The sequence below is a fragment of the Mycobacterium syngnathidarum genome, assembly GCF_001942625.1.
GTDB classification, from domain to species: domain Bacteria; phylum Actinomycetota; class Actinomycetes; order Mycobacteriales; family Mycobacteriaceae; genus Mycobacterium; species Mycobacterium syngnathidarum.
In genome coordinates this window covers 1-54,922 of sequence record NZ_MLCL01000001.1, presented here as the reverse complement: position 1 = coordinate 54,922, position 54,922 = coordinate 1, and the positions used below count along the sequence as shown (strand labels likewise).

Here is a 54,922-nt window from a genome sequence, read left to right as displayed (position 1 = left end):
CCAGTTCAGCGGCCCGGTGAACCCGGTCTCGGTGAATGCCCGCACGTAGTGCTCGAACTCGTCGGCGCTGATCCAGTCCGGCAGCGGGGGCAAGGGCCGGTCGGCCAGGGTGTCGAGCGGTTCGCCGATACCCTGCATCCCGAGCGAGCGACGCAGCGACTCCCGCACGTCGGCGCCGAGTTCCTCGTCGGCCACCCCGGGCTCCTGGAAGTGCAGGATGTAGAAGTAGTTGTCACCGAAGATCCTGCGCCAGATCTGCGTGGGCGGTGCGGGTGCCCGCGGGATCGGTGCCACGCTCAAGGCTGCCACCGCGCGGACCCGCTCGGGGAAGAACAACGGGAAGTTGGTGACGACGGGGGAGCCCCAGTCGTGGCCGACGAGCACTGCCTTGTCGGCGCCGACATCGTCGAGCAACCCCGCGATGTCGGCGGTCAACTCCACGATGGTGTAGGCCTCGATATCCGGCGGTCTCGACGAACCACCGTATCCGCGCTGGTCAGGGGCGAGTACGTGGTAACCGGCCGCCGCCAGGGCCGGAATCTGGTGGCGCCACGAATAGGCCAGCTCGGGAAAACCGTGGGCCAGCACCACCACCGGATTTCCGCGTTCACCCGCCTCGGTCACCTTCAATGTCACGCCGTTGGTATCGACTAACCGTTCGGTTGGTGTGAGCACGATCTCACCCAAGCACAGCGGTCCGCCGTCGGCTAGATACCGTCGGGAACTGCTGGACGTTGGTCTAGCGGTAGCCTTGAATGTCTCAACTGCGCACGTTGGAAGGACCGGGCCGAACTCGGCCGAGTGATCGATGAACCGCAAAAATGTGATCCGTACGCTGACCGTGATCGCGGTCGTGCTGTTGCTGGGCTGGTCGTTTTTCTATTTCAGCGACGACACCCGTGGCTACAAACCCGTCGACACCTCGGTGGCGGTGGCGCAGATCAGCGCCGACAACGTCAACAGCGCCCAGATCGACGACCGCGAACAGCAGCTGCGTCTCGATCTGAAGAGCGGCAAGGAAGAGACCGAGAACTCCGACAAGGTCATCACGAAGTTCCCGACCGGTTATGCCCTCAAGCTGGCCGATCAGTTGGACGCCAAGAACATCAAGTTCGGCACCACCGTCAACCAGGGCAGCTTCCTCGGTTCGATGTTGATCTACATGCTGCCGCTGCTGTTGCTGGTGGCGCTGTTCGTGATGTTCTCCCGGATGCAGGGCGGCGGCCGGATGGGCTTCGGCTTCGGCAAGTCCAAGGCCAAGCAGCTGGGCAAGGACATGCCCAAGACCACGTTCGCCGACGTCGCCGGTGTCGACGAGGCGGTCGAAGAGCTCTACGAGATCAAAGACTTCCTGCAGAACCCCAGCCGGTATCAGGCCCTGGGCGCCAAGATCCCCAAGGGCGTGCTGCTGTACGGCCCGCCCGGAACCGGTAAGACCCTGCTGGCCCGCGCCGTCGCCGGCGAGGCCGGGGTGCCGTTCTTCACGATTTCCGGCTCGGACTTCGTCGAGATGTTCGTCGGTGTCGGCGCCTCCCGCGTCCGCGACATGTTCGAGCAGGCCAAGGCCAACAGCCCGTGCATCATCTTCGTCGACGAGATCGACGCCGTCGGCCGCCAGCGCGGCGCAGGCATGGGCGGCGGCCACGACGAGCGTGAGCAGACGCTGAACCAGCTGCTCGTCGAGATGGACGGCTTCGGCGACCGCCAGGGCGTCATCCTCATCGCCGCCACCAACCGGCCCGACATCCTCGACCCGGCGCTGCTGCGCCCGGGCCGGTTCGACCGCCAGATCCCGGTGTCCAACCCCGACCTGGCCGGCCGTCGTGCGGTGCTCAAGGTGCACTCGGCGGGCAAGCCGATCGCCCCCGACGCCGACCTGGACGGGCTGGCCAAGCGCACCGTCGGCATGTCCGGCGCCGACCTGGCCAACGTCATCAACGAGGCCGCGCTGCTCACCGCCCGCGAGAACGGCACCGTGGTCACCAGCGCGGCGCTGGAAGAGGCCGTCGACCGGGTTGTGGGTGGCCCGCGCCGCAAGGGCCGCATCATCAGCGAGCAGGAAAAGAAGATCACCGCCTACCACGAGGGCGGGCACACCCTGGCCGCGTGGGCGATGCCCGACATCGAGCCGATCTACAAGGTGACGATCCTGGCCCGCGGCCGTACGGGCGGGCATGCCGTCGCGGTGCCCGAGGACGACAAGGGCCTGATGACCCGCTCGGAGATGATCGCCCGGCTGGTCTTCGCCATGGGTGGCCGCGCCGCCGAGGAACTGGTCTTCCGCGAGCCCACCACGGGTGCGGTGTCCGACATCGAGCAGGCCACCAAGATCGCCCGCGCCATGGTCACCGAGTACGGCATGAGCTCCAAGCTGGGCGCCGTGCGCTACGGCACCGAACACGGCGACCCGTTCCTGGGCCGCACCATGGGCACCCAGGCCGACTTCGGTCACGAGGTGGCCCGAGACATCGACGACGAGGTGCGCAAGCTCATCGAGGCCGCGCACACCGAGGCGTGGGAGATCCTCACCGAATACCGCGACGTGCTGGACACGTTGGCCGGCGAGCTCCTGGAGAAGGAGACGCTGCACCGGGCCGAGCTGGAGGCCATCTTCGGTGACGTGAAGAAGCGTCCCCGGCTGACCATGTTCGACGACTTCGGCGGCCGGGTGCCGTCGGACAAGCCGCCGATCAAGACACCGGGCGAGATCGCCATCGAGCGTGGCGAGCCGTGGCCGCCGCCGGTACCGGAGCCCGCGTTCAAGGCCGCCATCGCCGCTGCCAGTGCCGAAGCCGAGCGCGCAGCCAAGGAGACCAACGGTGCCGGGACCAACGGCGCGCCCCCGAACGGTTCGAACCAGAACGGCACGACCCAGCCCGACTACGGCGCACCGGCAGGTTGGCACGCCCCGGGCTGGCCGCCCGCGCCGTCGCAGCCGGGATACCAGCCCCCGCCCCAGCAACAGCAGGGCTACTGGTACCCGCCGCCGCATCCGTCGGGATGGCAGCAGCCCCAGCCGTACCCGTATCAGCCTTATCCACATCCCGGCCAGCCGAATCCGAGCGGCGAGGCAGGTAAGGACGGCGGTAGTGAGAACGCCGACCGGTCCAACCCCCCGGCCCACGGCTGATCGGAAGAACGGAGGCTTTGATGTCGCAGTCGCTGCGCGAGCATCACAACAACACCGATACGGCCGCGCGGGTTTTCGACCAGCCGCGGGCCGAGGCGGCAGTGCGTGAGCTGCTCATCGCCATCGGTGAGGACCCTGAACGCCAGGGGCTGCTCGACACCCCGGCCCGCGTAGCGCGTGCGTACAAGGAGCTGATGGCCGGTCTGTACACCGATCCGGACGCGGTGCTCAACACCACCTTCGACGAAGAGCACGACGAGCTCGTGCTGGTCAAAGAAATCCCGATGTACTCCACCTGTGAGCATCACCTGGTGTCGTTCCACGGGGTGGCCCATGTCGGATACATCCCAGGGGTCGACGGCCGGGTGACGGGTCTGTCGAAGATCGCCCGCCTGGTGGACCTGTACTCGAAGCGCCCGCAGGTGCAGGAACGTCTGACCGCCCAGATCGCCGATGCGCTCATGCGCAAGCTCGATCCCCGCGGGGCCATCGTGGTGATCGAGGCCGAGCACCTCTGCATGGCCATGCGCGGAGTCCGTAAACCCGGGGCGGTCACCACCACCTCCGCGGTGCGCGGGCAGTTCAAGACCGACAAGGCATCCCGGGCCGAGGCGCTGGAACTTATCCTGCGGAAGTGAACCCCACCCTGGTGCAGGTCATGGGAGTTGTGAACGTCACCGACGACTCCTTCTCCGACGGTGGCAGGTTCGTCGACCGCGAACGCGCCATCGACCACGGGTTGGCGCTCGCCGCAGCGGGGGCCGCGATCGTCGACGTGGGCGGCGAATCGACGCGCCCCGGGGCGGTGCGCATCGACCCCGCGGTGGAGGCGGCCCGCGTCGCTCCGGTGATCGAAGCGCTTGCCTCCCAAGGCATCACGGTCAGCATCGACACCATGCACGCCGATGTGGCGAAGGTGGCCCTGGACAGCGGGGCGCAGATCGTCAACGACGTGTCCGGTGGTCTGGCCGATCCGAACATGGCGCCCTTGCTCGCCGACGCCAAAGTGCCGTGGATTCTGATGCACTGGCGATCGGTCAGCGCAGAGCATCCCCACCGTGCGCCGAGTTACGGCGACGTGGTGGCCGAGGTGCGGGACGAACTGCTCGGTGCCGTCGACGCCGCGGTCGCCGCGGGTGTCGAAGCATCGCGGCTGATCATCGACCCGGGTCTGGGATTTGCCAAGACCGCCCAGGACAATTGGGCCCTGCTGCATGCGCTGCCCGAGTTCGTCGCCACCGGGATCCCGGTGTTGGTGGGTGCCTCACGCAAGCGATTTCTCGGTGCGCTGCTGGCCGGCGCGGACGGCACGCCGCGGCCCCCGGACGGCCGGGAGACCGCAACCGCCGCGATCTCGATGCTGGCCGCCCAACACGGAGCCTGGGGAGTTCGGGTGCACGATGTGCTGGCCTCCGTCGACGCACTCGCCGTGCTGGAAGCCTGGGAATCTGGAGGTCGGATTGGCTGATCGAATTGAGTTGCGCGGCTTGCGAGTTCGTGGCAACCACGGTGTGTTCGACCATGAGCGCCGCGACGGCCAGGAGTTCGTCGTCGACATCACGGCGTGGTTGGACCTGCGCCGGGCGGCGGCCACCGACGATCTGGCCGACACGCTCGATTACGGCGCGCTGGCAGCGCGTGCCGCGCAGATCGTCGCGGGCCCGCCGCGCAATTTGATCGAGACGGTCTCGGCAGAGATCGCCGACGCCATCATGGTCGATGAACGCCTGCACGCCGTCGAGGTCGTCGTACACAAGCCCAGCGCTCCGATTCCGCTGACCTTCGACGATGTGGCGGTGGTGGCCAGGCGATCGCGCCGCGGGCGTGCGGAGCGAAACAGCGACAGCGGTGGTGCGCCATGACGTCCACCGTCTTGTCGATCGGGTCCAACATCGGCGACCGGTTGGCGCGGCTGCAGTCGGTGGTCGACGGCCTCGGGGCCGCGGTGCGCGCGGTGTCGCCGGTGTTCGAGACCGATGCCTGGGGCGGGGTCGAGCAGGCACCTTTCCTGAATGCGGTGCTGATCGCCGACGACCCGGGCCTCGACTGTCACGGCTGGTTGCGCCGCGGCCAGCGACTCGAGCAGGAGGCAGAACGCGTCCGCGAGCGGAAATGGGGCCCGCGCACCCTCGACGTCGACCTGGTCACCTGCCATGACGGCGGCGTCGAGGTGCTTTCGCGTGACGAGGACCTGACCTTGCCGCACCCGCTGGCTCACCTGCGCGCGTTCGTCCTGATCCCGTGGCTGGCGGTGGACCCCGATGCGACGTTGACAGTGGTCGGCAGAACCCGGCGGGTGGCGCACCTGCTGGAAGAGATCGACCCGGTCGAACGGGCCGGCGTGCGGCGCACCGACGCGACCCTCGATTTCGGCACCCAACCGGCGGCGGACTGATGGGCCCAACCCGCAAGCGCGACCTGGCCGGCACCGTCGTGGTCGTCGCTGTCATCGGCTATGTGCTGATCGGGGTGCTCTACCGGTGGTTCCCGCCGCTGACGCTCTGGACCGGGCTCTCACTGCTCGCGGTCGCGCTCGCCGAGGCGGGCTGGGCGTTCTACGTGCGCGCCAAGATCACCGACGGGCAGATCGGGGTCGGTGCGGGCCGGTTGCACCCGCTCACGGTGGCCCGGTCGGTCGTGATCGCCAAGGCCTCGGCCTGGGTCGGCGCCATCGTGGCCGGCTGGTGGATCGGGGTACTGGTGTACCTGCTGCCCCGGCGCGGCGAACTGCGCGTGGCCGGTGAGGACACCCCCGGCGCAATCGTGGCCGCGCTCAGCGCCCTGGCGCTGGCGGCTGCGGCGGTGTGGCTGCAGCATTGCTGCAAGTCGCCCGAGGAACCGCCCGACAACGGGGACACAGCGCCTGAGTGACGGATTAGCTGCGGTAGTTGGCCGAATCGCCGCGGCGGTCGCCAGGCTAGATGAGCTGTGCCAGGTACAGTCGGCCCATGACCGTTCTGCCCCGCGGTGGTCGGCCACGGCGCGGCGGCCGAAGGCCGGGCTGGCTGCTCTTAACGGTATTGCTGGTGCTTGCCATTCTGGCCAGCTCCGCATTGGTGTTCACCGATCGCGTCGAGTTGCTGAAGCTCGCCGTCATCCTGGCTCTGTGGGCTGCCGTGGTGGCCGCCTTCGTTTCCGTCATCTACCGGCGCCAGAGTGACCTGGACCAGGCCAAGGCCCGGGATCTGAAGTTCGTCTACGACCTACAGCTGGATCGCGAGATCTCGGCGCGGCGGGAGTACGAGCTGACCGTCGAGACCCAGCTGCGCCGCGAGCTGGCCTCCGAGTTGCGTGCCCAGGCCGCCGACGAGGTGGCCGCACTGCGCTCCGAGCTGGCTGCACTGCGGGCGAACCTGGAGATCTTGTTCGACACCGACCTGGTGCACCGCCCCGCCATCGAGACCGACAAGAGTGCGGTGCGTACCGCGGGCCGGGTGACCGCCAGCCGGCTGGATGTGCCGCCCGTCGAGGTCACCGACATCCGGTCATCGCGGACCGAGGAAAGCCCGATCATCGACGTACCGGCCGAGCCGCACCCGCCCGAGAACGACTGGGCCACCTCGGGTGGAGCGCATCGCCTGCCGTCGCGGCCGATGCCCGCCGGTGAACCGCCGCGTCGGCGACGGCGCCAGCAGGAGCCCGCACGCCAGCAGCAGGACGGCCCGCGCCAGCCGGAGCCCAAGCCTGCCCCGCGGCCCGAGCCTGCTCCGCGGCCCGAGCCGCAACCCATGTCCCGGCCGGAGCCGGCGCCGCGGCCTGAGCCTCGTCCGGAACCGCAACCACAACCCGTGCCTCGCCCGGAACCGCAACCCCGGCCCGAGCAACCGGCTGCGAGCAGGTCACCCGAGCCGCCGTCCACCTGGGCGCCGCCCCCACCGCCGCCGGCCATGCCGCCGATGCAGCCCTCACCCACCATCGAAGCCACCGAACCCGAGCCCCCGAGCCCGCCGGCCGCCGAGCCCGCGGCACCGGGTTGGCAACCGGCCCCCGCCGAGGGCCAGTGGATTCCCGCCGGCGCTCCCGGCAGCAACTGGTCTGCGCCTGCGCCGCCGCAGAACGGCGCCGCGACCGAGTACGTCGGCAGGCGCCGCGCCCCGGAGACACCACCGGCGGCACCCGCCGCGCCGGCGAGCGAACCGGCACCTGAACCCACGCCGGCTCCGGCGATGTCGGCAGGTCAGGCCCCCGAGCCGCCCCGGGGCCGTCACTCCGCGGCAGCTGAGGTCGTTGATCCGGGCGCGTCGGCGTCGCCTCCGGCCTCTCCGGCGCTGGCCACCGAATCATCACAACCGCCTGAGCCGCCCCGGCGGGCGTCACGGCACCGCAGCGATGCGGAGTCCGAGCCGCAAAACGGGCATCACGCCGACGGGCAGTCGGTGAGCGAGCTGCTGGCACGGTTCCAGTCCACCCGGACTGAAGGCGGGCGTCGCAGGCGTCGCGAGGAGTGAGCTAGTCTCGTGACGACCGTCCGGTACCCGCAACGCGGGACTGGAACGACTGAAACCTATTCAACCTGTGAGGTCTCCTGCGATGGAGCAACCCCCTGCAAATGGGTGGTCCCCTCCTGAGGGATTACGCCCGGCCAGGCTCAGCGTCGGCATCATCTCGGCCGGCCGGGTGGGCACTGCGCTGGGCTATGCCCTGGAACGCGTCGAGCATGTGGTGGTGGCGTGCAGCGCGATCTCCGGGGAGTCGCGGCTGCGGGCCGCACGCCGGCTGCCCGAGACGACGATCCTGCCGGTCCCCGACGTGGCCCAGCGGGCCGAGCTGCTGTTGCTGACGGTTCCGGACGCCGAGTTGCCGTCGTTGGTGTCGGGGTTGGCGGCCACCGGTGTGGTGCGGCCGGGCACGATCGTGGTGCACACTTCCGGGGCCAACGGGGTGGCGGTGCTGGCGCCGTTGACCGAGCTGGGCTGTATTCCGCTGGCCATCCATCCTGCGATGACGTTCACCGGCTCAGACGAGGACATCACCCGGTTACCCGATGCGTGCTTCGGCGTCACCGCGGCCGACGAAGTCGGTTACGCGATCGGGCAGTCACTCGTGCTGGAAATCGGCGGCGAGCCGTTCCGGGTGCCCGAGCATGCGCGGACGCGGTATCATGCGGCGCTGGCCCATGCCAGCAACCACCTGGTCACGCTGGTGCTCGATGCCGTCGACACGCTGCGGGCGTCCTTGCGCGGCCAGGAACTGCTCGGCCAGGAACTCGTCGGCGATGCACCCGGCGGTCTGCCCGAACGGGTGGTGGGTCCGCTGGCCCGGGCCGCGCTGGAGAACGCGCTGCAGCGCGGCCAGGCCGCGTTGACCGGACCGGTGGCACGCGGTGACGCGGCCGCGGTGGCGGCGCATCTGAACTCCCTGCAGGCATTGGATTCTCAACTGGCCCAGGCATATCGGGCCGACTCACTGCGTACCGCCCAACGTGCCCACGCGGCCATGGACGTCTTTGACGTGCTCTCAGACACAGGTCCGGAAACCAGCCCCGAAACGAGTCAAGGATGACGACAAGCAACCTTCCCAAGTTCGTCGCCGGCGAACTGAACGTCTACTCGGCACCGGCCGACGTCGCAGCGGTCACCCGGGCCCTGCGTACCAGCGGCCGCCGCGTCACGCTCGTGCCCACCATGGGTGCGCTGCACGAAGGTCACCTGACGCTGATCCGCGCGGCCAAGCGCGTTCCCGGCGCGGTCGTGGTGGTGTCGATATTCGTCAACCCGCTGCAGTTCGGTGCGGGGGAGGACCTCGACGCCTACCCGCGAACCCTCGATGAGGATCTGGCCGCGCTGCGCGCCGAAGGCGTCGAGATAGCCTTCACGCCAACCGGTTCGGCAATGTACCCGGACGGGCCGCGGACCAGCGTGCAACCGGGCCCGGCCGGGGGTGAGCTGGAAGGGGCCTCCCGTCCCGGCCATTTCGCGGGTGTGCTGACAGTCGTGCTCAAGCTGCTGCAGATCGTCCGGCCGGACCGGGCGTTCTTCGGTGAGAAGGACTATCAGCAGCTGGCCCTGATCAGGCAGATGGTCGCCGATCTCAACATCGACGTGCAGATCGTCGGAGTGCCCATCGTCCGCGAATCCGACGGTCTGGCGATGTCGTCGCGCAACCGTTACCTCGACGCCGACGAGCGTGAGCAGGCCGGAGCATTGTCGGCAGCCCTGCTGGCCGGTAGGTACGCCGCCGCCGGCGGGGCGCCGGCCGCCGTCGACGCGGCCCGCGCCGTGCTTGACGAGGTACCCGCCATCGACGTCGACTACCTGGAAGTACGCGACCCGATGCTGGGGGCGGCCCCGAGTGAAGGTCAGGCCCGGCTGCTGGTGGCCGCCCGGCTGGGCCGAACCCGACTGCTGGACAACATTTCCGTAGACATCGGAGCGTCCGCCGGAATCGACGGGCACCCCCGCGTCGGCGACGGCGACAATCACGAACTGCCCTGGAGGAACTGATGCAGCGCACCATGCTGAAATCCAAGATTCACCGCGCCACGGTCACACAGGCCGACCTGCACTATGTGGGCTCGGTGACCATCGACGCCGATCTGATGGAGGCCGCCGACCTGCTCGAAGGTGAGCAGGTGACGATCGTCGACATCGACAACGGTGCCCGGCTGGTGACATACGCCATCACCGGCGAGCGTGGCACCGGGGTGATCGGGATCAACGGCGCCGCAGCACATCTCATTCACCCAGGCGATCTGGTCATCTTGATCGCCTACGGAGTCATGGAAGACGCCGAGGCCCGCGAGTACCGGCCCCGGATCGTGTTCGTCGATTCCGACAACAAGCAGATCGACCTCGGTGAGCACAGTCACGACCCCGCCTACGTCCCCGAGGACGCATCCGAACTGATGTCGCCGCGCTGATGCTGCTCGCCATCGATGTCCGCAACACCCACACCATCGTCGGGCTGCTCTCCGGTTCGGGAGATCACGCGAAGGTGGTGCAGCAGTGGCGGATCCGGACCGAAGCCGAGGTGACCGCCGACGAGCTGGCGCTCACCATCGACGGCCTGATCGGTGATGACTCCGAGCGGCTCACCGGGGCCGCCGGTTTGTCCACGGTGCCCTCGGTGCTGCACGAGGTGCGGTTGATGCTCGAGCAGTACTGGCCCGCGGTGCCGCATGTACTGATCGAGCCCGGGGTCCGGACCGGCATACCGCTGTTGGTGGACAACCCGAAGGAAGTCGGCGCCGACCGCATCGTGAATTGCCTTGCCGCCTACCACAAGTACGGCACCGCCGCGATCATCGTCGACTTCGGCTCGTCGATCTGTGTCGACGTGGTGTCGGCCAAGGGCGAGTTCCTCGGCGGGGCCATCGCACCCGGCGTGCAGGTGTCCTCGGACGCCGCGGCCGCCCGCTCGGCCGCACTGCGCCGCGTCGAGCTGACCCGCCCGCGTTCGGTGATCGGCAAGAACACCGTCGAATGCATGCAGGCCGGTGCGGTGTTCGGGTTCGCCGGGCTGGTCGACGGGCTGGTCAACCGGATCCGCGAGGACGTCGACGGGTTCTCCGGCAGCGATGTCGCGGTGGTGGCGACCGGCTACACCGCCCCGCTGGTGCTGCCGGATCTGCGGACCGTCGAGCACTACGACCGCCATCTCACCCTCGACGGACTGCGCCTGGTGTTCGAACGCAACCGCGACAGCCAGCGGGGAAGGCTCAAGCCGGCCAGGTGATCAGAAGAATGTCCGTACCAGTGCGGTGACCCGATTCTCGTCATCGAGCACCGGGATCAGCGGCCATTTGTCGAATGTGGTGCACGGGTGCGAGATGCCGAACGGCAGCCACGATCCGACCGGCGCGTCATCGGCGGCGGCCAATTGCAGATATGCGTGCTGGTCGTTGAGTTCGACCACGCGAGCACCGGGCAGGCTCAGCGGCAGCGGGAGCCCGGTGTCGAAGGATACGTCTCGACGGCCCATCGTCACCAGGGCCAACTCCGGTTCGGGTCGCGACACCACCTGCGCCCACACCTGCAGCGCAGGCCGTAGCGGCAGTGGTGAGGTACGCGCGTACAGCCCGTGGTCATGCGTCAGATAGCACCCGCTGCGCAGGATCGTCCGCACCGTCATCCGGGCGGGCCAGTCACCGGCAAGCTCGTCGGCGACCGCGTCGGGATAGGTGCTGCCCCCGGCCGTGACGATCACGGTGTCGGTCTCGAACAACCCGGCCAGTCGCCCCGTCGTGGCGCGCAGGCCGCGCAGATACGCCCGCACCCGGGCGACAGCGTCGGCGCTGACGTCCTGGCTGACCGAGGCCTCATAGCCGGCGACGCCCACCAACCGCAGGCGGGGGCTGGCCGCCGCGGCCCGGGCCACGTCATCGACCTCGGCGTCCGTGCGGCATCCCGTGCGCCCGTCCGGCATCCCGACCTCGACGCACACGTCGAGCCGTCGTTGTGCCCCGGCCAGACCGGTGGTCATGAGTTCCACCCCGGCCACCGAATCCACCCAGCAGACCACGTGGAAGTCCGGGTCGGCGTCGATTTCGGCGGCCAGCCAGGCCAGTCCGGCGAGGTCGACGACCTCGTTGGCCAGCAGGACCCGATCCACGCCGAATGCCCGGTAGACCCGGACCTGACTGACGGTGGCCGCGGTGACGGCAGTCGCGCCCACCCGGAATTGGCGGGCCAACAGCTGCGGGGCCATATGGGTCTTGCCGTGCGGTGCCAGTTCGACCGCGCGGTCCGCGCACCACTTCGACATGGTTGTGAGGTTGTGCACAAGCGCGGATTCCCGAAGGACGCAAACCGGACCGGACGGCCCGTCGTCGAAGAATGCCGGACGCAGTGAGCTGACCTGGGCCGCAGTCCGTCCCCACCAGGACGCGGGAAGGCCCTTGAACCGCCAGTCCAGCGGCTCGTCGTCGAGGGCGGCCAGACGGTCGGCGTGAAGTTGCGCGGTCATGTGTTCATTTAAGCTGGCATTTTGTGAGCCCAGCCGATCGCGACGACGCGTCCCAGTCCCAGGCCGACCTTCCCGAACAGTTCCGGATTCGTCAGGCCAAGCGGGAGCGGCTGCTGGCAGAGGGCCGCGAGCCCTACCCGGTGACCGTGCCGCGTACGCATACGTTGGCCGAACTGCGAACCGCATATCCGGAACTGGCAGCTGACACCCAGACCGGCCAGGTCGTCGGTGTCTCCGGTCGGGTGGTGTTCGCCCGGAATTCCGGCAAGTTGTGCTTCGCGACGCTGCAGGAGGGTGACGGCACGCAGCTGCAGGCGATGATCAGCCTGGCCCAGGTGGGGCAGGAGTCGCTGGATGCGTGGAAGGCCGACGTCGATCTGGGCGACATCGTGTTCGTGCACGGCGAGGTGATCAGCTCCAAGCGCGGCGAGCTCTCGGTGCTCGCCGACTCCTGGCAGATGGCCGCCAAGGCGTTGCGGCCCCTCCCGGTTGCTCACAAGGAGATGAGCGAAGAGGCCCGCGTGCGCCAGCGCTATGTCGATCTCATCGTGCGCCCGGACGCGCGCAACATCGCGCGGCAGCGAGTCGCGGTGGTACGGGCGGTGCGTTCGGCGTTGGAACGGCGGGGCTTCCTCGAGGTCGAGACGCCGATGCTGCAGACGTTGGCCGGCGGGGCGGCGGCCCGGCCGTTCATCACCCACTCCAATGCGCTCGATGTCGATCTCTACTTGAGGATTGCGCCGGAACTGTTCCTGAAACGCTGTATCGTCGGCGGTTTTGACCGGGTTTTCGAGTTGAATCGGAACTTTCGCAACGAAGGTGTCGATTCCACCCACTCGCCGGAATTCTCGATGTTGGAGACATATCAGGCCTACGGTGACTACAACGATTCTGCGGTAGTCACGCGGGAACTTATTCAAGAGGTTGCCGACGAGGCCATCGGCACCCGTCAGGTGCCATTGCCTGATGGCACTATCTACGATCTCGACGGGCAATGGGACACATTGGAAATGTATCCCTCACTGTCGGAAGCGCTGGGTGCGGAGATCACACCCGACACATCTGTTGAGTACTTGTGGCGTATTGCCGACGGGCTCGAGCTTGAGATTCCACGTGACCGTGGCTACGGGCACGGAAAATTGGTCGAGGAACTCTGGGAACACACCGTAGGGGAGAAGCTGTGGGCCCCTACGTTCGTACGCGACTTCCCGGTGGAGACATCGCCGCTGACCCGGGCTCACCGCAGCATCCCCGGGGTGACCGAGAAATGGGATCTCTACGTGCGGCGTTTCGAACTGGCCACCGGCTATTCCGAACTCGTCGACCCGGTGATCCAGCGGCAACGGTTCGAAGCCCAGGCCCGCGCCGCGGCCGCCGGTGACGACGAGGCAATGGTTCTCGACGACGATTTTCTCGCCGCATTGGAGTATGCGATGCCACCCACAACGGGCACCGGAATGGGTATCGATCGCTTGTTGATGGCGCTGACGGGCCTGTCTATTCGGGAGACGGTTTTGTTCCCGATTGTTCGCCGGCAGACTAACTGAGGCAGAGTACCGATCCGCTGCGATCGTCTCGCTGTTGGAAATATGTGCGTTTCTGTGGCACATTAGGGCGCGGGTGCAGGATACTCAGGCGTAGTCATCAATGCGTATGCAGAAGGGTTCGGTGCGGGGTAATGGCGAAAAAAGTGACCGTCACGTTGGTCGACGATTTCGACGGTGAGGCCACCGCCGATGAGACGGTCGAATTCGGCCTCGACGGCGTCACGTATGAGATCGACCTTTCGTCTAAGAATGCCACCAAGCTCCGTAACGATCTGAAGCAGTGGGTGGAGGCCGGACGCCGAGTCGGCGGACGCCGGCGCGGACGCGCAGCGGGCCCGGCCCGTGGCCGCGGCGCGATCGATCGTGAGCAGAGTGCCGCCATCCGCGAATGGGCCCGCCGCAACGGGCACAACGTGTCCACCCGCGGGCGGATCCCCGCGGACGTCATCGACGCCTTCCACGCCGCAACATAAACGACCGCAACTTGACCGACAGTTGCCAGCTCCGGACCGGTGAGATTTCCCGGTCCGGAGTTTTTCGCTAGTGGCGAACCCGTTGGGCCCGGAATTCGGAAACGATTCGCCGACCGGCGGCGTTGCTCATCTGCAGCACTAGATGTGGACAGCTCGTACCGGGTACCGCCCCTGCGGAACGGACCGCCAACCTCCGCGCCCGGGACGGCCGCCCATTAGAGTGGACGGTAGGTACTACGTGCGGGCTATGAGAAAACCGACAGAACGCAGCCGTACGCGGGTACCGCTAGCGATGGAGAGCAGGTAACCACCGATGTTTGAGAGATTTACCGACCGTGCCCGCAGGGTCGTCGTCCTGGCGCAAGAAGAAGCCCGGATGCTCAACCACAACTACATCGGGACCGAGCACATCCTGTTGGGTCTGATTCACGAGGGCGAAGGCGTCGCCGCCAAGTCGCTGGAGTCGTTGGGCATCTCGCTGGAAGGCGTGCGCAGCCAGGTCGAGGAGATCATCGGCCAGGGTCAGCAGGCCCCGTCCGGGCACATCCCGTTCACGCCGCGCGCCAAGAAGGTGCTGGAGCTGTCCTTGCGCGAGGCGCTGCAGCTCGGCCACAACTACATCGGCACCGAGCACATCCTGCTCGGTCTGATCCGCGAAGGTGAAGGCGTCGCCGCGCAGGTGCTGGTCAAGCTCGGCGCCGAGCTGACGCGCGTGCGCCAGCAGGTCATCCAGCTGCTGAGCGGTTACCAGGGCAAGGAAGCCGCCGAGGCCGGCACCGGTGGCCGTGGGGGCGAGTCGGGCAACCCGTCGACCTCTCTGGTCCTCGACCAGTTCGGCCGTAACCTCACCGCCGCCGCCATGGAGGGCAAGCTCGATCCGGTCATCGGCCGTGAGAAGGAAATCGAGCGGGTCATGCAGGTGCTGAGCCGCCGCACCAAGAACAACCCGGTGCTGATCGGTGAGCCGGGCGTCGGCAAGACCGCCGTCGTCGAGGGCCTGGCGCAGGCCATCGTGCACGGCGAGGTTCCCGAGACCCTGAAGGACAAGCAGCTCTACACCCTGGACCTGGGGTCTTTGGTGGCAGGCAGCCGCTACCGCGGTGACTTCGAGGAGCGACTGAAGAAGGTGCTCAAGGAGATCAACACCCGTGGCGACATCATCTTGTTCATCGACGAGCTGCACACCCTCGTCGGCGCCGGTGCCGCCGAAGGTGCCATCGACGCGGCCTCGATCCTGAAGCCGAAGCTGGCCCGTGGCGAGCTGCAGACCATCGGCGCGACCACCCTCGACGAGTACCGCAAGTACATCGAGAAGGACGCCGCGCTGGAGCGCCGGTTCCAGCCGGTGCAGGTCGGTGAGCCGACGGTCGAGCACACCATCGAGATCCTCAAGGGGCTGCGCGACCGCTACGAGGCGCACCACCGCGTCTCGATCACCGACGGTGCCCTGGTGGCCGCCGCGACCCTGGCCGACCGGTACATCAACGACCGGTTCCTGCCCGACAAGGCGATCGACCTGATCGACGAGGCCGGCGCCCGGATGCGCATCCGCCGGATGACCGCCCCGCCAGACCTGCGCGAGTTCGACGAGAAGATCGCCGATGCGCGCCGGGAGAAGGAGTCCGCGATCGACGCGCAGGACTTCGAAAAGGCCGCCAGCCTGCGTGACCGCGAGAAGCAGTTGGTCGCCCAGCGCGCCGAGCGGGAGAAGCAGTGGCGTTCCGGTGATCTCGACGTCGTCGCCGAAGTCGACGACGAGCAGATCGCCGAGGTGCTCGGCAACTGGACCGGCATCCCGGTGTTCAAGCTGACCGAGGCCGAGACCACGCGTCTGCTGCGCATGGAGGACGAGCTGCACAAGCGGATCATCGGCCAGGAGGACGCCGTCAAGGCTGTCTCCAAGGCGATTCGCCGCACCCGGGCCGGCCTGAAGGACCCGAAGCGCCCGTCCGGCTCGTTCATCTTCGCCGGCCCGTCCGGTGTCGGTAAGACCGAGCTCTCCAAGGCGCTGGCCAACTTCCTGTTCGGCGACGACGACGCGCTCATCCAGATCGACATGGGCGAGTTCCACGACCGCTTCACCGCGTCGCGGCTGTTCGGTGCCCCTCCGGGTTACGTCGGATACGAAGAGGGCGGCCAGCTCACCGAGAAGGTGCGCCGCAAGCCGTTCTCGGTCGTGCTGTTCGACGAGATCGAAAAGGCCCACCAGGAGATCTACAACAGCCTGTTGCAGGTCCTGGAAGACGGTCGTCTCACCGACGGTCAGGGTCGCACGGTCGACTTCAAGAACACGGTGTTGATCTTCACCTCCAACCTGGGTACCTCCGACATCAGCAAGGCTGTCGGACTGGGCTTCTCCCAGGGCGGCGGGGAGAACAACTACGAGCGGATGAAGCAGAAGGTCAACGACGAGCTCAAGAAGCACTTCCGGCCGGAGTTCCTCAACCGCATCGATGACATCATCGTGTTCCACCAGCTGACGCAGGACGAGATCATCCAGATGGTCGACCTGATGATCAGCCGGGTCGGCAACCAGCTCAAGACCAAGGACATGGCCATGGAGCTGACCGACAAGGCCAAGGCCCTGCTGGCCAAGCGAGGCTTCGACCCCGTGCTCGGTGCCCGGCCGCTGCGCCGCACCATCCAGCGCGAGATCGAGGATCAACTGTCCGAGAAGATCCTGTTCGAGGAACTCGGGCCCGGCCAGTTGGTCACGGTCGACGTCGAGGGCTGGGACGGCGAAGGTGCCGGCGAGGACGCGAAGTTCACGTTCTCGGGCGCGCCGAAGGCGGCCGGCTCCGACGGTCCGGACCTGGCCAAGGCCGGCGCCACTGCGGAATAAGGTTCAAGAGGAATGCCCCCGCGCAGAAATGGCGGGGGCATTTTTCATACCGGTTTCACACCTGCCGTAGGGAGAATTCCTGCGCGGTAGTTAGGATGCTGCTGTAATCGACAGGCAAAGGAATCTGGTGAGACTCCAGGACGGCCGCGCCACTGTTTAACAGTCAGACCCTGACCTGTCACGCCACGGACTGGGACGCGATATCCCGGGAAGGAATTTCTGATGACTGCTCCTGAGGTGGGTAAGAGCCGGGTGGGCGCGATCGACCTTTCGGCCGCCAGCGCCGTGGCCTGGCTATCCCTGACCGCTTTCCTTGCGCTGGTCTTGCTGTATTTCGTTGGTGTCGACCAGGGGGCCACCTCGGTATTCGGCGACAACATGTACATCCACGAGTTCGTCCACGACGCCCGGCACCTGCTCGGTTTCCCCTGCCACTGATCTGACACAGGGGACAACAGAACAATGGAAAAACATGTGATCTGGCGAGGCGTACTCGCCGGGGCGATCGCCGGTGTTTTGGCGTTCATCTGGTCGAAGATCTTCATCGAGCCCATCGTCGGGCGCGCAATCGACTTCGAGGACGGGACATCGGCGGCGCATGAGGCGCTCGCGCACGCTCACGGCGGCCACAGTCATGGCGAGGAGGGTGGCGAACTGTTCACCCGCGGAGTCCAGTCCACGATCGGCATGGGATTCGGTGTGCTGGCTTTCAGCGTGGCCTTGGGCGCGCTCTTCGCCGTCGTGTTCTGCGTGGCATACGGTCGGCTCAACAATCTGTCGGCGCGCGTGCTGTCTGTGCTCATCGCCGGCGGCATGTTGATTTCGCTGTGGGTAGTGCCGTCCCTGAAATATCCGCCGAATCCACCGGCCACCAGTCTCGACGAGACGATCACCCAGCGGGCTCTGCTGTACCTGCTGATGGTCGGTTTGTCGGCGCTGCTGATGGTTGCCGCGGCCTACCTCGGCCATCAGCTGGCTCCGAAGCTCGGTGCATGGAATGCGACCCTCGTCGGTGCCGCCGCGTACATCGTCGCTGTGGCCGTGCTCATGTTGATCCTGCCCACGATCAACGAGACGCCCGGCCCGTTGCGCGATGATGCGGGCAACATCGTGTTCCCGGGTTTCCCAGCGGTCGATCTCTACGAGTTCCGGCTCTACGGGCTGGGTACCCAGGTGATCATCTGGGCGACGATCGGACTTGTGTGTGCGGCGACGCTGTCGCGGCTGCTGGACGGCAAGCGGGAACAAGTCTCGGCGTGAGTGAGGTCGTCCGGCTGACGTTGGTGTCTCATGCCATGACCGACGCCACGGCAGCCGGCCGGTTTCCCACCGACGAGCCGCTGAATGCGCTGGGGCATCGTCAGGCTGATGCGGCCGTTGAACTCGGTGTCATCGACGCCGCGTATTGCGGGCCCGAGAAGCGGGCCCGCCAGACCGCCGAACTGCTGGGGCTCTCGGCGGCGGTCGAGCCGCAACTGGCCGATCTGGATTTCGGCGGCTGGCGCGGCAGTGTGCTCGGCGGCCTGCCGCCGGCCGACCTGGCGGTCTGGCTGACTGATCCGGCCCGGGCACCGCACGGCGGTGAAACGGTGGTCGGTCTCATCAACCGGGTGCACCGTTGGCTGGACAGCCTGGCGCCGGTGCGTGGCCGACTGGTCGCGGTGACACATCCGGCGGTGGTCCGGGCCGCGATCCTGGTGGCGTTGGACGCACCGCCGAAGTCTTTCTGGCGCATCGATGTCGCACCGATGAGCCGTGCCGTCATGCATTTCCGCGGCCAGGCCTGGACGCTGCGAAGCGGCAGCTAGCCCGGTCCTAGTGCGCCACCGGTGCCATCGCGAATGCCCGCTTGGCGATTTGCAGCAGCCAGCCCGCGGCGGTAGGGCTGCGGAACTTCGGCCAGTTCAGCTGGAAACTGAACACCCACGGCTGTCCGGTGTAGTCCACCGCGTACCAGCTGAAGGTCAGGTCGCCGGGTAGGTTTCCGCCCTTGGCGCCGATGTATTTCCATTTCGCCGGATCCGGGTCGATGCCGGGCAGCGCCGACAGGATGTCCTTCACGGGCGCGGCAGGGCCGACGGCAGAGGCCTGCAGGGCGGCGTGCACCCGGCAGATGTCGGCGGCGCTGGCGAACCACTCCAGCCCGTCGTTGGAGGCCGGGGTGTGCGTGCGGTATGGATCTGGTTCGTAGGGACGGGAATTGGTCTGTTGCAGCAGTGCCACCCGCCCGGCGGGGGACGCGCTGTTCCACTCGTCGCGAAGGTTGGGCTTACCCCAGCCGACGGAGAAAACCTCGTGCATGGTCGGGAACGGGGTCATGCTGGCCGGGTCGTGGTGGCCGGCGGTCACCAGCGCGCGTTCCACGGCCGATGGGCCCACCCGTCCGATGAGCAGGTCGGTGGCCATGTTGTCGCTGGCCGAGATCATCTGCTGGGCTGCGGTCCGCACAGTGATCTCGGCACCGGGGGGAAGCTTGTCCAGGCCGGCCGAACCGAGCTTCTTGCCCTCCTTGGTGATTGTGAGGTGATCGTCCCAACGCAGGGTCCCGGCCTTGACCGCATCCGAAACTGCAAGCAGCACATAGAGTTTGAAGATCGAAGCCAGGGGCAGCGACAGCTCGGTGTTGGTGCCTGCGACCTGCTCGCACTTACCGTTGTTCACCTTGGACACCCGGTAGGAGTAGCGCGCGCCCGATTTGGTCAGCTCGGTGTCGATATCGGACCAGGTTTCGATCTTCGGCGGCACCAGCGTGACGTCGAAACGGTCGACCAGACCCGCGTCGTTGGTCCTCAGTTCGATGTCCTGGGCCACGTTGTAGGACGTGAGTACGTGCAACGTGGCCTGCGCGGCGCCGATGTCCACCGAGGTGACCTTGAACGGGCGATCCCACCAGATGGAGTCCATCTTGGTGCCGACCAGATCGACCTTCTCGGGTGCGGCCAGGGTACGCACGCCGATCGGACCGATCGGCCAGTCGGAGTTGAGCATGTCCATGGTCTGCTTGGCCCGCAGACCCGGAGGGGTGATGGTGTCGATGTGCGCGCCGTAGGACACTTCTGCCGCGGGCGCGACATTGGGCGAACAGCCACAAGCCAGGGCCGCGGCGACCGCCGTGATGGCCGTCAGGCCAACCGTGCGGCGCAGCGTCCGGCCGCGGCTACGCCTGGGCAGCCGGCCCTGCAACGTCCAACACAACCTCGAACTCCAGCAGCGATGCGCCGGTCGCCACAGGCTTTGCCTGCTGGCCCTTGTGTGCCTCGACTGCCGGGCCCGAAGCCCAGGCCTGGAAGGCCTCTTCGGATTCCCACTGGGTGACCACGAAGTAGCGGTCTTCGCCCTTGACGGGGCGCAGCAACTGGAAGCCGAGGAAACCTGGCTGACTGTCGACGGCATGTGCACGGTTCGCGAACCGCTTCTCCAGCTCCGGGCCGGCGTTGGGCGGGACCTCGATGGCGTTGATCTTCACGACGGGCATGGTGTCAAGGCTACCGCGGCGGCCCGGCAAGATAACGGGATGGTCACAGATCTACTCACCCATCGAGGAGGCCGCGGCGAGCCCATCGTCCTGGTGCACGGTCTGATGGGCCGTGGCAGCACCTGGTCACGTCAATTGCCGTGGCTGACGAACCTGGGTGAGGTCTACACCTATGATGCGCCGTGGCACCGTGGCCGCGAGGTGGTCGACCCCTATCCGATCAGCACCGAACGGTTCGTGGCAGATCTCGGTGATGCCGTGGCCGGGCTCGGGAGGCCGGCGATACTGGTCGGCCATTCCATGGGAGCGTTGCATTCCTGGTGTCTGGCGGCAGCCCGCCCGGAACTGGCGCGAGCCGTGGTGGTGGAGGACATGGCCCCTGATTTCCGGGGCCGAACCACCGGGCCGTGGGAGCCGTGGGTACATGCGCTTCCGGTTGAATTCGGTTCGGCACAAGAGGTTTACGACGAGTTCGGTCCGGTCGCGGGCCAGTACTTCCTGGAGGCGTTCGACCGGACGGAGACGGGTTGGCGGTTGCACGGGTATCCGCAGTGGTGGCTGGACATCGCTGCCCAGTGGGGGACGCGCGACTATTGGCAGCAGTGGCAGGACGTGCGGGTGCCGACCCTGCTGATGGAGGCGGGCAATTCGGTCGCACCGCCCGGGCAGATGCGGCGGATGGCCGAGATCGGGCGGGACGCAAGGTATTTGTATGTCCGGGGCGCGGGCCATCTGATCCACGACGATGCGCCCGGGGTGTATCGCGAAGCGGTGACCAGCTTTCTAGCGGCGCTCGCCTAAGACGCCCGGCCTGGGCCAGGCCGGCTGGTGCTCGAACCGGCTGCGGATCGCGTCGAGATCCTGGCCCGCGCGGTATGTCTCGTAGTCGGGTTGGTGGATGTCGAACAGATCGAGGCGGAACCGCAGGACATTGCTGCGCCGTGCCGCCCAGCCCACCGCCGCGGCGACCGCGAATGGCGAGATCAGGATGATCAGAGCGAGTGCAACAGTCATGGCAGTAATTGTTGTCAGGTAAATATGCAGCCAACAGTGGCAGCGCTGACACCTTACGATAAAATGCTGCCATGCTGAGAAGCGTCTCCACGCTGGTTCTCGACGGCCTGGCCGTTTTCGAGTTCGGGGTCATCTGTGAGGTTTTCGGGATCGACCGGTCCACCGAGGGGGTGCCGAACTTCGACTTCAAAGTGTGCGGCCCCGAACCGGGCAAGCCGGTGCGGACGTCCGTGGGGGCGACGCTGACGCCTGAGCACGGCCTCGACGCTCTGCAGGGCGTCGACTTGGTGGCGATCCCGGCGATCGGGACGTCCGACTACCTGCCCGAGGCATTGGAGGCCGTACGGGCCGCCGCCGACGCGGGCTCGATCATCCTGACCGTGTGCTCGGGCGCGTTCCTCGCCGGCGCCGCCGGTCTGTTGGACGGTCGGCCGTGCACCACGCATTGGATGCACGCCGACGCGCTGGCCCGCAAATATCCGACCGCCAAGGTGGACCGCAACGTCCTGTTCGTCGACGACGGCAACCTGATCACCAGTGCCGGCACTGCAGCGGGTATCGATGCGTGCCTGCACCTGGTGCGCCGGGAACTCGGCAGCGAGGCGACCAACAAGATCGCCCGGCGCATGGTGGTCCCCCCGCAGCGCGACGGCGGGCAACGCCAGTTCATCGACCAGCCGATCCCGGTCCGATGTTCGGAAGGCTTTGCCCCGCACCTGGATTGGATCATGACCAATCTCGACAAGCCGCATACGGTGACCTCGCTGGCCAGGCGATCGGCGATGTCCACCCGCACGTTCGCCCGCCGGTTCGTCGAAGAGACCGGCACCACGCCGATGCAGTGGATCACCGATCAGCGGGTGTTGTACGCACGCAGGCTGCTTGAGGAGTCCGACCTCGACATCGACCGGATCGCCGGGCAGGCCGGATTCGGCACCGCAACGCTGCTGCGTCACCACTTTCGCCGCGTCATCGGTGTCACGCCCTCGGATTATCGACGTCAATTCGCCTGTGGTGCAGACGAAGAGGCCGTCACAGCCTGACGGGTCAGCCGTCGGGCTGGCAGGCCACATTGACGTAGACCGTGGTGTGTTGCGACGGATCGATCCGATACCCACTCGCGTCGATGTTGGAATCGGCCAGCCCGTGCACTCCGGTGACCCAGCCCTACGGCCGCCGCCGTACACCCCAAGGTTGCTAAAAGTTTGCTTGACATGACTCCGTTCTATGTGGCAGGGCGTCTATATGGCGCTCTGCGACGGGAGTTCATGCCGATCTCATGTAATTTCGCCTTCACCGGCCAGTGCGAACCGGCCGTCGTTTGTTTGCTCGACCAGTCCGTCGACCAATAGTGAGTCCAGTGCCCGATCCCGTTGCGCGGTATCGGTGAGCCAGGCCACGTCCAGCTGCGCACGGCTGACCGGAGAGCTGCTGCCGCGCAGCACGTCCAAGAGCCTGCCGCGGACCTGGCGATCGGTTCCGGCGTACCGCTGGACCCGCTTCACTGTCGTTGCGGCCGGGTAACCCGCACTGCGCCAGCGGCATCGGCTCAATGGGCAACTGCGGCATACCGGCGCGCGGGCCGTGCACACCACCGCGCCCAGCTCCATCAATGCGGCAGAGAACGTCGGCGCGGTGGCGTCGTCGGGCAGCAGCGCGGCCACGTCATCGAGGTCGCGGGCCCGGGCGGGGGCGTCGGCCTGCCCGTGCAGGACCCTGGTGACGACCCGGCGCACATTGGTGTCGACCACCGGAACGGCGGCCGAATATGCGAAACAGGCCACCGCCCGGGCCGTGTAGGCACCCACGCCGGGCAGCGTCAGCAGCGTGTCGACGTCCCTGGGTACCTCGTCGTCGTACTCGGAGGCGATCACCACCGCACATTCGTGCAGGCGTTTGGCCCGGCGGGGGTAACCCAGCTTGCCCCAGGCGCGCAGCACCTCTGCCGACCCCGCGGCAGCCGTGGCAGAGGGGGTCGGCCACCGGTCGATCCAGGCCAGCCAGATCGGCTCGACCCGGGACACCGGCGTTTGCTGCAGCATGAATTCACTCACCAGGATCTGCCACGCACTCACCCCCGGCCGCCGCCACGGCAGGTCCCGTTGGGCCTGCTCGTACCAGCTCACAAGCTCGCCTGCGTCGATGCTCATCGGCGACTCATGCAGAATGGCTTACATGCCCAATTCGAATCCGGTATCCGCGTGGAAGGCACTCAAGGACGGTAACGCTCGCTTCGTAGCGGGCGAACCGCAGCATCCCAGCCAGGACATCGCGCGCCGCGCCAGCCTGGCGAACGGCCAGAAGCCCACCGCAGTGGTGTTCGGATGCGGCGACAGCCGTGTCGCCGCGGAGTTGCTGTTCGACCAGGGCCTCGGCGACATGTTCGTGGTGCGTACCGCGGGCCACGTCATCGACAACGCGGTGCTGGGCTCGATCGAGTACGCGGTGTCGGTTCTGAACGTGCCGCTGATCGTGGTCCTGGGCCATGACAGCTGCGGTGCGGTCAAGGCCGCCATCAACGCCCTCGAGGAGGGGCAGGTGCCCGGCGGCTACGTGCGGGACATCGTGGAGCGGGTGACTCCGTCGATCCTGATGGGTCGCCATTCCGGGTTGACCCGCGTCGACGAGTTCGAGGCCTTCCACGTCAAGGAGACGGTCAATCAGCTGCAGATGCGGTCGGCCGCGATCTCCAATGGGCTGGCCGCCGGCACGCAGGCCATCGTGGGTGCCACCTACCACCTGTCCGACGGTCACGTCGAGCTTCGTAGCCACCTCGGCAACATCGGCGAAGCCTGAGAATTTCGGCACCAGGCCGACACGCCGGGGCGCCTCGGTCAACTGCGCATGACCTGGGCTTACCGTGAAAGCCGTGTTGGATCTCGAACCTCATGGGCCACTGCCCTCGCAGATTTACTGGCGGCGCCGCGCGCTGGCCATCGGAATCGCGGTGGTGGTCGTGGGGATCATCGCCGCGATCGTCGCGGTCATCATGACCAGCGGGTCCGGAGCCGAGACCACATCTGCTGACGAGCCCACCGCCGAGGCCGCCGCGCCGACGCCGCTGCCCGGCGAGAACCCCGAGGTCAAGACCCCGGTGGTGCCGCCAGTTCAGCATGCGCCGCCGCCGACGGCCACGCCGACGGCGGCCGTCACGCCGCCGCCGTTGCTCAGAGAGGGTGACGACTGCCCGGATTCCACCCTCGCGGTCAAGGGCATCACCAGCCAGCCCGAGTATGTCGTGGGCGATCAGCCGAAGTTCACCATGGTGGTGACCAACATCGGCCTGGTGGCCTGCAAGCGCGATGTGGGGGCGGCGGTGCTGGCCGCCTACGTGTACTCGCTGGACAACAACCGGCTGTGGTCGAATCTGGACTGCGCACCGTCCAACGAGACCCTGGTGAAGACCTTCAACCCCGGTGAGCAGGTCACCACCGAGGTGACCTGGACCGGCATGGGCTCGGCGCCGCAGTGCCCGATGCCCCGCCAGCCGATCGGGCCGGGTACCTACAACCTGATGGTTCAGTTGGGCAATCTGAGATCGGCGCCGGTGCCATTCATCCTGGCCCAGGCCAACGCACAGCAGCCGGTCCCACCCGCCGAGGGCGTGCCGCCGGGCCCGCTGCCGGGACCGGGCAACTGAGGCTCAGGCCAGCCGGTCGGCGATAGTCGACTCGGCCAGTAGTGACAGGCCTTCCCGAATATGTCGGGCCCACATCGACCCGATGCCGTCGACGGATTGCAGATCGTCGGCGCTGGCGGCCAGCAGTCCCTGCAGGGACCCGAACGAGCGGACCAGCAGATCGACATGGGCGAACTGCAGGCGCGGTATCCCCGCCATCGCGCGGTAACCGCGTGAGCTCATCGCCGAATCCTGCGCCTCGGCCGTCGATGGGTATCCGAAAACCCTTGCCAGCGTGGTGAAGTCGAGAAGTTCACTGTCGGTCAGGGCATCCAGCTCATCGAGGGTGGCGTGGACCTGTGCGGCGGTCGGCGGGTCCGGCAGGGCGTGGTAATCCCGCACGATCAGCTCGCGCGCGGCCTCGTTGTCGCCGACGAGTTCGTCGAGTTGCAACTTGAGCTGGCGCCCGTCGGTGCCCAGTTCCACGACGTCGGCATCGATCTCAAGGCTGATGCGCCGCACCATCTCCAGGCGCTGCACCACGGTCATGACGTCACGCAGGGTCACGAAATCTTCGATCTCGGCGGTGGACAGCTGCTTGCTCACCTCGTCGAGCCGGCCCTTGTAGCGCTCCAGCGTGGCGATGGTCTGGTTCGCGCGCGACAGGATGGTCGCCGAATCGGGCACCACGTGGCGTTCCCCGGCCACGTAGACCGTCACGATGCTCATCGAGTGGCTGACCGAGATCACCGGGTAACCGGTCTGGATGGCGGTGCGCTCGGCCGAGCGGTGGCGGGTGCCGGACTCGTCGGTGGGGATCGACGGATCCGGCACCAGTTGGACGTTGGCCCGCACGATCCGGCTGCCGTCGCTGGACAGCACCACCGCGCCGTCCATCTTGGACAGCTCGCGCAACCGGGTCGGGGCGTAGCGCACGTCCAGGGCGAATCCGCCGTCACAGATGGCTTCCACGCTGTCGTCGTAGCCCAGCACGATCAGTGCGCCCGTCTTGCCGCGCAGGATGCGCTCCAGGCCGTCGCGTAACGGGGTTCCGGGTGCCAGCCGGCCGAGGGTTTCTCGTAGCGTCGGCCGAGCCAGATGCACGACGGTGCGGCTGGTCCTGGCGCCGGAGTTCACGGCCATCTGTTCTCCTCGGGTCGGCCGCTATTGTCCGTGATCGGATTGATTGCTGGCAATCGCGATGTCTTTGAGTGCCCGTAATGCCGCCCCGATGTGATCGACGGTGATGACGCGCAGCCCCGCGGGCACGCTGGTGACCCCGGGCGGCACCACGGCAATGTTGAACCCCAGCCGGGCGGCCTCTGCCAGCCTGCGGTCCATGCCGGTGACCCGGCGCAGATCGCCGACCAGCCCAACCTCGCCGATCGCCACCGCATTCATCGGCAACGCGACGTCGAGATAGGCCGATGCCACGGCCACCGCCACGGCCAGGTCCGAGGACGGGTCGGTCAGCCGCATACCGCCGACGGTGGACAGGTAGATGTCGTTGTTGCCGATCGGCAGGCCGCAGCGGGTCTGCAGCACCGCGCCGATCATGGCAGCGCGGGCCGAATCGATCCCGCTGACGACCCGCCGCGGTGGCCCCACGGGCGGGGCGACGAGTGCCTGCACCTCGCCGATCATCGGGCGCTTGCCGTCGAGGGTGACCGTGATGGCGGTGCCCGGTACCGCGGCCGGGCGCTGATCCAGGAAGAGTCCGGAGGGATCGCTGACGCACTCGATTCCGTTGTCGTGCATCTGGAAACAGCCGACCTCGTCGGCGGCGCCGAACCGGTTCTTGACCCCGCGCACCATGCGCAGGCTCGACGCGTGATCACCTTCGAAGTGCAGCACCACGTCGACAAGATGCTCCAGCGAACGCGGGCCCGCGATGGCGCCGTCCTTGGTCACATGGCCCACCAGGATCATGGCTACTGCCGGGTCACCGACAGCGGTCTTGGCGTGCCCGGTCAGCGCCGTCGTCACCGCACGAACCTGGGTGACCCCGCCGGTCACGCCGTCGGCCTCGGTGGTCGACATGGTTTGCACCGAATCGACGATGACCAGACTGGGCTTGACCTCGTCGATGTGGCCGAGAGCGATCTGTAGATCGGATTCGCCTGCCAGATAGACGTTGTCGTGCGTGCAGCCGGTGCGTTCGGCACGCAGCCTGATCTGGCCCGCGGACTCCTCACCGGACAGGTACAGCGCGCGGCGGCCGGTGTGCGCCCAGCGGTTGGCCACCTCCAGGAGAAGCGTCGACTTGCCAACCCCGGGTTCGCCGGCCAGCAGCGTGACCGAACCGGCCACGAGGCCACCGCCGAGGACCCGGTCCAGTTCACTGACCCCGGTCGCATGATGCCGGGTGACGCCGGGGTCGATCGAGGTGATCGGCTGCGCGGGTGAGGTCGGGGCCACCGAGCGGCGGACCGACCCGCCCACCGACGACAGGGTGGCTACTTCGTCGACCGTTCCCCAGGTGCCGCAGTTGGCGCAGCGGCCTACCCATTTGGGGGTGGCGTGCTGACATTCCGAGCAGCGGTATTGCGAACGTACTTTCGAAGCGGCCACGCCGTGACACTAACGGGTACCTCCGACATCGGCGGTTCGCACGCGCCGGTGGGGGTCCGGAGGGTCAGAGATCTTTCAGATCAGTGATGGCCACCGGCGGCGGCGCCCTCGCCGGGCTCTTCGCCCGCCTTGTTGCGCCGGGGCGCCTCGCCTGCCGAAATCGGCACGGCCACTGTCGTTTCGCCGTTCTCGAACTTGAACGTGAAGTCGTAGAGCAGCCCGTTGGTGACCGGCTTGGTCAAGGTCACCTTCGCGGTGACAGCCTCGGCCGCCTCGGTCTTCTCCAGCGGTTTGGTCTGGCCGTCGGGCTCGCCCACCACGAGCACGCCGCCCGCCGGGATGGTCTGGTCCCCGGTCAGTGCCACGTCGCCGACGGTGGTCTTGATGGAGACGAGCTTGTTGGGCGCCTCGGTGGAATCGTTGGCTGCGACGAACAGCAGCTCGGCCTCGGAGCCGGGCTCGACGTAGTCCTTTTGCTGCGGAGCGCGCAGGTGCACGTTGCGCAGGGCGATGGAGCCGGCCTGGGCGTTGACGCCGTTGACGGCGGGTTCCTGGGTCGCCGTCTGGGAGACCTGCCCGGCACTGCAACCGGTGAGAACGGCTGCGGTCAGGCCACATGCGGCCAGACCGGCCGAGGCACGCATTGCGAAGCGGTTCACTCAAGCCTCCTGAGCTGGGTCGGCGTACTTCGACTATGCACAGTAGTAGGTGGCCTCGGCGGGTGGAATGTGAGGGCGTGGCAGCGGGGTCGAAACGGCGTACCGCGCCGGGTGGTTCAGCCTCGCAACCGCTTTGCGGCGGCACCCCTTTCGCGCCTCCGGACGGCACTGCAGTTGCACGCTTTCGTCACCGTGTCAACCCCTGTTCTTCACCTGCAGTGCCCCTGACCTGCGCAGTTGGTGCGCATGTGATCTGGGCCCGTGTTACGATGGACTAGCGAAAGGGGCTCGAATCAGATGATTTTTAAGGTCGGAGACACCGTCGTCTATCCACACCACGGTGCTGCGTTGATCGAGGCGATCGAAACCCGGACCATCAAAGGCGAGCAGAAGGAATATCTCGTACTGAAGGTCGCCCAGGGGGATCTGACCGTTCGAGTGCCCGCAGAGAACGCCGAGTACGTCGGAGTCCGCGACGTCGTGGGCCAGGAAGGCCTCGACAAGGTTTTCCAGGTGTTGCGCGCGCCGCACACCGAAGAGCCGACCAACTGGTCGCGCCGCTACAAGGCCAATCTCGAGAAGCTGGCCTCCGGTGACGTGAACAAGGTTGCCGAGGTGGTCCGCGATCTGTGGCGTCGGGATCAGGAACGCGGCCTGTCCGCGGGTGAGAAGCGAATGCTGGCCAAGGCCCGGCAGATTTTGGTCGGCGAGCTCGCGCTGGCCGAGAACACCGATGACGCCAAGGCCGAGACCATTCTCGACGAGGTTCTGGCCGCCGCGTCCTGACGCGTGGTGGCAACAACTGTCGCGGTCGTCCCGGCCGCCGGCTCTGGTGAGCGGCTAGGCGCGGGCAGACCCAAAGCGTTCGTCAGTTTGGGGGGCAAGCCCCTGTTGGAGCATGCCCTGGACGGGTTGCTGGCTTCAGGGGTGATCGACACGGTCGTGGTCGCGGTGCCGCCCGCGCTCACCGACGAGGCCATCTTGGTGTTCGGGGAACGCGCGCAGATCGTGGCCGGGGGAGCCGACCGGACAGAGTCGGTGGCGCTGGCTCTCGCCGCCGCCGGCGACCCCGATTTCATCCTCGTGCACGATGCTGCCCGGGCATTGACTCCGCCTTCGCTGATCGCCCGGGTGGTTGCCGCACTGGGCGACGGGCACGCCGCCGTCGTTCCCGGCCTCCCGTTGGCCGACACCATCAAGGCGGTCGACGCCAACGGTGCGGTGCTGGGGACGCCGGAGCGGGCCGGCCTGCGGGCCGTACAGACTCCTCAGGGCTTCCACACCGACGTGTTGCGCCGTGCCTACCGGCGGGCCGGCGCCGGAGCGGTCACCGATGACGCCTCGCTGGTCGAACAGATCGGTACGCCGGTGCAGATCGTCGAGGGCGACCCGCTGGCTTTCAAGATCACCACACCCCTGGACCTGTTGCTCGCCGAGGCTGTCATGGTGCGTGGGGCGTGAGGATTCCCAGGGTCGGTCTCGGTACCGACGTCCATCCCATCGAGCAGGGGCGCCCCTGCTGGTTGTTGGGTCTGCTCTTCGACGGTGCCGACGGCTGCGCCGGACACTCCGACGGCGACGTCGCCGCGCACGCATTGTGCGACGCGCTGCTCAGTGCGGCCGGCCTCGGTGACCTCGGCGCGGTCTTCGGTACCGACCGGCCGGAATGGCGCGGGGTGACCGGCGCCGGCATGTTGCGGCACGTCCGCGAACTGGTGCAGGCGGCAGGCTTCGAGATCGGCAATGCCACCGTGCAGGTGATCGGAAACCGGCCCAAGATCGGGCCGCGCCGCGAGGAGGCCCAGCGGCTGCTGACCGAGCTGGTCGGGGCGCCGGTATCGGTGTCGGCCACCACCACCGACGGGCTCGGGCTGACCGGCCGGGGCGAGGGATTGGCCGCGGTGGCCAGCGCATTGGTGGTTCCTGCCGAATAGGCCGGTAAGCTGGGCCGTCGTGAGCGGAGCGAACGGACAGCCGAAGTGACTGATTTGCGGCTGTACGACACCATGGCGGGTGCCGTACGAGACTTCGTACCGCTGCGGCCGGGGCACGCTTCGATCTACCTGTGCGGTGCGACCGTCCAGGGCTTGCCGCATATCGGTCATGTCCGTAGTGGAGTCGCGTTCGACGTGTTGCGCCGCTGGCTGACCGCCAATGGGTACGACGTTGCGTTCATCCGCAACGTCACCGATATCGACGACAAGATCCTCAACAAGGCGGCTGACGCCGGCCGACCGTGGTGGGAGTGGGCCGCGACGTATGAGCGGGCGTTCAGCGCCGCCTACGACGCACTGGGTGTGCTTCCGCCGTCGGCTGAGCCGCGGGCCACCGGCCACATCACCCAGATGGTCGAGCTCATCGACCGGCTGATCGAGAAGGGCCACGCGTACGCCCAGGGTGGCGACGTCTACTTCGATGTGCTCAGCCTGCCCGATTACGGTGCGCTGTCCGGGCACCGTATCGATGACGTGCACCAGGGCGAGGGGGTGGCGACAGGCAAGCGCGATCAGCGCGATTTCACGCTGTGGAAGGGCGCCAAGCCGGGTGAACCGTCGTGGCCGACACCCTGGGGCCGGGGCCGGCCCGGTTGGCACACCGAGTGCGTGGCGATGTGCGAGGCGTACCTGGGCGCGGAGTTCGACATCCACGCCGGGGGTATGGATCTGGTCTTCCCGCACCACGAGAACGAGATCGCCCAGGCACAGGCCGCGGGCGACGGCTTCGCCCGGTACTGGCTGCACAACGGCTGGGTCACCATGGGCGGCGAGAAGATGAGCAAGTCGCTGGGCAATGTGCTGTCGATTCCCGCTGTGCTGCAACGGGTTCGGGCAGCCGAGCTGCGCTACTACCTGGGCAGCGCGCACTATCGGTCCATGCTGGAATTCTCCGAGACGGCGCTGCAGGACGCGGTGAAGGCCTACAGCGGTATCGAAGATTTCCTGCACCGGGTGCGCAACCGCGTCGGTGCCGTCGCCGTCGGTGACTGGACGCCGAAATTCGCGGCCGCACTCGACGACGACCTCGCGGTGCCGATGGCGCTGGCCGAGGTGCACGCTGCCCGCGCCGAGGGCAACCGCGCACTGGACGCCGGTGATCACGCGGGGGCGATGGCGCAGGCCACCTCGATCAGGGCGATGATGGGCATCCTGGGCTGCGATCCGCTCGATGAGCGTTGGGAGTCCCGCGACGAGACGTCGGCCGCACTGGCTGCCGTGGATGAATTGGTGCAGTGGGCGCTGGCCGGCCGGGCCGAGGCCCGGGCCAACCGGGACTGGGCGGCGGCCGACGCCATCCGGGACCGGCTCAAGGCGGCCGGCATCGAGGTCACCGACACTGCCGACGGCCCGCAATGGGCACTGGTGGACGGGAACGGAGCGTAGATGGCCGGGAATTCGCAGCGGCGCGGCGCGGTGCGCAAGCCGGGGACCAAGAAGGGGCCGACGGTTGGGTCCGGTGGCGTGCGTCGCCGCGGGCTGGAAGGCCGCGGGGCCACACCGCGCGCGGACCAGCGTCCGCATCATCCGGCCGCCAAGAAGGCCGCCAAGGCGGCGCGTCAGGCGCAGGGCCGGCATCGCAAGACCGACGACACCGAATTGGTGCTGGGGCGCAATCCGGTCGTGGAGTGTCTGCGGGCCAAGGTTCCGGCCACCGCCCTGTATGTGGCGCTGGGCACCGAAGCCGATGAGCGGTTGACCGAATCCGTGCAGATCGCCGCCGACCGCGGCATCTCGATCCTCGAGGTGCAGCGCCACGATCTGGATCGGATGAGCAACAACGGGTTGCACCAGGGCATGGCGCTGCAGGTGCCGCCGTACAACTACGCCCATCCCGACGACTTGTTGAAGGCCGCCCGGGATTCCGGGGAGCCGGCGCTGATGGTGGCGCTGGACAACATCTCCGATCCGCGCAACCTGGGTGCCATCGTGCGTTCGGTGGCTGCCTTCGGCGGGCACGGTGTGTTGATCCCGCAGCGGCGCTCGGCTTCGGTGACCGCGGTGGCGTGGCGCACCAGCGCCGGGGCCGCGGCCCGCACACCCGTGGCTCGGGCGACGAATCTGACTCGCGCGCTGAAGAGTTGGGCCGACGCCGGCCTGCAGGTGGTCGGCTTGGATGCCGGTGGTGACACCACACTCGACGAGCTCGAGGGCAGCGGCCCGATGGTCGTGGTGGTCGGCTCGGAGGGCAAGGGCCTGTCGCGGCTGGTGCGGGAGAACTGCGATGCGGTGGTGTCGATCCCGATGGCCGGGCCTACGGAGTCGTTGAACGCCTCGGTGGCCGCCGGCGTGGTACTGGCTGAGATTGCCCGTCAGCGCCGCACTTCCTGATTTGCCGTTCGGTCTGCGCCAACGGCGCACACATGTGAGTGAGGCCCGCCCGGACCGCAGACTCAACTCCGGGCTCAGGCCCGCTGCGGCTAACCTCCGAGGACACGCAGGCTGACCCACAGCGCCACCACACCGGCCACCAGGGTGAACGGCACGGTCGCCAGCCCTACCCGACTGAACTCGGTGAACCGAGCAGGCAGCCCCTCGCGATGGACCACATTGCGCCACAGCAGGTTTGACAACGAGCCGATGTAGGTCAGGTTGGGGCCGACATTGACCCCGATCAGCACGGCCAGCACCGCGCCCGGTCCGGCTCCGGCCACCAGCGGTAGTAGCACCAGCGCGGCCGGAAGATTGTTGACCAGATTGGCCAGCACGGCCGCGACGGCCGCCAGACCCAACAGTGCGGGTAGTGAATCACCGACCGGAAGCACGCCCCGCATGGCCTCGCCGAGACCGTTTTGGACCACCGCGTCCACCACCACGCCAAGGCACAGCACAAACGCCAGGAACGGCACGTTGACCGCGCGTACGATCCCGCCGATGGTGCTGCGCCGCTGGGCCAGACTGCGCACGCCGAGCACCACCGCACCGGCCAGCGCCGCCCAGGCGGGCGACACATCGAACACCGAGATGACGACGAAACCTGCCAGGGTCAAACCCAGCACCACGATCACGAACACCGGCACCTCAGGTGGCGGGGGAGTAACGTCGGCGGCCGGGGGTTTCAACTCGTGGCGGAAAAGCCAACGCAGGATGACGAATTCGACAGAGATGACGGCCAGCCAGGGCAGCGCCATCACCGCGCTGAACTGAGTGAAGGACAATCCCGCCACGGCGAATGCCAACAGATTCGTCAGGTTCGACACCGGAAACAGCAAGGACGCGGAGTTGGCCAGATGTGCGCTGGCATAGGCATGTGGCCGCGGCGGCACCGACAGGGTGCGGGCGGTGGCCAGCAGCACCGGCGTCAACAACACCACGGTCGCGTCCAGGCTCAGCACAGCCGTCGTCGTCGCCCCGATCAGGAAGACCCGGACCAGCAGCCGCTGAGAATCTCCCCGGCTGGCCCGGGCCATCAGCGTGCCCGCAGCGTGGAACAGGCCCTCGTCGTCGCACAGGTGGGCCAGAACCAGCACGGCCGCCAGGAATCCGACCACCGGCAGCAGGCGACCCGCCTCGGCCAGGGCGTCGTCCGGTGAGATCACGTCGCATGCGATCAACAGGCCGGCGGCCGGGATCGCGACAACGGCCTCGGGCCAGCCCTCGGGGCGCGCCAGCGCGAACACCAGGACCACGGCCAGCAGCACCAGGGCCAGTATCAACGGCGTGGATCCTTTCGGCCGGTCGAACATTCGATTTCACACCGAGCGTGACGCAGGGGTCGCTCCGTCGCGGTGCCTGCGACATCTGCGTCACTCTCGGCGCGGTGTGGCTGCCGCAAGCGGTTCAGCGGCTCAGCTGATCCACGGATCGGCACGTTCCCACAGTGTGGGCAGATGCAGGCTGACCCCGTCGCGTTCGGCCAGCCTGGTCAGCACGCGCATCGACACGTCCAGGTCGTCACCGGCAAAAGGCAAGGCCCGCAACGGTTTGTGCAGCGGCCGGAAGAAGTCGTCCCAATGGATCAGCACCACGCGGCGCGCACCGACGGTGCGGACGGTTTCGGCCCAGTAGTTTTCGAAATACCGTTCGGACTGCAGCCCGAGTTGGCCGACACCCAGGTAGACCACCTCGGCGCGCTGCCCGGCCAACGCGCCCGGCACCGCGCCGGCGCTGCCGACGATCAGCAGGGTGCGGTCGCTGGGCCGATGGTGCACCAGCGTCGACCAGGCTTCGCCGCACTTGTACGCCGAAGCTTTGACCGGCGGTACGACGGGGGTGGTGATCGTGCCGGGAAAACGATCCGGCGGGCAGTGTTCGGACTCGAACAGCGTCACGTCGAAGGCGCCGAGGGTGAGGGCTTCGCCAGGAGTGACCGTGACGATCCGTTCGGGGGCGAGGCCGCCGCCCACTCCCACCTGGGCCGTCGAGGTGCCGCCCACCAACCGGGCGCCGGTCCGCTCGGCCACCACGGCCGAGTCCATGGCGTGGTCGAAGTGGGTGTGAACCGGCAGCACCGCCTCGAGCTTGTCGATGCCGAGGCGGGCCAGGCTGCCGTCGATGCGGGGCAGTGACGGCTTCAGCTTGCGCAGCACGACGCTGGGCAGTGCGGGCCGCGAGAAGAAACCGTCGGTCAAGATCGCCGACGAGCCGTCGTCCACCAGCAGCGTGCTGACCCCCGCCCAGGTGAGGGTGACCGGGGATTGTGCTGTGCTCGACGGCACGTCGAAGAACCGCGCATAGGAGGCCAGGTCGGGCCTGCCGGGCTTGGGCCGCATGGGCCCACCCTAGGACTTAGATGTGTCCGTAGCGGCGCCGGAACTTCTCCACCTGCCCGGCTGCGTCGAGATGGCGGGCAGTGCCGGTCCAGAACGGGTGTGAGTCGCTGGTGACGTCGACGACGATCAGCGGGTAGGTCTGGGGTCCTTCCGGCGTGGCCCATTCGATGGTGCGCTCACTGGTGGCTGTGGACCGGGTCAGGAACTGGCTGCCGGTGGCGGCGTCCTGGAACACCACTGGGTGATAGTCGGGGTGGATGTTCGGTTTCACGGTTGTCCTCCTTCGTGGTGGCCGCGCGTCGCGGCTTCGTCGGCGCCGGCCTGGTCATCGCATGGGTCTTCGTGCCAGTCGCCGAACGGGTCGGGGTAGTGCGCCCACTCGCCGGGCCGGGTGAGTTCGTCGTCGGTGAGCAGCGCGCCGTGGAGCGCGTCGCTGATCTCGTCCGGGCGGGCGCCGCAGACCAGGACGGTCAGTGACACATGGCGGTCGCCGTACGCGTTGTGCCAGTCGATCGCGGCCATCGCCAGCCGTTCGGGGTCGGTGTAGGCCCGCTCGGTGGAATCCATTGCTGCCAGCCATTTCCCGGCGCTGCTGAAATGCAGTCCGCCGCCTGCGGACTCGATCCACATGACCTCGGCCGGGCGGTTGGCCAGCCAGGCTCGGCCGCGGGTGCGCACGACGCCCTCGAGCAGTGGATCGATGGCAGCGTGCAGGCGCAGCGGATGAAACGGCCGTCGCGCGGTGAACTCGACGATGCCGACCTCACCGTCTTGATCCAGCGGTGGTTGGCCGTCGAGCAGCGGATCGTGCGGTGAGCCGACGCGGCCACGCCGGGTCCCGGGGTCCAGGTGTGCCAGCGCCGTCTCGACGCGTTGGGTGCCGACGGTGATGCGGGCTCGGGGCGCGAGCCGGCGCAGCACGGACAGGGTGGTGGCCTCGGGCTCGGTCAGCACCAGCGCATCGGCGAACTCGGCCTGGCCGACCACCACCTGGGCGACAGTGCGGCCGTCGCCCAGCTCGTCGTCGCCAACCGCTTGCCGCAGCCAGTCCTGGGTGTCGATGCAGGTGGTGACCGCCGCGATGCTGACGTCGCGGGCGGCGGGCCCATCGATGTAGCCCGGCCCCACCTGCACGTGGATGTTCTCGATGGCCCAGCACACCGGTTCGGGTTCGAGCCAGCCCATCAGGGCCACGACGATGCGGGTGACATCGCTGCGCCGGTGCAGCCGCCGCAGCAGGATCAGCAGGTCGTCGCGCACTGTGCAGGTCACGCAGCCGTGCGCCAGCTCGAGGGCCATCTCCGACGAGCCGTTCTGATCGGTGACGTCCCTCAGCACCACCTGCCCGTCGTAGGTATGACGGACCAGCACGGTCCCCGGACAGCGGCTCAACTGATCGGCCACACCTTCGACGTCGCCCTGACCGGCGACCAGCACAACAGGGGTGCGCACCTGGCCTCCCAACTAGCTATTGAAAATGATTATCATTACGCTTAAGCCAGGCTACCCCACGAGTGAGGAGATTCAATGTCGGCCCATTGCCAGGTCACCGGGCGCTCGCCCGGGTTCGGCAACACGGTGTCGCATTCGCACAAGCGAAATCGCAGGCGCTGGAATCCGAACATCCAGAACAAGACGTACTACCTGCCGTCGGAAGGGCGCCGGATCCGACTTCGGGTGAGCGCCAAGGGAATCAAGGTGATCGACCGCGACGGCATCGAAGCCGTGGTGGCACGGCTCCGTAGCGCAGGGGAGAAGATCTGATGGCCAGTACCGATGTTCGCCCGATCGTGAAACTGAAGTCGACGGCCGGGACCGGCTACACCTACGTCACCCGCAAGAACCGCCGCAACGATCCCGACCGCATCGTCCTGCGCAAGTACGACCCGGTGATCCGCAAGCACGTCGACTTCCGCGAGGAGCGCTGATGGCGAAGAAATCCAAGATCGTCAAGAACGATCGGCGCCGTGAGCTGGTGGCGCGCTATGCCGAACGGCGGGCCGAGCTCAAAGAGGCCATCCGCAACCCGGCCAGCACGCGTGAGCAGAAGGCCGCGGCGGTCTCGGCGCTGCAGCGGCTGCCGCGCGATTCGAGCCCGGTGCGGCTGCGGAATCGAGATTCGGTCGACGGCCGGCCACGCGGGCATCTGCGCAAGTTCGGCCTGTCGCGGGTGCGGGTGCGCGAACTTGCCCACCGGGGAGAGCTTCCCGGCGTGCGGAAGTCGAGTTGGTGATGGCGACCAAGACCCGGAAGAACGCGCGGAAACGTCCGCCGGCAACGGAATTGAAGAAGCCTCGGCGTAATCAGCTGACCGCCCTGGGCATCACCGAAGTCGACTACAAGGATGTCCAGCTGCTTCGCACCTTCATCAGCGAGCGGGGCAAGATCAGGTCCCGCCGGGTCACCGGGCTGACCCCGCAGCAGCAGCGCCAGGTCGCCACCGCGATCAAGAACGCCAGGGAGATGGCGCTGTTGCCGGTGGTCGGCCCGGCTTGATTTACCATCGACGGTGATAGAGCGACTGCGGATCGTGGAAGCCGGTGTGAATCCGGCGCGGTCCCGCCACTGTGATCGATGGGTCGGCATCAGCTGATCCTCGAGAGCCAGATACGCACCGCAGTCGCCACCTCGCACGTACTGGGGCGGATCTCCCTGGAGAGGATGGGTGCGCACATGGCTGTTCGTTGGTTGTTCGCCGGTCTGGCGTCGGTGCTACTGGTATCGGGATGCGCCTCGACCCCCGCACCCGAAACCGATGCGGCAGCGGCCGGATATCCGGTGACCGTCGACAACTGCGGTATGACGACGACCTATGACCGTCCGCCGGCCAGGGCGGTGGCCCTCAACCAGCATGCGATCGAGACGCTACTGGCGCTCGGCCTGGAAAACTCCATGGTCGGTACGTCCTATCTCGATGACCGCATCCTGCCCGAGTATCAGGCTGCGTACGACAGCGTGCCGGTGCTGGCCGAGGAGTACCCGTCCTATGAATCCCTGCTGGCCGTGGAACCCGATTTCGTCTACGGCGGGTGGGAAAGCGCCTTCGACGAAAAGGAGGGGCGCGGCAGGCAACGGCTGGCCGATGCCGGGATTCCCACCCGGCTCAACATCGAGGACTGCCTGGACCACCCGGTCAGCCTGACGACCGTGGATGACGAAATTCGCGACGTCGGAACGATCTTCGGTGTCCAGGACCGCGCCGAGCGGCAGATCGAGAAGCTGCACCGCGAGCTCGCGCTGTCCGGCGACAAGGTGCGCGGAGTCCGACCGGTTCGGGTGGCCGTCTATGACAGCGGTGAGGCGACGGTGTTCACCTCTGGCGGCAAGGGCATCGGCAACCTGATGATCGAGGCGGCTGGTGGAGTCAACCTGTTCGCCGATGTCCCCAGGGTGTGGGGCGACGTGTCGTTCGAGCAGTTCGCCGAACGCACACCCGAAGCCATCTTGATCTACGACTACGGCGATCAACCCGTCGCGGACAAAAAGCGATTCCTGACCGAACATCCTCTGCTGCAGCATGTTCCGGCAGTGCGGCAGCAGCGGTTCGCGGTCCTTCCGTTGTCCTCGGTCGTGGTCGGGGTGCGGGTCGGCCAGGCGGTGGACGCCCTGGCCAGGCAGCTGCATCCGGATCGGTTCTGGTGACCCGCTACCGCCTGGTAATCGCATCGCTCGTGGCACTGCTGTTGGCGTCGATGACCGCCGGCGTCGCGGCCGGGTCGGTGTCGCTCCCGCCGCAGCAGGTCTGGGCCATCGTGGTGCACGCAATCCACCCGGTACTGGCCGAACAGAGCTGGCCCGCGGTGCGCGAGTCGATCGTGATCGACGCCCGGCTGCCCCGGGTGGTGCTGGGAGCGGTGGTCGGTGCGGGCCTGGCGGCCTGCGGCATGGCCCTGCAGGCAGTGGTGCGCAACCCGCTCGCCGACCCCATGCTGCTGGGCGTCTCCTCGGGAGCATCGGTCGGGGCGGTCGCGATACTGGTTCTCGGCGCGGGCGCGCTCCAGGTGGTCACCTTGCCGCTGGCGGCTTTCGTCGGAGGGTTCCTCGCCCTCGTCGTGGTGTACTTCTTGGCCCGTTCGGGCGGGCGGATGACCACGGTGCGGCTCATCTTGGCCGGCGTCGCGGTGGCCGAGGTGCTGTCGGCATTGGCCAGCCTGGTGATCGTCACCTCCGATGATCCACACAAGGCGCAGTCGGCCGTCCGGTGGATGCTCGGAGGCCTGGGCGGAACCACCTGGCGCATGGTCTGGATTCCTGCGCTGGCCGTATTCGTCGGTGTTCTGGTACTTTTGGCGGCCAGCAGACCGCTGAACCTGCTCTACACCGGTGAAGAGGCGGCCGCGTCGCTCGGGCTGGACGTGCACCGGTTCCGGGCGGCGATGTTCGTCGTCGTGGCCCTGATGGTGGGGGCGATGGTCGCGGTCAGCGGCACCATCGGCTTTGTCGGGCTGATCATGCCGCACGTGGTGCGTCTGGTGGTCGGCGCCGATCACCGCAGGGCGTTGCCCGCCGCCGTGTTGCTGGGCGCGGCGTTTCTCGTACTCTGCGACATCGTGGCCCGTACCGTGGCCGCACCCGAGGAACTGCCGGTCGGGATTCTCACCGCGCTCGTCGGCGGACCGTTCTTCCTATGGTTGATGCGGCGGAAGGCACAGGCATGACGCCAGTTTCGTTCGAGTCGGTCTCGGTGTCCGTGCGCGCCAAGTCCTTGGTCACCGATGTCTCGTTGTCGGTCGGTTCGGGGGAGATGCTGGCCGTGGTCGGCCCCAACGGAGCGGGCAAAACCACCCTGCTGCGCACGCTGTACCGGGCTCAGCGGCCCAGTGCCGGACGCGTCCTGGTCGGCGACGCCGACATCTGGACGCTGCCGGGAAAGCGGGCCGCCCGTCGGGTCGCAGCGGTGTTGCAGGAAGCCACCGGCGATTTCGAGCTCACCGTGTTCGACATGGTGGCGATGGGTCGCACGCCGTACAAACGATCGTTCGAGGCCGACAACTCCGAGGACGTCGAGATCATCGACGCGGCGCTGGCCGCACTGGACATCGCCGAGCTGAGCGGCGCCGATTACTGCCGACTGTCGGGAGGACAGAAGCAACGGGTGCTCATCGCCCGTGCCCTGGCGCAACGCACCAGTGTGATCGTGCTCGACGAACCGACCAACCACCTGGACCTGCGGCACCAGCACGAGGCTCTGCAGTTGCTGAGGGATACCGGCGCCACGGTGGTCGCTGCTTTGCATGACCTGAACCTCGCCGCGGCGTATTGCGATCGGATCTGTGTCCTCGACAAGGGCCGGCTGGTCACGGTGGGCGAGCCCGGGCAGGTTCTCACCGTCGATCTGCTCGGCGACGTGTATGGCGTCGAGGCCCGGATCGATGCCGATACCGGCAGGCCACGCGTCACCGTCGCACCCAGAGCGGTGGCCCGGCTGTGAACATCGAGAGCCAACTTGCCGAGATCACCTCATACGGAGGGTTTTTCGCGATCACAGTCGGCGGGGATTCGGCGGACTGGATTCCGATGCAGCGCTGCTATGACGAGGGTTGCGCCGACCTGGTCGTTGCCACTACCGACCGAAACCGGACGTCCGATCTGCGCATCGGTGCCTCCCTCGTGCAGTTCAGCCATGCATCGCGGTTGTGGTCACCCGTACTGGCGACCGCGCTGGGACACGGTGTCATCCCGGATCTGACTGCGCTGCAACGTCGCGACACCGGGACAGATCTGCGACTTCCGGAACCGCTGGGAAATCCGGTGGATCCCGATCGTCCGCTGGCCGGGCAGTTGTATCGCGCTGTGGTCACCGACCACCTTGAACCCCTGGCAGCGGGCCTGCGGGTCAAGATGGCGCCTCGCCTTCTCTACGGCAACGCTGCGGCTGCGCTGGTCGCGGCTGCGGCCGATCTGGCCAGGGCTCGGCCCGGATTGCGTGACGATGTCGTCGAGGTCACCGAATCCCTATTGGCGACAGCTGAACTGGCCGGGACGGGGGCCCTGAGCGGCCTCACTTTTCGGCGACGCAGTTGTTGCCTGTATTACCGGGTGCCCGGCGGATCGAAGTGTGGTGACTGCGCCCTCAGGCATCGGTAAGCGTAGGGATGTGTGATTCGTGAGGCTCTACGATCACCTCCGCGAATCAAAATGAGGTAACCCGGTTTCCGGCAGTGGGGCCCGGTTTGAGGGTGTAGATGGTGTCGATGGTGACGACGACTGCGTAGTGGGGTGACTTCATGCCGCGGTCGGTGGCGAATGCAACGGCGTTGTCGAACGCGGGGCCCGAGTCGTGCAGCGTGGGGGTGCCCAGGAACCGGAAACCGTCCAGAGCGTCGCGGTCGATGACCGCGACGGCAATCTTGGACCCGTTACGGATGTTGGTCAGGGTCTGCCCGCCTGTGTTCTCGTTGAAGATGAGCGATCCGTCGCCGTAGACGCGCAGCGATCGTTTCGGCCCGACATTGGGGGTTCCGGAGTCGGTGACCGAGGCCACGATCGGCAGCTGGGTCGCGAGCATCGCTTTCATGGGTTCGGTGAGCATGGCCGCAGGACTGTCCTTTCTGTTGTGAAATTTGTTGACAAACACCGGTATTGAGGGTGGGGGTGGACATGTTCGCGCGACGGCGACGAATCGGCCCGTGTCCACGTCTGGGAGGCGGATGGCCACCGATAGCAAGTGGGCCAGCTTCTCGGCCAATGCTGCCGGGTGACGGCTGGTGCGCACGATTGCCGCGGCGACCGTCTTGTCACCGTCGGCCAATGCGCCCAGCACGGCCACCGCGTCCTCCCATCCCCCGTATCCGTCGTGCACGCCAGTACCTCCGCAATATTAAGGTAGACCGAAACAAATGATTTGGTAACTCTAACTTATTGATCGACTTGGCGGTCGTGTCCCCGACTGTCAACTTCCAGTTGTTGGTAACCAGCGCCGTCCAAAATGAACATATTGCAGATTCGGGATCCCGATACTAAGGTTTCGGGCTACCGAAAAATGACAACGTGAACGTTGCCATTGGGTTGAGAGGTGGCAGATGGGGCGAGGTCGGTGGTTGGTGGCCAAGGCCGTGACGATCGTTGGTGTCGCGGCGGTGGTGGTGGGCTGTGTCTCCGAGGGCGGCGCTGGCGATGACGACCGGCCAACGGTGTTGACGACGTTCACCGTGCTGGCCGATATAGCCACCAACGTCGCGGGCGAGCATCTGACGGTGGAATCGATCACCAAACCGGGGGCGGAGATTCACGGCTACGAACCCACCCCCGGCGACATCAAGAAGGCCACCGGCGCCGATCTCATCCTCGACAACGGCTTGAACTTGGAAGCATGGTTCGCCCAGTTCGTCGACGGCATCGACGTTCCGCACGTGGTGGTCAGCGACGGGGTGGCGCCCCTGGACATCGCCGAAGACGCCTACGCCGGCATGCCGAACCCGCACGCATGGATGTCACCGATGAACGTGCAGATCTATGCCGACAACATGGCCGAGGCTTTCGCCGAACTCGACCCCGCACACGCGCAGGACTACCGCGACAACGCCGCTGCCTACCGCACCCAACTGCAAGAGGTCCACGATGAGCTCGTCGCTCGGCTCGACGCGTTGCCAGCCACCCAGCGAGCACTGGTGACGTGCGAAGGAGCCTTCTCCTACCTGGCTCGCGATGCCGGACTGACCGAGAAGTACATCTGGGCGGTCAACGCCGAACAGCAAGCCACGCCGCAGCAGATCGCCTCGGCCATCGAGTTCGTCAACACCAACAAGGTGCCGGCGGTGTTCTGCGAGTCCACCGTCTCCGACGCGCCGATGCAGCGCGTCGTAGAAGCTACCGGAACCCGTTTCGGCGGGATGCTGTTCGTCGACTCGCTGTCTGAAGCCGATGGACCGGTGCCGACCTACCTGGATTTGATCCGCCACGATGCCAGCACCATCGCAACGGCGCTGACGGCCGACCGCGTCTCGTGACCGTTCCCGCACTGCAGGTCGAATCGGTCACCGTGCACTACGGACCGGTGCTCGCCCTCCGCGACGCGACGCTCGCCCTCGAGCCGGGCCGGGTGTGCGGGCTGGTCGGTATGAACGGCTCCGGGAAGTCGACCTTGTTCAAGGCCATCATGGGATTGGTGCGGCCTGACAGCGGGACCGTGCACATCCACGGCGCCGGCCCCGCACGAGCCCGCAAAGCAGGGCGCGTTGGTTATATGCCGCAGAGCGAGGCCATCGACTGGGCGTTCCCCCTGTCGGTCCGGGATGTCGTGCTCACCGGTCGCTACGGACAGATGGGACCAACTCGGCGCGCCCGGGCTGCCGACCACCACACCGTTGACGACGCGCTGGCGCGGGTCGAGCTCGTCGATTACCAGCACCGTCAGATCGGACAACTTTCTGGGGGACAACGCAAACGCGCCTTTCTGGCACGGTGCATCGCCCAAGGTGCTGACCTGCTGCTGCTCGACGAACCGTTCGCCGGTGTCGACAAACGCAGTGAAGCCACCATCAGCGGGTTGCTGCGTGACCTCGCCGGCGGCGGCGCGACGATCCTGGTCTCCACTCACGACCTGCACGCCCTGCCCGAACTCGCCGACGAAGCGGTTCTGTTGATGCGCACCGTGCTCGCCCACGACCAACCCGACATCGTGCTGCAACCGCAGAACTTGGCGCGCGCCTTCGGTCTGGACATGCTCAACGACACTTCGGGAAAACGATGAACATCGTCGAATTCCTGCTCGAGCCCCTGCGACTGGAATTCATGGTCCGCGCCACGGCCACGACCCTGATCGCGTCGGTGGTGTGTGCCACCCTGTCGTGCTGGCTGGTGCTGATCGGCTGGTCGCTCATGGGAGATGCGGTCTCGCACGCCGTGCTGCCCGGGGTCGTGTTGGCCTACATCGTGGGTGCCCCATTTGCGTTGGGCGCCATCATTTTTGGTTTCGCCGCAGTCGCCCTCATCGGGATCGTCCGCGATACCAGTCGCACGAAGGAAGACGCCGCAATCGGCGTTGTCTTCACCACGCTGTTCGCCCTTGGTCTGGTGATGATTTCGATCACGCCAAGCCAAGTCGATCTCAATCACATCATCTTCGGCAACCTGCTCGGCGTCTCGCGATCCGACCTGACCCAAGTCGCCATCCTCGGCGCCTTCGTCTTGGCGATCCTGCTCTACAAGCGCCGCGACTTCACCCTCTACGCCTTCGATCCCAACCATGCCCACGCCATCGGCCTCAACCCGCGGATACTCAGCGCCGCACTGCTCGGATTGCTCGCCCTGACCGCCGTCGTCGCGCTGCAAGCCGTCGGCGTCGTCCTGGTCGTCGCCCTGCTCATCACCCCCGGCGCCACCGCATACCTGCTCACCGACCGATTCGGCCGCATGCTGCTCATCGCACCCACTCTCGCCGCCGCGTGCGCGCTGATCGGCCTCTATGCGAGCTATTACCTGGACACCGCATCCGGACCCATGGTCGTGCTCGCCAACGGCGCTACCTTCACCCTGGCCTACCTCTTCAGCCCCGGCCACGGATTGCTCGCCAGACACCGGCATCCCGCCGCACCCACCGACGGCCAGATGCCAGAGAGCAAAAGTCGTCCTTGAGTCTCAGACACTGTCGAGGCTGCGAGGCTAGGCGTAGGGACGTTCGGGGGCTTCGGTGCGCACGACACTCAGGGCCGTCATCGTCGGGATGGTGCTGCGGCTCGAATCACTCTGCCCCGCAGGGATCGTGCCCTCCACCTTGATCCACGTGTTGTCCGGATAGCCGGCCAGCTGGGCGGCGGCCGGCCCGGAAAGGTGGATGCGGGCGAGTTGAGCGTCGGCGGCGCAACAGACGATCAACACCCGCGCCAGATCCGTGCGGTCACCGTCGCGCATCGTGAACCCGGTGAGGGTGATCGTCCGGTTGTCGAGGGTCCCGGCGCTGTCCTGGGCGACGCGGACCAGCACATCGGGCAGTGAGACCTCGGGTGCCCGGCCATCGGGTAGCGGCGGAAATGGCCGCCGCAGCACGTCGGTGGATACCGGGGTGACCGAGGCGGCATCGGGCCGGATGGCGGGTGGCACGACAAAGCCCAGCAACGCGATGGGAATCAGCAGCAGCCATCCGATCCCGGCCCGGTGTTTGTGGTCATGCGCATCGGCGTGATGGTCGTGGTCGCCACCTCGGCGGATATCCCGCACGATCGCCGCCAAAGCGAGCACGACGAGCAGCACCGCGGTGGCGATCAGATAGGGCAGTAGTGTCGGTTTGACGTAGCGGGTGAATGTTCCGGTGATGGCGATGATCGCGGTGCTGATCCCGATCAGGAGCAGCAACGCGTTCTCGGTCTCCCGGCTCACTGTGGCCCCAGGACGAGCAATCCGACACCGGTGGCCGCGAGGGTGGCGACCACAAACGTGGCGGGGGAGAAACGGATCGCGAACGCCCGGCCGAACATTCCGGCCTGCATCGCGAAGAGTTTGAGATCGACGGCGGGACCGACGACCAGGAACACCAGTCGGGGCAGCAGCGGAAGCATGCTCAGGCTGGCTGCGACGAACGCATCGGCCTCCGAGCACAGCGACAACACGACGGCGAGGACGGCCATGGTGATCACCCCGAGCACGAGTTGGCCGGCCAGATGGTCGTACACCCAGCTGGGCACGAGCACGCGTAGGGCAGCCGCGGCGGTCGCACCGATCACCAGATAGGAGCTCGCGGACAGGAAGTCGTGCCGAGCCGCCTCGGTGAACACAGCCCATCGTGAGCCCTCGGAGTGCGTCGGGTCCGGCAATCGCCGGGTGATCCACTCCGGCCTGCCGAATCGGGCCCATGCCGCACCCATGATGAGCGCGGTGAGCAGCGACGCGGCACACCGTGCGGCCACCATCTGCGGGTGGCCGGGGAAGGCGACCGCCGTCGCGACGAGCACAACGGGGTTGATCGCCGGGGCAGCGAGCATGAAGGTCAACGCGGCCGCACCCACGGTGTCGCTTCCGGCCCCCTCACCAAACAACCTGCGCGCCACTGGAACCGAGCCGCATTCACAGCCGGGTAGTGCCGCACCTCCGACACCGGCCGCCAGGATCGCGGTGCTGGTGCGCCTGGGCAGCCAGCGGGCCAGCCGGGCCGGGGTGACGAATACCGCGAGCAGTCCGCTGATCACCACCCCGAGGGCCAGAAAAGGCAGCGCTTGCACGAACACTCCGCAGAACACCGTGGCGGCAGTGCCGACGTCTGGCATGCCCAGAACGAAGGAGTGCATCGCGTCGCCGGCCAGCGCCAGCGCAATGATGCCGACGACCAGCATCTGCATCGAGGTCGGCCGCCACCGGGTTACCGCTTCGCTCGTGGCCACGCCGCCATGATGCCAGCTATCCCTGCGCGTCCGGCTGTGCACCGACCGTCCGCCGGAAAATTTGTTACCCGCGCTAGTGGTGGAAACAGGGGATAACATGGCTGGATGGTGTGGCATGGCGTGTTGGCAAAGGCGGCGACGACGGTCATCACCGGCGCTGTCGGGGTGGCGGCCTACGAGGGGCTACGCAAAGCGGTCGCAAAGGCTCCGGTACGGGAAGCCGCGGTGACGACGACATCCTGGGCGCTTCGGGGGGCGCGTAAAGCCGAGGAAGGTGCCGAGAGTGCCCGTTTGAAGGTCGCCGATGTGATGGCCGAGGCACGGGAACGGATCGGCGAGGAAGTGCAGCCTCCGGCGGTCGCCGACGGCGGACACAACCACGATCACTGAGCCTCGTGGAAACCGGATCGGTAGTCTCCGACGCCGCGGGCCGAATGCGCGTGCAGGCGCCGTGGTTTCGCGGTGACGCCGTGCGTGCGGTAGCCATTGAGGACGCCGTCGACCAGGTGCCTGGTGTTCGAGCGGTGCATGCCTATCCGCGTACCGCATCGGTCGTGGTCTGGTATTCGCCCAAGCGCTGTGACCGCGCAGCGGTGTTGGCTGCCATCACCGCAGCCGCCGACGTGGCCCGTCACCTTGTTCCCATCCGTACCCCCCGTTCTGCCGATATTCACAACGCCGACGTCGTCCGGATGGTCGTCGGCGCAATCGCATTGGCACTGCTCGGGATTCGGCGGTACGCCTTTGCCCGGCCCCCGCTGCTCGGACCTACCAGTCGGACCTTCGCCACCGGGGCGACGATCGTCACCGGCTACCCCTTCTTGCGCGGTGCACTGCGGACGCTGGCCGGAAACCGCTCTGCCGGCACCGACGTGCTCGTGTCGGCAGCCACGGTGGCCAGCCTGGTACTCCGCGAGAACGTGGTCGCCCTGACCGTGCTGTGGCTGCTCAACATCGGTGAGTACCTGCAGGACCTGACTTTGCGGCGCACCCGACGGGCGATCGCGAATCTGCTGCAAGGTACCCAGGACACGGTGTGGCTGAAGCTGGCAGACGGAACCGAGGTCGAGGTCGCTGTCGACACCGTGCGGGTCGGCGACCAGGTCGTGGTCCACGAGCAGGTAGCCATCGCCGTTGACGGTGTGGTCAGCGATGGAGAGGCGATCATCGACCAATCGGCGATCACCGGTGAGAATCTTCCGGTGGCTGCCGGCCTCGGTAGCAAGGTCTACGCCGGCTCGGTCGTGGTGCGCGGAAGATTGGTGGTCACGGCCGAGGCGGTCGGGAGCCACACGACGATCGGGCGGATCATCAGCCGGGTGGAAGAGGCGCAGCAGGACCGCGCCCCCATACAGACGATCGGCGAGAATTTCTCGCGACGGTTCGTACCCGCCTCGTTCCTGTTGTCGGCGGCAACGTTGGTCGTGACCAGGGATGTGCGTCGGGCGATGACCATGTTGCTGGTCGCCTGCCCGTGTGCGGTGGGATTGTCCACCCCGACCGCGATCAGCGCGGCGATCGGCAACGGTGCCCGGCGCGGCATCCTGATCAAAGGCGGATCCCACCTGGAACAGGCCGGTCGCGTAGACGCGGTCGTATTCGACAAGACCGGTACCCTCACTGTTGGCCGTCCAGTCGTCACCAATATTGTTGCGTTCCCCAAGGATTGGGAGCCGGAACAGGTCCTGGCCTACGCCGCCAGCTCGGAGATCCATTCTCGCCACCCACTGGCCGAAGCGGTGATCCGTTCGACTCAGGAGCGTCATATCGAGATACCGCCGCACGAGGAGTGCGAGGTGCTCGTCGGGTTGGGGATGCGGACCCGAGCTGACGGTCGAACTCTTCTGCTCGGCAGTCCGTCGCTGCTCCGTCAGGAGAAGGTGCGGGTGACCAAGCGGGCCTCGGAGTGGGTGGACAAGCTGCGCAAGCGCGCTGAGACGCCGCTGCTGCTCGCGGTGGACGGCAAGCTGGTCGGTTTGATCAGCCTGCGTGACGAGATCAGACCGGAAGCCGCCGGGGTGCTCAGTGCGCTCAGGGCGGCCGGGGTGCGGCGCATGGTGATGTTGACCGGTGACCATCCGGACGCCGCTGCGGCCGTCGCCGACGAACTCGGCATCACGGAGTGGCGGGCCGAGGTCATGCCAGAGGACAAGCTGGCAGTCGTACTTGAACTGCATGCCGAGGGCAATACCGTGGCCGTCATCGGTGACGGAGTCAACGACGCACCCGCGCTCGCGGCGGCCGACATCGGTATCGCGATGGGGCTCGGCGGCACCGATGTGGCAGTTGAGACCGCTGATGTCGCACTCGCCAGTGACGATCTGCGCCGACTGCTCGACGTGCGGGCGTTGGGCGGGCGCGCGGTCGATGTGATCCAGCAGAACTACGCAATGTCCATCGCCGTGAACGCAATCGGCTTGATTATCGGTGCCGGCGGTGCACTGTCGCCGGTTCTCGCCGCGGTCCTACACAACGCCTCATCGGTCGCTGTGGTGGCCAACAGCGCGCGCCTCATCCGGTATGAACTGGACCAGGGCTCAGTTCCGAGAACTGATCCTGGCCAGGTTCAGGTCGGCGCGTAGCCGTCCGGGCAGGTTTTCACGGTTCCATCGGCCGGCTGCGATCCAGTCGCAGGCATCTTGTGCGTCCGCCTCGGTATTGACGGGACCGATCCAGATCACGGCTCCAGTGGGCGCGCGGTGTTCCGAGCAGGGTTGCAGTGCGAGAACCGCACCGCGATCGGAACCTGCTGTCGTACAGGTGAATCTGCCGAGCAGGCACTGGGTGGTGACCAGAATGCCATGCGGGCATTGGCGGATGACGCTACCGAGTTGCTGCAACAAGAAGTGCGGCTCTGCCGAGCACTGCGCACAGAGGGCGACGGTGAATGGCTCGCGGGTGTACAGCCGGTTGGGCATCGGGGCCTTCCACGTGGATTGCGCCAGGGGCCTTGTTGATAATCATTTTCAACTAGCCGTCTTCACGCTACAGTGCTAACCGCAGCTTGTCGAAAACCATTTTCAATTAGCGCTTGTCGAGGAGGATCATGGGCCGACTGACTGGCAAGGTCGCAATCGTGACCGGTGGAGCTCGAGGCCAGGGGCGCAGCCACGCGATCCACATGGCCGACGAGGGCGCAGACATCATCGTGATCGACATCGGCGAAGACATCGCCAGCAACCGGTACCCATTGGCCACTCGGGAGGATCTCGATGAGACGGCAAGGCTGGTCGAGAAGGCCGGCCGCCGCGTCGTGGCCGCACAAGTCGACGTCCGCGACCGGATCGGTTTGAAGAAAGTCGTCGATGATGCCGTCGCCGAACTCGGCGGACTGCACATCGTCGTCGCCAACGCCGGAATCTGCCCGCTGGGCAACGATGTTCCGGTCCAAGGTTTCGTAGATGCATTCGACGTGGATTTCATAGGAGTGGTCAACACCGTCCACGTCGCGCTTGCGCATCTGAATGCGTTCGGGGCGATCGTCGTCACCGGTTCGGTTGCCGGCCTGGTGCCGCAAGCAGGCGGTGTCAATGGCCAGGGCGGCCTGCAGGGTCCGGGTGGCGATGGGTACGGCCTGGCGAAGAAGATGATTCGGGACTACACCCGGTCATTGGCTCTCACATTGGGACCGCAGCAGATCCGAATCAACGCCGTGCATCCGACCAATGTTGACACGGACATGTTGCAGAACCCGTCGATGTATCAGACGTTCCGGCCGGATTTGCCCCAGCCGACTCGTGGGGACGCCGAAGTCACCTTTCCGTTCATGCAGGCGATGCCGATTCCCTACATCGAACCCGCCGACATCTCCCACGCCGTGGTGTACCTGGCATCGGACGAGTCGCGATATGTCACCGGTCAACAACTCTTCGTCGATGCGGGCGCCTCGTTGAAGCTCGGGCTGTAGCTGCGAGGGGTACACATGCACAACGGGCCGCCGGGCGGGCGGCGACCAGCCAGTTCGGTGTCGGTGCGGCGGATCGCGTTCAAGTTCGACCAGGCACAACCTTCGCGCCGCCACTTTGTCGCCGATGACATCGCGATGAGTCATCTGGTGGCGCTGCTGTCCGGCTTCTTCCCTTCGGGGGAAGAGTTCTTCATCCATTCGGTGCGCCGCTATCGGGAACGGATCGACGATCCTCAGCTGGACAAACAAGTCGCCGGATTCATCGGTCAGGAGACGACGCATGGTTTGCAGCATCGCGCGCTGAACGCCGAGCTCATCAGGATGGGCTACTGGGCCACCGGTGGCATCGACAGGCTCGGCGTCAAGTTGGTGAAACGCTTTGAGCGCCAGCGTGATCGACTGCCGGATGTGCTGGCCAGATTTGCCTTGGCTTGTACGGCGGCGGTGGAGCATTTGACCGCGGTGCTCGGCGGCCAGGTTTTGAGCACGCCGTGGGTGCAGCAGCAGCTGACCGACCCGGAGGTACGCGCCATGCTGAACTGGCATGCGATAGAGGAGATGGAGCATAAAGCGGTTGCCTTCGATGTGTATCGGTACGTCGGAGGCACCGAGCGGATGCGTCGTGCCGCGATGACCACTGTGCTGTTCCTGTTCTTGAGCAGAGCTGTGGTACTTGCGCTTTCGATCGGCTCCGATCGATGGGCGTGGCGACACCCGAAGCGGGCGTTGGGTAGTGTTGTCGCGTTGCCGGGTCGGCCGTTGTTCGACGGGATCGCGCCTCAGATACGGCAGTACTACGTCATGGATTTCCACCCTGACCACATCGACCACAACGAACTGCTCGACCGTTGGCGAACCGAATATTTCGGCTCCGACGGTGCGCTGCTGGACCATCTGAAGTAGACCACTGGAGTGCAGCTGTGACCAACGCGATCGAAGTTTCCTCACTTTTCCGCTACATCGAAGAACTACACGGTGAGCGCCCGTGGGGAAGTGTGCTCGATGCCGGTACCGGGGTGAAGTCTCTGGAGTGGATCCTGACGCTGCCCACCGAACGCTGGACCGCGGTGACTGCGTCGCACAGTATGGCGGACAACATTCGCGGCGCCTTGCATTCACCTCCGCGGCAACAGGACCGGTTGCTGGTCGGGAACTGGGTAAATGACAGTCTGTTGACCGGAGAGGGATTCGACACGGTACTGGTCGACTATCTGGTCGGCGCGGTCGAAGGTTTCGCACCGTACTGGCAAGACCGCGTGTTCGAACGCTTGCGCCCCCTGGTCAGGGAAAATGGTCGGCTGTACCTCATCGGACTCGAGCCTTATGTGCCACATGAGCCGGAAACCGACGGCGGACGGATTATTTGGGAGATCGGCAGGGTGCGCGACGCATGCTTGCTGCTGGCCGGTGAGCGCCCCTACCGGGAGTATCCAATGGACTGGATCATGCGCAAGCTCGGACAGTCCGGTTTCCGGATGCAGGAGGCGCGCCAGTTCCCGATCCGCTATCGGGCCCGATTTGTCAACGGCCAACTCGATATGTGTCTGGCTCGGCTGCAACGCTTTGCCTCCGACGAGGTTTCCGCGAGCATGCGAAGCTACGTCGAAGACATCCGGGCTCGGGCATTGCAGTTTGCCGAGGCCCATGACGGGATTCGCCATGGGCACGACTACGTGATCGCCGCAGATCCAATGTGATTCTGTCGCAGCTGGTCTACTGACCACCACACTTTTCGGCAATGACCGAGCTGAGGCGTTCCGCGGAGCGCAACCGGTCAGCCTGCGCTGGTTCAGTCGTCGGAACTCCTGAGATCGCGATCGCACCGATATCCATCAGAGTTTCCGCGAATTCGGTTGCCGGCTCACGAAGTTCGGAAGGCACGGCGGTGTCGATCTGGGACATCAGGTACTCGCCACCGCCGAAGAGGGCTAGGCGGGCGTTGGCCGCAACCGCCAAACCTCCGGCGACGTCATTGGGGCCACCCGGCGCGCTGGCATTGGTGTTGAGTGAGACTCCACGACGCACCGTTGAAAAGGCGGAACAGGCCTTCTGCTTGGCTGCGGTGCTCGTTGCGTCATCGGCTGCCGGCGGTCCGGCTGCTTCGGAAGCCGTCGGTCGAAATACGGTCCATGCGGACAAGGCCAAAGCTCCGGCAGCCAGGATCAAGGCCACCACAGCGACGTTGATTCGTTTCGGGAGTTGTGCGGTCGCGGGCTCGGGCTGCGTCGAGACCTCGGTTCGCTCGTCCTTGACGTCTGATTCATTCATGATTGTCGTACTGCTCTCTTCCACGGCTAGATACGCGGGACTGTAATTTCGTTTCCGGGTGCACAAGTGCGACGCGGGCGCCGACCAGGGAGAGGCCGACGCCCGCGCTGGAAAAACTAGTACCTCACAACAGCTTTGGAATCAGTCCTTGGAGCTGCTGTCAGCCTTCTTGCGTTCGGACTTGCTGCTTGCGCTGCCAGCCTTCTTGGGTGCGCTTGCGCTGGTAGCTCCGGCTACTTTCTTGGGTCCGCCTCCGCTGCTGGTGCTGCTGGCGGGTTTCTTGCGTTCGGGCCGGCTGGTGGTGCTGGTGGCCTTCTTGCTTTCGGACCCGCTGGTGGAACCGGCAGCTGCGCTGGAGTGACTGTGGTCGTGGTCGTGGTCGTGGTCGTCGCCACCGCCGTGATCATGGTCGTGATCGTGGCTGTGCGGGAACACGCCATCGCGACCGTGCGCGCCCGGTGCGCCGGGAGTGGAGTGCTGCCCGTCGATGCCCAAGGCGGTTCCGCCAGCACCTCCTTCGCCGCCAAAGCTGGTGATCAGACCGTGGCCTCCCGGACCGCCGGTCCCGCCGGTGGCGTGCCCCTCCGGTGCCTCGGCATCTCCGCCGTCTCCGCCGATTCCGCTGGCCCCGTGAATCGGCGAGTCCCCGCCCTTGCCGCCGTTTCCGGCGACGGCGTCACCGTGGTAGGAAGCCGCGCCACTGCCGTTGCCGCCGGAACCGCCGTCGCCGTACCAGGAAGCGCCGCCGTCTCCACCCTTGCCACCGGTGGTCAGTCCGACGCCGACGGCGCCGGGCACGCCGGAGTCGTCGATCTCGCCCTGATACGCCCCTCCCGCATGGCCGCCGTTGCCCGCGTTGCCGATAACGGTCCCTCCGCCGTTGCCGCCGTCGCCACTGGTCGCGGACGCGCCACTGGAGTGGTGGTCGTGGTCATGATCAGCGGCGGAAACGTGGTCGTGGTCGTGGTCATGGCTGTGAACGATGTCTGCGACGCCGCCGAGGCCGCCGTCCCCGGCGTTGCCGATGACAGCGCTGCCCCCGTCGCCTCCTCTGCCGCCGACCGCTTGGACGGTCACCTCTTCGCCATCGACGACGACGGTGCTACCGCCCGTTGCGGCACTGCCGCCGAACCCACCGAACCCGGCGTTTCCGAACAGACCGGCGTTGCCGCCTGTCCCGCCGGCGCCGCCGTTGACCATGCCGAGCGCGCTCACGGCCCATCCCCCATGACCGCCGTCTCCGGCGGTACCGGACAGGAATCCGCTGTTGCCGCCGTCACCGCCGGCGCCGCCGACGACGTGTGCGTCGGGGTCCTCATCGCTGCTGAGGCCGATTCCACCGAACCCTCCGTCCCCGCCGTCCCCGATTCCGAACTTGGCGTTGCCGCCATCGGCGCCGTTGGAAGCGGCGAAGAAAGTCGCCCCATCGTGGTCGTGGTCGTGCTCGTATTGCTGCCATTGGCCGGTTTCTGCGTTCTTGACGTAGTAACCGGCATCGAGGCCGTTGCCGCCGTTGCCGCCGTTGCCACCGAACAGGCCGCCGTTGCCGCCGGACGTGGCCGCAACGACGGTGCCGTCGGCATTGATGTAGGCATCTGTTCCGTCGAGGCCGTTGCCGATCAGCCAGCCACCCTTGCCCACCATCCCGAAGGTTTGGCTGGCGTCCATGTTCAACACCGAGTTCACTAACGCGGACGAATCGAACGCGACCAAGCCCATCCCGGACGGGATGCTCGTTGCCGAGGCGCTGAACAGTGATGCGTCACCGGATTTTCCACTGTTGCTCTCTGCCAGTTGTGGGAACAACAACGGTGACTGCCAGCTGCTTCCGACGAGCTGGGTCGTGCCGTCCGCCAGCGGCTCTTCTCCGGACGTCAGGGTATAGGCAATGGAATACGACGCGGCGGTGCGCTCGTTCAGCGCAAGCAGCTCGGTCTGGTCGGAACCGGGCTGAGCCAGCAAGATGGCAGCGGTTCCGGCCATGGCGACTCCGCCCAGCATGAATGGCATGACCGGCCACCTGCGACCCGCTCGATTTGCCACCCTCGCATCGACCACATCCGTGCAATATTCAGACATTTGCGTGGTTTCCTCGCTTCGAATTTGGTAAAGCACCTGCCCTCAGGGCTGCGAAGGTAGCAGCACGCAGAAAGAATTCACAGCAGATCTTCAGTTTTTGTTGGGTACCCGTGGCCTTTCGCGGCCAGATGAAAGCTGTTGTCATGCAACAGTTTGCATGCTTCAGTGGACGCGAATGGTGGCTGGTGAGGCATGTCGAAACGACTATGAGACCTGATGGATGCGGGTGCGGCCATTCATGGAATCGGCTTCAGGTCCCGGATCTCGGACCGGCTGGGGGCTTAGGTGTTCTTCACGGGTAGGTTGTGAACGCGTAGGCGCTCGATTGGTGTCATTCCGCCGATGCCGGTGTGGGGTCGGTGGTGATTGTAGTGATGCAGCCAGTGCTGGTAGGTTCCGGCGCGTTCGGCCTC

General features: G+C 66.7%; 60 protein-coding genes, 1 pseudogene and 1 riboswitch (1 of these 62 cut by a window edge). Of the genes and pseudogenes, 42 read left to right on the top strand and 19 right to left on the bottom strand.

What is annotated here, in order from left to right; translation table 11 throughout:
- A protein-coding gene (locus BKG60_RS00310) for an alpha/beta fold hydrolase (protein ID WP_207553854.1) crosses the window boundary here: on the bottom strand, nucleotides 1-675 show its 5' portion. 249 nt of this gene lie to the left of the window's left edge; 675 of the gene's 924 nt are visible here — the first part of the coding sequence; it begins with the start codon at nucleotides 673-675; its stop codon lies off the left edge, out of view.
- Nucleotides 676-808: 133 nt separating this feature from the next.
- Between BKG60_RS00310 and ftsH the strand changes: the two genes are divergently transcribed.
- The 11 genes from ftsH to BKG60_RS00255 all read left to right on the top strand — a co-directional run bounded on the left by ftsH (nucleotide 809) and on the right by BKG60_RS00255 (nucleotide 10,804).
- On the top strand, nucleotides 809-3,130 hold the full coding sequence (gene ftsH / locus BKG60_RS00305) for an ATP-dependent zinc metalloprotease FtsH (RefSeq protein WP_075908985.1): 2,322 nt from the start codon (nucleotides 809-811) through the stop codon (nucleotides 3,128-3,130).
- A 20-nt stretch (nucleotides 3,131-3,150) separates the two neighbouring features.
- The gene (gene folE / locus BKG60_RS00300) at nucleotides 3,151-3,768 is read left to right on the top strand and encodes a GTP cyclohydrolase I FolE (RefSeq protein ID WP_070185437.1); all 618 of its coding nucleotides are present in this window, start codon (nucleotides 3,151-3,153) and stop codon (nucleotides 3,766-3,768) included.
- Entirely contained in the window at nucleotides 3,765-4,598 is an 834-nt protein-coding gene (gene folP / locus BKG60_RS00295) for a dihydropteroate synthase (RefSeq protein WP_242671523.1), read from the top strand. Before folE ends, folP begins: the two co-directional genes overlap by 4 nt.
- The gene (folB, locus tag BKG60_RS00290; RefSeq protein ID WP_075908984.1) at nucleotides 4,591-4,992 is read left to right on the top strand and encodes a dihydroneopterin aldolase; all 402 of its coding nucleotides are present in this window, start codon (nucleotides 4,591-4,593) and stop codon (nucleotides 4,990-4,992) included. Before folP ends, folB begins: the two co-directional genes overlap by 8 nt.
- The gene (folK, locus tag BKG60_RS00285) at nucleotides 4,989-5,525 is read left to right on the top strand and encodes a 2-amino-4-hydroxy-6-hydroxymethyldihydropteridine diphosphokinase (protein WP_070185439.1); all 537 of its coding nucleotides are present in this window, start codon (nucleotides 4,989-4,991) and stop codon (nucleotides 5,523-5,525) included. The genes folB and folK overlap by 4 nt, the downstream gene beginning before the upstream one ends.
- The gene (locus tag BKG60_RS00280) at nucleotides 5,525-6,001 is read left to right on the top strand and encodes a DUF3180 domain-containing protein (RefSeq protein ID WP_075908983.1); all 477 of its coding nucleotides are present in this window, start codon (nucleotides 5,525-5,527) and stop codon (nucleotides 5,999-6,001) included. The genes folK and BKG60_RS00280 overlap by 1 nt, the downstream gene beginning before the upstream one ends.
- Before the next feature lie 77 nt (nucleotides 6,002-6,078).
- Nucleotides 6,079-7,578, top strand: coding sequence for a DUF6779 domain-containing protein (locus tag BKG60_RS00275; RefSeq protein WP_207553853.1), 1,500 nt, complete (start codon nucleotides 6,079-6,081; stop codon nucleotides 7,576-7,578).
- Between the two features lie 82 nt (nucleotides 7,579-7,660).
- Nucleotides 7,661-8,632, top strand: a complete 972-nt coding sequence (locus BKG60_RS00270; protein ID WP_075908981.1) for a Rossmann-like and DUF2520 domain-containing protein — start codon at nucleotides 7,661-7,663, stop codon at nucleotides 8,630-8,632.
- Complete coding sequence (panC, locus tag BKG60_RS00265; RefSeq protein ID WP_075908980.1) at nucleotides 8,629-9,573, top strand: pantoate--beta-alanine ligase; 945 nt, start codon at nucleotides 8,629-8,631, stop codon at nucleotides 9,571-9,573. The genes BKG60_RS00270 and panC overlap by 4 nt, the downstream gene beginning before the upstream one ends.
- Nucleotides 9,573-9,989 (top strand): aspartate 1-decarboxylase, encoded by a 417-nt coding sequence (gene panD / locus BKG60_RS00260; protein WP_070943878.1) that lies wholly within the window; start codon nucleotides 9,573-9,575, stop codon nucleotides 9,987-9,989. Before panC ends, panD begins: the two co-directional genes overlap by 1 nt.
- Nucleotides 9,989-10,804, top strand: a complete 816-nt coding sequence (locus BKG60_RS00255; protein ID WP_070187730.1) for a type III pantothenate kinase — start codon at nucleotides 9,989-9,991, stop codon at nucleotides 10,802-10,804. Before panD ends, BKG60_RS00255 begins: the two co-directional genes overlap by 1 nt.
- Here BKG60_RS00255 and BKG60_RS00250 read toward each other — a convergent pair whose 3' ends face one another.
- The gene (locus BKG60_RS00250; protein WP_075908979.1) at nucleotides 10,805-12,034 is read right to left on the bottom strand and encodes an alanine racemase; all 1,230 of its coding nucleotides are present in this window, start codon (nucleotides 12,032-12,034) and stop codon (nucleotides 10,805-10,807) included.
- 23 nt (nucleotides 12,035-12,057) lie between these two features.
- Here BKG60_RS00250 and lysS point away from each other — a divergent pair, with 23 nt between their 5' ends.
- From lysS to BKG60_RS00220, 6 genes are all read left to right on the top strand, one after another.
- A complete protein-coding gene (lysS, locus tag BKG60_RS00245; protein WP_075908978.1) occupies nucleotides 12,058-13,581 on the top strand; it encodes a lysine--tRNA ligase in 1,524 nt (507 codons plus the stop codon).
- A gap of 131 nt (nucleotides 13,582-13,712) precedes the next feature.
- Nucleotides 13,713-14,054: a histone-like nucleoid-structuring protein Lsr2 gene (gene lsr2, locus BKG60_RS00240; RefSeq protein WP_036442478.1), complete on the top strand. Its 342-nt coding sequence runs from the start codon at nucleotides 13,713-13,715 to the stop codon at nucleotides 14,052-14,054.
- Nucleotides 14,055-14,367: 313 nt separating this feature from the next.
- A complete protein-coding gene (gene clpC1 / locus BKG60_RS00235) occupies nucleotides 14,368-16,896 on the top strand; it encodes an ATP-dependent protease ATP-binding subunit ClpC (RefSeq protein WP_070943880.1) in 2,529 nt (842 codons plus the stop codon).
- A gap of 222 nt (nucleotides 16,897-17,118) precedes the next feature.
- The gene (locus BKG60_RS00230) at nucleotides 17,119-17,334 is read left to right on the top strand and encodes a CbtB domain-containing protein (protein ID WP_075908977.1); all 216 of its coding nucleotides are present in this window, start codon (nucleotides 17,119-17,121) and stop codon (nucleotides 17,332-17,334) included.
- A gap of 24 nt (nucleotides 17,335-17,358) precedes the next feature.
- The gene (locus tag BKG60_RS00225) at nucleotides 17,359-18,156 is read left to right on the top strand and encodes a CbtA family protein (RefSeq protein WP_075908976.1); all 798 of its coding nucleotides are present in this window, start codon (nucleotides 17,359-17,361) and stop codon (nucleotides 18,154-18,156) included.
- The gene (locus BKG60_RS00220) at nucleotides 18,153-18,704 is read left to right on the top strand and encodes a histidine phosphatase family protein (RefSeq protein WP_075908975.1); all 552 of its coding nucleotides are present in this window, start codon (nucleotides 18,153-18,155) and stop codon (nucleotides 18,702-18,704) included. The genes BKG60_RS00225 and BKG60_RS00220 overlap by 4 nt, the downstream gene beginning before the upstream one ends.
- A gap of 7 nt (nucleotides 18,705-18,711) precedes the next feature.
- On the opposite strand, the gene BKG60_RS00215 is transcribed toward BKG60_RS00220, so the two are convergent.
- Together BKG60_RS00215 and mhuD are read right to left on the bottom strand one after the other, a co-directional pair.
- Complete coding sequence (locus tag BKG60_RS00215; RefSeq protein WP_200806152.1) at nucleotides 18,712-20,079, bottom strand: serine hydrolase; 1,368 nt, start codon at nucleotides 20,077-20,079, stop codon at nucleotides 18,712-18,714.
- Nucleotides 20,054-20,371, bottom strand: coding sequence for a mycobilin-forming heme oxygenase MhuD (gene mhuD / locus BKG60_RS00210; RefSeq protein WP_070187736.1), 318 nt, complete (start codon nucleotides 20,369-20,371; stop codon nucleotides 20,054-20,056). The genes BKG60_RS00215 and mhuD overlap by 26 nt, the downstream gene beginning before the upstream one ends.
- 39 nt (nucleotides 20,372-20,410) lie before the next feature.
- Here mhuD and BKG60_RS00205 point away from each other — a divergent pair, with 39 nt between their 5' ends.
- Complete coding sequence (locus BKG60_RS00205) at nucleotides 20,411-21,172, top strand: alpha/beta fold hydrolase (protein WP_075908974.1); 762 nt, start codon at nucleotides 20,411-20,413, stop codon at nucleotides 21,170-21,172.
- On the opposite strand, the gene BKG60_RS00200 is transcribed toward BKG60_RS00205, so the two are convergent.
- Complete coding sequence (locus BKG60_RS00200) at nucleotides 21,155-21,385, bottom strand: hypothetical protein (RefSeq protein ID WP_070187738.1); 231 nt, start codon at nucleotides 21,383-21,385, stop codon at nucleotides 21,155-21,157. The genes BKG60_RS00205 and BKG60_RS00200 overlap by 18 nt on opposite strands.
- Nucleotides 21,386-21,456: 71 nt before the next feature.
- Between BKG60_RS00200 and BKG60_RS00195 the strand changes: the two genes are divergently transcribed.
- On the top strand, nucleotides 21,457-22,428 hold the full coding sequence (locus BKG60_RS00195) for a GlxA family transcriptional regulator (protein WP_075908973.1): 972 nt from the start codon (nucleotides 21,457-21,459) through the stop codon (nucleotides 22,426-22,428).
- A 234-nt stretch (nucleotides 22,429-22,662) separates the two neighbouring features.
- Here the strand turns inward: BKG60_RS00195 and BKG60_RS00190 are convergent, their stop codons facing one another.
- Nucleotides 22,663-23,535, bottom strand: a complete 873-nt coding sequence (locus tag BKG60_RS00190; protein WP_075908972.1) for an HhH-GPD family protein — start codon at nucleotides 23,533-23,535, stop codon at nucleotides 22,663-22,665.
- A 25-nt stretch (nucleotides 23,536-23,560) separates the two neighbouring features.
- On the opposite strand from BKG60_RS00190, the gene BKG60_RS00185 reads away from it, so the two are divergent.
- Both BKG60_RS00185 and BKG60_RS00180 read left to right on the top strand, forming a co-directional pair.
- On the top strand, nucleotides 23,561-24,181 hold the full coding sequence (locus tag BKG60_RS00185) for a carbonic anhydrase (protein WP_075909010.1): 621 nt from the start codon (nucleotides 23,561-23,563) through the stop codon (nucleotides 24,179-24,181).
- Nucleotides 24,182-24,254: 73 nt separating this feature from the next.
- A complete protein-coding gene (locus BKG60_RS00180) occupies nucleotides 24,255-25,025 on the top strand; it encodes a hypothetical protein (protein WP_083650186.1) in 771 nt (256 codons plus the stop codon).
- 3 nt (nucleotides 25,026-25,028) lie between these two features.
- Here the strand turns inward: BKG60_RS00180 and disA are convergent, their stop codons facing one another.
- The 3 genes from disA to BKG60_RS00165 form a co-directional block, all read right to left on the bottom strand.
- A complete protein-coding gene (gene disA, locus BKG60_RS00175; protein WP_171054875.1) occupies nucleotides 25,029-26,108 on the bottom strand; it encodes a DNA integrity scanning diadenylate cyclase DisA in 1,080 nt (359 codons plus the stop codon).
- Nucleotides 26,109-26,168: 60 nt separating this feature from the next.
- Nucleotides 26,169-27,575, bottom strand: a complete 1,407-nt coding sequence (radA, locus tag BKG60_RS00170; RefSeq protein WP_075908970.1) for a DNA repair protein RadA — start codon at nucleotides 27,573-27,575, stop codon at nucleotides 26,169-26,171.
- An 80-nt stretch (nucleotides 27,576-27,655) separates the two neighbouring features.
- Entirely contained in the window at nucleotides 27,656-28,234 is a 579-nt protein-coding gene (locus BKG60_RS00165; protein WP_070187744.1) for a copper chaperone PCu(A)C domain-containing protein, read from the bottom strand.
- 297 nt (nucleotides 28,235-28,531) lie between these two features.
- Between BKG60_RS00165 and carD the strand changes: the two genes are divergently transcribed.
- Genes carD through rlmB form a run of 5 tightly spaced genes read left to right on the top strand, consistent with a single transcriptional unit; the run spans nucleotide 28,532 to nucleotide 32,559 of the window.
- A complete protein-coding gene (gene carD, locus BKG60_RS00160) occupies nucleotides 28,532-29,020 on the top strand; it encodes an RNA polymerase-binding transcription factor CarD (protein WP_003921720.1) in 489 nt (162 codons plus the stop codon).
- Nucleotides 29,021-29,023: 3 nt separating this feature from the next.
- The gene (gene ispD, locus BKG60_RS00155) at nucleotides 29,024-29,695 is read left to right on the top strand and encodes a 2-C-methyl-D-erythritol 4-phosphate cytidylyltransferase (RefSeq protein WP_242671521.1); all 672 of its coding nucleotides are present in this window, start codon (nucleotides 29,024-29,026) and stop codon (nucleotides 29,693-29,695) included.
- Complete coding sequence (gene ispF, locus BKG60_RS00150) at nucleotides 29,692-30,168, top strand: 2-C-methyl-D-erythritol 2,4-cyclodiphosphate synthase (RefSeq protein ID WP_075908969.1); 477 nt, start codon at nucleotides 29,692-29,694, stop codon at nucleotides 30,166-30,168. The genes ispD and ispF overlap by 4 nt, the downstream gene beginning before the upstream one ends.
- Nucleotides 30,169-30,213: 45 nt before the next feature.
- Nucleotides 30,214-31,614 carry a cysteine--tRNA ligase gene (gene cysS / locus BKG60_RS00145; RefSeq protein WP_075908968.1) on the top strand — a complete coding sequence of 467 codons (1,401 nt, stop codon included), beginning with the start codon at nucleotides 30,214-30,216 and terminating at the stop codon, nucleotides 31,612-31,614.
- Nucleotides 31,615-32,559, top strand: coding sequence for a 23S rRNA (guanosine(2251)-2'-O)-methyltransferase RlmB (gene rlmB / locus BKG60_RS00140; RefSeq protein WP_070187747.1), 945 nt, complete (start codon nucleotides 31,615-31,617; stop codon nucleotides 32,557-32,559).
- An 89-nt stretch (nucleotides 32,560-32,648) separates the two neighbouring features.
- On the opposite strand, the gene BKG60_RS00135 is transcribed toward rlmB, so the two are convergent.
- The 4 genes from BKG60_RS00135 to mrf form a co-directional block, all read right to left on the bottom strand.
- Entirely contained in the window at nucleotides 32,649-33,914 is a 1,266-nt protein-coding gene (locus tag BKG60_RS00135; protein WP_120764776.1) for an SLC13 family permease, read from the bottom strand.
- A 102-nt stretch (nucleotides 33,915-34,016) separates the two neighbouring features.
- Nucleotides 34,017-34,940, bottom strand: a complete 924-nt coding sequence (locus tag BKG60_RS00130) for an MBL fold metallo-hydrolase (protein WP_070943889.1) — start codon at nucleotides 34,938-34,940, stop codon at nucleotides 34,017-34,019.
- Nucleotides 34,941-34,956: 16 nt separating this feature from the next.
- Nucleotides 34,957-35,211, bottom strand: coding sequence for a type B 50S ribosomal protein L31 (locus BKG60_RS00125; RefSeq protein WP_070187749.1), 255 nt, complete (start codon nucleotides 35,209-35,211; stop codon nucleotides 34,957-34,959).
- Nucleotides 35,208-36,392, bottom strand: a complete 1,185-nt coding sequence (gene mrf / locus BKG60_RS00120) for a ribosome hibernation factor-recruiting GTPase MRF (RefSeq protein ID WP_070943890.1) — start codon at nucleotides 36,390-36,392, stop codon at nucleotides 35,208-35,210. The genes BKG60_RS00125 and mrf overlap by 4 nt, the downstream gene beginning before the upstream one ends.
- 75 nt (nucleotides 36,393-36,467) lie before the next feature.
- Here mrf and rpmB point away from each other — a divergent pair, with 75 nt between their 5' ends.
- The 8 genes from rpmB to BKG60_RS00080 all read left to right on the top strand — a co-directional run bounded on the left by rpmB (nucleotide 36,468) and on the right by BKG60_RS00080 (nucleotide 41,027).
- Nucleotides 36,468-36,704, top strand: coding sequence for a 50S ribosomal protein L28 (gene rpmB / locus BKG60_RS00115; RefSeq protein WP_070187751.1), 237 nt, complete (start codon nucleotides 36,468-36,470; stop codon nucleotides 36,702-36,704).
- Nucleotides 36,704-36,868: a 50S ribosomal protein L33 gene (gene rpmG / locus BKG60_RS00110; protein ID WP_070943891.1), complete on the top strand. Its 165-nt coding sequence runs from the start codon at nucleotides 36,704-36,706 to the stop codon at nucleotides 36,866-36,868. The genes rpmB and rpmG overlap by 1 nt, the downstream gene beginning before the upstream one ends.
- The gene (gene rpsN / locus BKG60_RS00105) at nucleotides 36,868-37,173 is read left to right on the top strand and encodes a 30S ribosomal protein S14 (RefSeq protein ID WP_070943892.1); all 306 of its coding nucleotides are present in this window, start codon (nucleotides 36,868-36,870) and stop codon (nucleotides 37,171-37,173) included. The genes rpmG and rpsN overlap by 1 nt, the downstream gene beginning before the upstream one ends.
- Nucleotides 37,173-37,436, top strand: a complete 264-nt coding sequence (rpsR, locus tag BKG60_RS00100; protein WP_070187754.1) for a 30S ribosomal protein S18 — start codon at nucleotides 37,173-37,175, stop codon at nucleotides 37,434-37,436. The genes rpsN and rpsR overlap by 1 nt, the downstream gene beginning before the upstream one ends.
- Nucleotides 37,431-37,573: riboswitch (cobalamin riboswitch) on the top strand. Its footprint overlaps the gene before it by 6 nt.
- A gap of 40 nt (nucleotides 37,574-37,613) precedes the next feature.
- Nucleotides 37,614-38,582, top strand: a complete 969-nt coding sequence (locus BKG60_RS00095; RefSeq protein WP_083339194.1) for an ABC transporter substrate-binding protein — start codon at nucleotides 37,614-37,616, stop codon at nucleotides 38,580-38,582.
- Nucleotides 38,579-39,598: a FecCD family ABC transporter permease gene (locus BKG60_RS00090; RefSeq protein WP_070943893.1), complete on the top strand. Its 1,020-nt coding sequence runs from the start codon at nucleotides 38,579-38,581 to the stop codon at nucleotides 39,596-39,598. Before BKG60_RS00095 ends, BKG60_RS00090 begins: the two co-directional genes overlap by 4 nt.
- Nucleotides 39,595-40,371 (top strand): ABC transporter ATP-binding protein, encoded by a 777-nt coding sequence (locus BKG60_RS00085; RefSeq protein ID WP_070943894.1) that lies wholly within the window; start codon nucleotides 39,595-39,597, stop codon nucleotides 40,369-40,371. The genes BKG60_RS00090 and BKG60_RS00085 overlap by 4 nt, the downstream gene beginning before the upstream one ends.
- A complete protein-coding gene (locus BKG60_RS00080; protein ID WP_070943895.1) occupies nucleotides 40,368-41,027 on the top strand; it encodes a (2Fe-2S)-binding protein in 660 nt (219 codons plus the stop codon). Before BKG60_RS00085 ends, BKG60_RS00080 begins: the two co-directional genes overlap by 4 nt.
- 46 nt (nucleotides 41,028-41,073) lie before the next feature.
- On the opposite strand, the gene BKG60_RS32745 is transcribed toward BKG60_RS00080, so the two are convergent.
- Nucleotides 41,074-41,472, bottom strand: coding sequence for a pyridoxamine 5'-phosphate oxidase family protein (locus BKG60_RS32745; RefSeq protein ID WP_070943955.1), 399 nt, complete (start codon nucleotides 41,470-41,472; stop codon nucleotides 41,074-41,076).
- Between the two features lie 490 nt (nucleotides 41,473-41,962).
- Here BKG60_RS32745 and BKG60_RS00070 point away from each other — a divergent pair, with 490 nt between their 5' ends.
- From BKG60_RS00070 to BKG60_RS00060, 3 genes are read left to right on the top strand one after another with little or no spacing between them, the layout of a single operon-like run.
- Nucleotides 41,963-42,889: a metal ABC transporter substrate-binding protein gene (locus tag BKG60_RS00070; protein WP_070943896.1), complete on the top strand. Its 927-nt coding sequence runs from the start codon at nucleotides 41,963-41,965 to the stop codon at nucleotides 42,887-42,889.
- A complete protein-coding gene (locus tag BKG60_RS00065; RefSeq protein ID WP_070943897.1) occupies nucleotides 42,886-43,632 on the top strand; it encodes a metal ABC transporter ATP-binding protein in 747 nt (248 codons plus the stop codon). Before BKG60_RS00070 ends, BKG60_RS00065 begins: the two co-directional genes overlap by 4 nt.
- Complete coding sequence (locus tag BKG60_RS00060; protein WP_070943898.1) at nucleotides 43,629-44,516, top strand: metal ABC transporter permease; 888 nt, start codon at nucleotides 43,629-43,631, stop codon at nucleotides 44,514-44,516. Before BKG60_RS00065 ends, BKG60_RS00060 begins: the two co-directional genes overlap by 4 nt.
- Nucleotides 44,517-44,543: 27 nt before the next feature.
- Here BKG60_RS00060 and BKG60_RS00055 read toward each other — a convergent pair whose 3' ends face one another.
- Nucleotides 44,544-45,257: a TIGR03943 family putative permease subunit gene (locus BKG60_RS00055; RefSeq protein WP_070943899.1), complete on the bottom strand. Its 714-nt coding sequence runs from the start codon at nucleotides 45,255-45,257 to the stop codon at nucleotides 44,544-44,546.
- On the bottom strand, nucleotides 45,254-46,213 hold the full coding sequence (locus BKG60_RS00050) for a permease (protein WP_070943900.1): 960 nt from the start codon (nucleotides 46,211-46,213) through the stop codon (nucleotides 45,254-45,256). Before BKG60_RS00050 ends, BKG60_RS00055 begins: the two co-directional genes overlap by 4 nt.
- 147 nt (nucleotides 46,214-46,360) lie before the next feature.
- Here BKG60_RS00050 and BKG60_RS00045 point away from each other — a divergent pair, with 147 nt between their 5' ends.
- The 5 genes and pseudogenes from BKG60_RS00045 to BKG60_RS00020 form a co-directional block, all read left to right on the top strand.
- Nucleotides 46,361-46,645, top strand: a complete 285-nt coding sequence (locus tag BKG60_RS00045) for a DUF1490 family protein (RefSeq protein WP_070943901.1) — start codon at nucleotides 46,361-46,363, stop codon at nucleotides 46,643-46,645.
- Nucleotides 46,646-46,689: 44 nt separating this feature from the next.
- Nucleotides 46,690-48,837 (top strand): heavy metal translocating P-type ATPase, encoded by a 2,148-nt coding sequence (locus tag BKG60_RS00040; RefSeq protein WP_070943902.1) that lies wholly within the window; start codon nucleotides 46,690-46,692, stop codon nucleotides 48,835-48,837.
- Between the two features lie 464 nt (nucleotides 48,838-49,301).
- Nucleotides 49,302-50,162 carry a mycofactocin-coupled SDR family oxidoreductase gene (locus BKG60_RS00030; protein WP_070943903.1) on the top strand — a complete coding sequence of 287 codons (861 nt, stop codon included), beginning with the start codon at nucleotides 49,302-49,304 and terminating at the stop codon, nucleotides 50,160-50,162.
- A 15-nt stretch (nucleotides 50,163-50,177) separates the two neighbouring features.
- Nucleotides 50,178-51,065, top strand: a complete 888-nt coding sequence (locus tag BKG60_RS00025) for a metal-dependent hydrolase (RefSeq protein WP_070943904.1) — start codon at nucleotides 50,178-50,180, stop codon at nucleotides 51,063-51,065.
- A gap of 35 nt (nucleotides 51,066-51,100) precedes the next feature.
- Nucleotides 51,101-51,859 (top strand): annotated as a pseudogene (locus tag BKG60_RS00020) (class I SAM-dependent methyltransferase); the annotation flags it as partial.
- Nucleotides 51,860-51,875: 16 nt separating this feature from the next.
- Here the strand turns inward: BKG60_RS00020 and BKG60_RS00015 are convergent.
- From BKG60_RS00015 to BKG60_RS00005, 3 genes are all read right to left on the bottom strand, one after another.
- Complete coding sequence (locus BKG60_RS00015; RefSeq protein WP_083339189.1) at nucleotides 51,876-52,430, bottom strand: hypothetical protein; 555 nt, start codon at nucleotides 52,428-52,430, stop codon at nucleotides 51,876-51,878.
- Nucleotides 52,431-52,571: 141 nt separating this feature from the next.
- Nucleotides 52,572-54,440, bottom strand: a complete 1,869-nt coding sequence (locus tag BKG60_RS32650; protein WP_070943905.1) for a hypothetical protein — start codon at nucleotides 54,438-54,440, stop codon at nucleotides 52,572-52,574.
- Between the two features lie 350 nt (nucleotides 54,441-54,790).
- On the bottom strand, nucleotides 54,791-54,922 hold a 132-nt coding region (locus BKG60_RS00005; RefSeq protein ID WP_138746402.1), incomplete at its 5' end, for an integrase core domain-containing protein.

What these genes read in the sequence shown, in the direction of transcription:
- ftsH (WP_075908985.1), top strand. Translation starts at nt 809, where the DNA reads ATGAACCGCAAAAATGTGATCCGTACGCTGACCGTGATCGCGGTCGTG.
- folE (WP_070185437.1), top strand. Translation starts at nt 3,151, where the DNA reads ATGTCGCAGTCGCTGCGCGAGCATCACAACAACACCGATACGGCCGCG.
- folK (WP_070185439.1), top strand. Translation starts at nt 4,989, where the DNA reads ATGACGTCCACCGTCTTGTCGATCGGGTCCAACATCGGCGACCGGTTG.
- BKG60_RS00280 (WP_075908983.1), top strand. Translation starts at nt 5,525, where the DNA reads ATGGGCCCAACCCGCAAGCGCGACCTGGCCGGCACCGTCGTGGTCGTC.
- BKG60_RS00275 (WP_207553853.1), top strand. Translation starts at nt 6,079, where the DNA reads ATGACCGTTCTGCCCCGCGGTGGTCGGCCACGGCGCGGCGGCCGAAGG.
- BKG60_RS00270 (WP_075908981.1), top strand. Translation starts at nt 7,661, where the DNA reads ATGGAGCAACCCCCTGCAAATGGGTGGTCCCCTCCTGAGGGATTACGC.
- panC (WP_075908980.1), top strand. Translation starts at nt 8,629, where the DNA reads ATGACGACAAGCAACCTTCCCAAGTTCGTCGCCGGCGAACTGAACGTC.
- panD (WP_070943878.1), top strand. Translation starts at nt 9,573, where the DNA reads ATGCAGCGCACCATGCTGAAATCCAAGATTCACCGCGCCACGGTCACA.
- BKG60_RS00255 (WP_070187730.1), top strand. Translation starts at nt 9,989, where the DNA reads ATGCTGCTCGCCATCGATGTCCGCAACACCCACACCATCGTCGGGCTG.
- BKG60_RS00250 (WP_075908979.1), bottom strand. Translation starts at nt 12,034, where the DNA reads ATGACCGCGCAACTTCACGCCGACCGTCTGGCCGCCCTCGACGACGAG.
- lsr2 (WP_036442478.1), top strand. Translation starts at nt 13,713, where the DNA reads ATGGCGAAAAAAGTGACCGTCACGTTGGTCGACGATTTCGACGGTGAG.
- clpC1 (WP_070943880.1), top strand. Translation starts at nt 14,368, where the DNA reads ATGTTTGAGAGATTTACCGACCGTGCCCGCAGGGTCGTCGTCCTGGCG.
- BKG60_RS00230 (WP_075908977.1), top strand. Translation starts at nt 17,119, where the DNA reads ATGACTGCTCCTGAGGTGGGTAAGAGCCGGGTGGGCGCGATCGACCTT.
- BKG60_RS00225 (WP_075908976.1), top strand. Translation starts at nt 17,359, where the DNA reads ATGGAAAAACATGTGATCTGGCGAGGCGTACTCGCCGGGGCGATCGCC.
- mhuD (WP_070187736.1), bottom strand. Translation starts at nt 20,371, where the DNA reads ATGCCCGTCGTGAAGATCAACGCCATCGAGGTCCCGCCCAACGCCGGC.
- BKG60_RS00205 (WP_075908974.1), top strand. Translation starts at nt 20,411, where the DNA reads ATGGTCACAGATCTACTCACCCATCGAGGAGGCCGCGGCGAGCCCATC.
- BKG60_RS00200 (WP_070187738.1), bottom strand. Translation starts at nt 21,385, where the DNA reads ATGACTGTTGCACTCGCTCTGATCATCCTGATCTCGCCATTCGCGGTC.
- BKG60_RS00195 (WP_075908973.1), top strand. Translation starts at nt 21,457, where the DNA reads ATGCTGAGAAGCGTCTCCACGCTGGTTCTCGACGGCCTGGCCGTTTTC.
- BKG60_RS00190 (WP_075908972.1), bottom strand. Translation starts at nt 23,535, where the DNA reads ATGAGCATCGACGCAGGCGAGCTTGTGAGCTGGTACGAGCAGGCCCAA.
- BKG60_RS00185 (WP_075909010.1), top strand. Translation starts at nt 23,561, where the DNA reads ATGCCCAATTCGAATCCGGTATCCGCGTGGAAGGCACTCAAGGACGGT.
- carD (WP_003921720.1), top strand. Translation starts at nt 28,532, where the DNA reads ATGATTTTTAAGGTCGGAGACACCGTCGTCTATCCACACCACGGTGCT.
- rlmB (WP_070187747.1), top strand. Translation starts at nt 31,615, where the DNA reads ATGGCCGGGAATTCGCAGCGGCGCGGCGCGGTGCGCAAGCCGGGGACC.
- BKG60_RS00135 (WP_120764776.1), bottom strand. Translation starts at nt 33,914, where the DNA reads ATGTTCGACCGGCCGAAAGGATCCACGCCGTTGATACTGGCCCTGGTG.
- BKG60_RS00130 (WP_070943889.1), bottom strand. Translation starts at nt 34,940, where the DNA reads ATGCGGCCCAAGCCCGGCAGGCCCGACCTGGCCTCCTATGCGCGGTTC.
- rpmB (WP_070187751.1), top strand. Translation starts at nt 36,468, where the DNA reads ATGTCGGCCCATTGCCAGGTCACCGGGCGCTCGCCCGGGTTCGGCAAC.
- rpmG (WP_070943891.1), top strand. Translation starts at nt 36,704, where the DNA reads ATGGCCAGTACCGATGTTCGCCCGATCGTGAAACTGAAGTCGACGGCC.
- rpsN (WP_070943892.1), top strand. Translation starts at nt 36,868, where the DNA reads ATGGCGAAGAAATCCAAGATCGTCAAGAACGATCGGCGCCGTGAGCTG.
- rpsR (WP_070187754.1), top strand. Translation starts at nt 37,173, where the DNA reads ATGGCGACCAAGACCCGGAAGAACGCGCGGAAACGTCCGCCGGCAACG.
- BKG60_RS00095 (WP_083339194.1), top strand. Translation starts at nt 37,614, where the DNA reads ATGGCTGTTCGTTGGTTGTTCGCCGGTCTGGCGTCGGTGCTACTGGTA.
- BKG60_RS00085 (WP_070943894.1), top strand. Translation starts at nt 39,595, where the DNA reads ATGACGCCAGTTTCGTTCGAGTCGGTCTCGGTGTCCGTGCGCGCCAAG.
- BKG60_RS32745 (WP_070943955.1), bottom strand. Translation starts at nt 41,472, where the DNA reads ATGCTCACCGAACCCATGAAAGCGATGCTCGCGACCCAGCTGCCGATC.
- BKG60_RS00070 (WP_070943896.1), top strand. Translation starts at nt 41,963, where the DNA reads ATGGGGCGAGGTCGGTGGTTGGTGGCCAAGGCCGTGACGATCGTTGGT.
- BKG60_RS00060 (WP_070943898.1), top strand. Translation starts at nt 43,629, where the DNA reads ATGAACATCGTCGAATTCCTGCTCGAGCCCCTGCGACTGGAATTCATG.
- BKG60_RS00050 (WP_070943900.1), bottom strand. Translation starts at nt 46,213, where the DNA reads ATGCAGATGCTGGTCGTCGGCATCATTGCGCTGGCGCTGGCCGGCGAC.
- BKG60_RS00045 (WP_070943901.1), top strand. Translation starts at nt 46,361, where the DNA reads ATGGTGTGGCATGGCGTGTTGGCAAAGGCGGCGACGACGGTCATCACC.
- BKG60_RS00040 (WP_070943902.1), top strand. Translation starts at nt 46,690, where the DNA reads ATGCGCGTGCAGGCGCCGTGGTTTCGCGGTGACGCCGTGCGTGCGGTA.
- BKG60_RS00030 (WP_070943903.1), top strand. Translation starts at nt 49,302, where the DNA reads ATGGGCCGACTGACTGGCAAGGTCGCAATCGTGACCGGTGGAGCTCGA.
- BKG60_RS00025 (WP_070943904.1), top strand. Translation starts at nt 50,178, where the DNA reads ATGCACAACGGGCCGCCGGGCGGGCGGCGACCAGCCAGTTCGGTGTCG.
- BKG60_RS00015 (WP_083339189.1), bottom strand. Translation starts at nt 52,430, where the DNA reads ATGAATGAATCAGACGTCAAGGACGAGCGAACCGAGGTCTCGACGCAG.
- BKG60_RS32650 (WP_070943905.1), bottom strand. Translation starts at nt 54,440, where the DNA reads ATGCCATTCATGCTGGGCGGAGTCGCCATGGCCGGAACCGCTGCCATC.